The 54,894-nt window shown below is 64.2% G+C and carries 57 protein-coding genes and 3 pseudogenes (2 of these 60 only partly in view); 18 read left to right on the forward strand and 42 right to left on the reverse strand.

The features are described 5' to 3' along the window. The 3 genes from OVY29_RS15340 to copC form a co-directional block, all read right to left on the reverse strand. Nucleotides 1–292 carry the 5' end (the start) of a vitamin K epoxide reductase family protein gene (locus OVY29_RS15340; RefSeq protein WP_058818197.1) on the reverse strand. It extends 2,396 nt beyond the left edge of the window, so only the first 292 of its 2,688 coding nucleotides appear in the window; its start codon is at nucleotides 290–292; its stop codon lies beyond the left edge, outside the window. Between the two features lie 249 nt (nucleotides 293–541). Then, on the reverse strand, nucleotides 542–1,468 hold the full coding sequence (copD, locus tag OVY29_RS15345) for a copper homeostasis membrane protein CopD (RefSeq protein ID WP_058818198.1): 927 nt from the start codon (nucleotides 1,466–1,468) through the stop codon (nucleotides 542–544). 4 nt (nucleotides 1,469–1,472) lie between these two features. Next, nucleotides 1,473–1,841, reverse strand: coding sequence for a copper homeostasis periplasmic binding protein CopC (gene copC / locus OVY29_RS15350; protein ID WP_030541571.1), 369 nt, complete (start codon nucleotides 1,839–1,841; stop codon nucleotides 1,473–1,475). A gap of 223 nt (nucleotides 1,842–2,064) precedes the next feature. On the opposite strand from copC, the gene OVY29_RS15355 reads away from it, so the two are divergent. Both OVY29_RS15355 and OVY29_RS15360 read left to right on the forward strand, forming a co-directional pair. Continuing rightward, nucleotides 2,065–3,048 carry an NAD(P)/FAD-dependent oxidoreductase gene (locus OVY29_RS15355; protein WP_231728232.1) on the forward strand — a complete coding sequence of 328 codons (984 nt, stop codon included), beginning with the start codon at nucleotides 2,065–2,067 and terminating at the stop codon, nucleotides 3,046–3,048. A gap of 24 nt (nucleotides 3,049–3,072) precedes the next feature. Continuing rightward, a pseudogene (locus OVY29_RS15360) lies at nucleotides 3,073–3,198 on the forward strand (DUF305 domain-containing protein); the annotation flags it as partial. A 212-nt stretch (nucleotides 3,199–3,410) separates the two neighbouring features. Here the strand turns inward: OVY29_RS15360 and OVY29_RS15365 are convergent. The 8 genes from OVY29_RS15365 to OVY29_RS15400 all read right to left on the reverse strand — a co-directional run bounded on the left by OVY29_RS15365 (nucleotide 3,411) and on the right by OVY29_RS15400 (nucleotide 9,963). Further along, on the reverse strand, nucleotides 3,411–3,947 hold the full coding sequence (locus OVY29_RS15365) for a DUF2231 domain-containing protein (RefSeq protein WP_030541569.1): 537 nt from the start codon (nucleotides 3,945–3,947) through the stop codon (nucleotides 3,411–3,413). A gap of 367 nt (nucleotides 3,948–4,314) precedes the next feature. Then, nucleotides 4,315–4,764: a DUF411 domain-containing protein gene (locus tag OVY29_RS15370; RefSeq protein ID WP_046407136.1), complete on the reverse strand. Its 450-nt coding sequence runs from the start codon at nucleotides 4,762–4,764 to the stop codon at nucleotides 4,315–4,317. A gap of 61 nt (nucleotides 4,765–4,825) precedes the next feature. Next, nucleotides 4,826–5,266 carry a DUF305 domain-containing protein gene (locus OVY29_RS15375; RefSeq protein ID WP_409581466.1) on the reverse strand — a complete coding sequence of 147 codons (441 nt, stop codon included), beginning with the start codon at nucleotides 5,264–5,266 and terminating at the stop codon, nucleotides 4,826–4,828. Continuing rightward, nucleotides 5,257–6,570, reverse strand: coding sequence for a copper resistance protein B (locus tag OVY29_RS15380; protein ID WP_058818200.1), 1,314 nt, complete (start codon nucleotides 6,568–6,570; stop codon nucleotides 5,257–5,259). Before OVY29_RS15380 ends, OVY29_RS15375 begins: the two co-directional genes overlap by 10 nt. After that, complete coding sequence (locus tag OVY29_RS15385) at nucleotides 6,560–8,566, reverse strand: copper resistance system multicopper oxidase (protein ID WP_030541566.1); 2,007 nt, start codon at nucleotides 8,564–8,566, stop codon at nucleotides 6,560–6,562. The genes OVY29_RS15380 and OVY29_RS15385 overlap by 11 nt, the downstream gene beginning before the upstream one ends. Before the next feature lie 97 nt (nucleotides 8,567–8,663). Then, the gene (locus OVY29_RS15390; RefSeq protein WP_004212943.1) at nucleotides 8,664–9,236 is read right to left on the reverse strand and encodes an RNA polymerase sigma factor; all 573 of its coding nucleotides are present in this window, start codon (nucleotides 9,234–9,236) and stop codon (nucleotides 8,664–8,666) included. Further along, entirely contained in the window at nucleotides 9,233–9,652 is a 420-nt protein-coding gene (locus OVY29_RS15395; protein ID WP_030541565.1) for a periplasmic heavy metal sensor, read from the reverse strand. The genes OVY29_RS15390 and OVY29_RS15395 overlap by 4 nt, the downstream gene beginning before the upstream one ends. A 20-nt stretch (nucleotides 9,653–9,672) precedes the next feature. Then, nucleotides 9,673–9,963, reverse strand: coding sequence for a hypothetical protein (locus OVY29_RS15400; RefSeq protein ID WP_231727568.1), 291 nt, complete (start codon nucleotides 9,961–9,963; stop codon nucleotides 9,673–9,675). A gap of 952 nt (nucleotides 9,964–10,915) precedes the next feature. On the opposite strand from OVY29_RS15400, the gene OVY29_RS15405 reads away from it, so the two are divergent. After that, nucleotides 10,916–11,245, forward strand: coding sequence for a hypothetical protein (locus OVY29_RS15405; protein ID WP_125458964.1), 330 nt, complete (start codon nucleotides 10,916–10,918; stop codon nucleotides 11,243–11,245). A 98-nt stretch (nucleotides 11,246–11,343) separates the two neighbouring features. Here OVY29_RS15405 and OVY29_RS15410 read toward each other — a convergent pair whose 3' ends face one another. The 9 genes and pseudogenes from OVY29_RS15410 to OVY29_RS15445 form a co-directional block, all read right to left on the reverse strand. Beyond that, nucleotides 11,344–11,844: a DUF1440 domain-containing protein gene (locus tag OVY29_RS15410; protein WP_066551370.1), complete on the reverse strand. Its 501-nt coding sequence runs from the start codon at nucleotides 11,842–11,844 to the stop codon at nucleotides 11,344–11,346. A gap of 16 nt (nucleotides 11,845–11,860) precedes the next feature. Beyond that, a complete protein-coding gene (locus OVY29_RS15415) occupies nucleotides 11,861–14,005 on the reverse strand; it encodes a TonB-dependent receptor (RefSeq protein ID WP_231728233.1) in 2,145 nt (714 codons plus the stop codon). 248 nt (nucleotides 14,006–14,253) lie between these two features. Beyond that, nucleotides 14,254–14,649, reverse strand: a complete 396-nt coding sequence (locus OVY29_RS15420; protein ID WP_197411996.1) for a cupredoxin domain-containing protein — start codon at nucleotides 14,647–14,649, stop codon at nucleotides 14,254–14,256. A 166-nt stretch (nucleotides 14,650–14,815) separates the two neighbouring features. Beyond that, nucleotides 14,816–15,160: an MgtC/SapB family protein gene (locus OVY29_RS24730; protein WP_409581467.1), complete on the reverse strand. Its 345-nt coding sequence runs from the start codon at nucleotides 15,158–15,160 to the stop codon at nucleotides 14,816–14,818. Between the two features lie 166 nt (nucleotides 15,161–15,326). Further along, on the reverse strand, nucleotides 15,327–16,499 hold the full coding sequence (locus OVY29_RS15425; protein WP_313912071.1) for a glycosyltransferase: 1,173 nt from the start codon (nucleotides 16,497–16,499) through the stop codon (nucleotides 15,327–15,329). A 93-nt stretch (nucleotides 16,500–16,592) separates the two neighbouring features. After that, nucleotides 16,593–16,925 carry a hypothetical protein gene (locus OVY29_RS15430; protein WP_234181497.1) on the reverse strand — a complete coding sequence of 111 codons (333 nt, stop codon included), beginning with the start codon at nucleotides 16,923–16,925 and terminating at the stop codon, nucleotides 16,593–16,595. Continuing rightward, a complete protein-coding gene (locus OVY29_RS15435) occupies nucleotides 16,922–18,013 on the reverse strand; it encodes an IS5 family transposase (RefSeq protein WP_234181499.1) in 1,092 nt (363 codons plus the stop codon). Before OVY29_RS15435 ends, OVY29_RS15430 begins: the two co-directional genes overlap by 4 nt. A gap of 111 nt (nucleotides 18,014–18,124) precedes the next feature. After that, nucleotides 18,125–18,673 (reverse strand): annotated as a pseudogene (locus OVY29_RS15440) (CDP-alcohol phosphatidyltransferase family protein); the annotation flags it as partial. After that, nucleotides 18,670–19,557 carry a VacJ family lipoprotein gene (locus OVY29_RS15445; RefSeq protein ID WP_075153476.1) on the reverse strand — a complete coding sequence of 296 codons (888 nt, stop codon included), beginning with the start codon at nucleotides 19,555–19,557 and terminating at the stop codon, nucleotides 18,670–18,672. The gene OVY29_RS15445 and the pseudogene OVY29_RS15440, both read right to left, overlap by 4 nt. Nucleotides 19,558–19,832: 275 nt before the next feature. Between OVY29_RS15445 and OVY29_RS15450 the strand changes: the two genes are divergently transcribed. From OVY29_RS15450 to OVY29_RS15465, 4 genes are all read left to right on the forward strand, one after another. Continuing rightward, complete coding sequence (locus OVY29_RS15450; protein ID WP_112380397.1) at nucleotides 19,833–20,036, forward strand: hypothetical protein; 204 nt, start codon at nucleotides 19,833–19,835, stop codon at nucleotides 20,034–20,036. A gap of 446 nt (nucleotides 20,037–20,482) precedes the next feature. After that, the gene (locus OVY29_RS15455) at nucleotides 20,483–22,693 is read left to right on the forward strand and encodes a TonB-dependent receptor (protein ID WP_245836977.1); all 2,211 of its coding nucleotides are present in this window, start codon (nucleotides 20,483–20,485) and stop codon (nucleotides 22,691–22,693) included. Between the two features lie 104 nt (nucleotides 22,694–22,797). After that, nucleotides 22,798–23,184 carry a MerC domain-containing protein gene (locus tag OVY29_RS15460; RefSeq protein ID WP_237241403.1) on the forward strand — a complete coding sequence of 129 codons (387 nt, stop codon included), beginning with the start codon at nucleotides 22,798–22,800 and terminating at the stop codon, nucleotides 23,182–23,184. A gap of 62 nt (nucleotides 23,185–23,246) precedes the next feature. Further along, nucleotides 23,247–23,705 (forward strand): Fur family transcriptional regulator, encoded by a 459-nt coding sequence (locus OVY29_RS15465; RefSeq protein WP_075153469.1) that lies wholly within the window; start codon nucleotides 23,247–23,249, stop codon nucleotides 23,703–23,705. Between the two features lie 126 nt (nucleotides 23,706–23,831). On the opposite strand, the pseudogene OVY29_RS15470 reads toward OVY29_RS15465, so the two are convergent. Further along, a pseudogene (locus OVY29_RS15470) lies at nucleotides 23,832–24,203 on the reverse strand (recombinase family protein); the annotation flags it as partial. A gap of 242 nt (nucleotides 24,204–24,445) precedes the next feature. Here OVY29_RS15470 and OVY29_RS15475 point away from each other — a divergent pair. The 5 genes from OVY29_RS15475 to OVY29_RS15495 all read left to right on the forward strand — a co-directional run bounded on the left by OVY29_RS15475 (nucleotide 24,446) and on the right by OVY29_RS15495 (nucleotide 28,691). Beyond that, nucleotides 24,446–24,691 (forward strand): FitA-like ribbon-helix-helix domain-containing protein, encoded by a 246-nt coding sequence (locus tag OVY29_RS15475; protein ID WP_170935525.1) that lies wholly within the window; start codon nucleotides 24,446–24,448, stop codon nucleotides 24,689–24,691. Then, the gene (locus OVY29_RS15480) at nucleotides 24,688–25,110 is read left to right on the forward strand and encodes a type II toxin-antitoxin system VapC family toxin (protein ID WP_058817955.1); all 423 of its coding nucleotides are present in this window, start codon (nucleotides 24,688–24,690) and stop codon (nucleotides 25,108–25,110) included. Before OVY29_RS15475 ends, OVY29_RS15480 begins: the two co-directional genes overlap by 4 nt. A 49-nt stretch (nucleotides 25,111–25,159) precedes the next feature. Next, a complete protein-coding gene (locus OVY29_RS15485) occupies nucleotides 25,160–25,438 on the forward strand; it encodes a hypothetical protein (protein ID WP_313911690.1) in 279 nt (92 codons plus the stop codon). Nucleotides 25,439–25,456: 18 nt separating this feature from the next. Continuing rightward, on the forward strand, nucleotides 25,457–27,142 hold the full coding sequence (locus tag OVY29_RS15490) for a recombinase family protein (RefSeq protein WP_082660473.1): 1,686 nt from the start codon (nucleotides 25,457–25,459) through the stop codon (nucleotides 27,140–27,142). 193 nt (nucleotides 27,143–27,335) lie between these two features. Continuing rightward, nucleotides 27,336–28,691, forward strand: coding sequence for a tyrosine-type recombinase/integrase (locus tag OVY29_RS15495; RefSeq protein WP_119081745.1), 1,356 nt, complete (start codon nucleotides 27,336–27,338; stop codon nucleotides 28,689–28,691). Nucleotides 28,692–28,905: 214 nt separating this feature from the next. On the opposite strand, the gene OVY29_RS15500 is transcribed toward OVY29_RS15495, so the two are convergent. From OVY29_RS15500 to OVY29_RS15580, 17 genes are all read right to left on the reverse strand, one after another. Next, nucleotides 28,906–29,565, reverse strand: a complete 660-nt coding sequence (locus tag OVY29_RS15500; RefSeq protein ID WP_119081744.1) for a DsbA family protein — start codon at nucleotides 29,563–29,565, stop codon at nucleotides 28,906–28,908. Further along, complete coding sequence (locus OVY29_RS15505; RefSeq protein WP_119081742.1) at nucleotides 29,562–30,965, reverse strand: efflux transporter outer membrane subunit; 1,404 nt, start codon at nucleotides 30,963–30,965, stop codon at nucleotides 29,562–29,564. Before OVY29_RS15505 ends, OVY29_RS15500 begins: the two co-directional genes overlap by 4 nt. Then, nucleotides 30,952–32,115 carry an efflux RND transporter periplasmic adaptor subunit gene (locus tag OVY29_RS15510; RefSeq protein WP_060979509.1) on the reverse strand — a complete coding sequence of 388 codons (1,164 nt, stop codon included), beginning with the start codon at nucleotides 32,113–32,115 and terminating at the stop codon, nucleotides 30,952–30,954. Before OVY29_RS15510 ends, OVY29_RS15505 begins: the two co-directional genes overlap by 14 nt. Further along, nucleotides 32,108–35,290, reverse strand: coding sequence for an efflux RND transporter permease subunit (locus OVY29_RS15515; protein WP_119081740.1), 3,183 nt, complete (start codon nucleotides 35,288–35,290; stop codon nucleotides 32,108–32,110). The genes OVY29_RS15510 and OVY29_RS15515 overlap by 8 nt, the downstream gene beginning before the upstream one ends. Before the next feature lie 319 nt (nucleotides 35,291–35,609). Next, on the reverse strand, nucleotides 35,610–37,106 hold the full coding sequence (gene lnt / locus OVY29_RS15520; protein WP_119081738.1) for an apolipoprotein N-acyltransferase: 1,497 nt from the start codon (nucleotides 37,104–37,106) through the stop codon (nucleotides 35,610–35,612). Next, nucleotides 37,103–39,295, reverse strand: coding sequence for a protein-disulfide reductase DsbD family protein (locus tag OVY29_RS15525; RefSeq protein WP_313911691.1), 2,193 nt, complete (start codon nucleotides 39,293–39,295; stop codon nucleotides 37,103–37,105). Before OVY29_RS15525 ends, lnt begins: the two co-directional genes overlap by 4 nt. 84 nt (nucleotides 39,296–39,379) lie before the next feature. Continuing rightward, entirely contained in the window at nucleotides 39,380–39,937 is a 558-nt protein-coding gene (locus OVY29_RS15530) for a DsrE family protein (RefSeq protein WP_119081734.1), read from the reverse strand. After that, entirely contained in the window at nucleotides 39,937–40,818 is an 882-nt protein-coding gene (locus tag OVY29_RS15535) for a class I SAM-dependent methyltransferase (protein WP_119081732.1), read from the reverse strand. The genes OVY29_RS15530 and OVY29_RS15535 overlap by 1 nt, the downstream gene beginning before the upstream one ends. 16 nt (nucleotides 40,819–40,834) lie before the next feature. After that, a complete protein-coding gene (locus tag OVY29_RS15540; protein ID WP_119081731.1) occupies nucleotides 40,835–40,966 on the reverse strand; it encodes a DUF2474 family protein in 132 nt (43 codons plus the stop codon). Continuing rightward, complete coding sequence (cydB, locus tag OVY29_RS15545; RefSeq protein WP_119081729.1) at nucleotides 40,947–41,945, reverse strand: cytochrome d ubiquinol oxidase subunit II; 999 nt, start codon at nucleotides 41,943–41,945, stop codon at nucleotides 40,947–40,949. Before cydB ends, OVY29_RS15540 begins: the two co-directional genes overlap by 20 nt. Next, on the reverse strand, nucleotides 41,942–43,348 hold the full coding sequence (locus OVY29_RS15550) for a cytochrome ubiquinol oxidase subunit I (RefSeq protein WP_119081727.1): 1,407 nt from the start codon (nucleotides 43,346–43,348) through the stop codon (nucleotides 41,942–41,944). The genes cydB and OVY29_RS15550 overlap by 4 nt, the downstream gene beginning before the upstream one ends. Nucleotides 43,349–43,449: 101 nt before the next feature. Beyond that, a complete protein-coding gene (locus tag OVY29_RS15555; protein ID WP_119081726.1) occupies nucleotides 43,450–44,079 on the reverse strand; it encodes a peroxiredoxin in 630 nt (209 codons plus the stop codon). Between the two features lie 11 nt (nucleotides 44,080–44,090). Beyond that, entirely contained in the window at nucleotides 44,091–44,879 is a 789-nt protein-coding gene (locus OVY29_RS15560) for a sulfite exporter TauE/SafE family protein (protein ID WP_313911692.1), read from the reverse strand. Continuing rightward, the gene (locus OVY29_RS15565; protein WP_119081723.1) at nucleotides 44,876–46,453 is read right to left on the reverse strand and encodes a bifunctional protein tyrosine phosphatase family protein/NAD(P)/FAD-dependent oxidoreductase; all 1,578 of its coding nucleotides are present in this window, start codon (nucleotides 46,451–46,453) and stop codon (nucleotides 44,876–44,878) included. The genes OVY29_RS15560 and OVY29_RS15565 overlap by 4 nt, the downstream gene beginning before the upstream one ends. 12 nt (nucleotides 46,454–46,465) lie before the next feature. Next, nucleotides 46,466–46,900 carry a DUF6691 family protein gene (locus tag OVY29_RS15570; protein WP_119081721.1) on the reverse strand — a complete coding sequence of 145 codons (435 nt, stop codon included), beginning with the start codon at nucleotides 46,898–46,900 and terminating at the stop codon, nucleotides 46,466–46,468. A 2-nt stretch (nucleotides 46,901–46,902) separates the two neighbouring features. After that, nucleotides 46,903–47,340: a YeeE/YedE family protein gene (locus OVY29_RS15575; protein WP_119081720.1), complete on the reverse strand. Its 438-nt coding sequence runs from the start codon at nucleotides 47,338–47,340 to the stop codon at nucleotides 46,903–46,905. Next, nucleotides 47,340–48,254, reverse strand: coding sequence for an MBL fold metallo-hydrolase (locus OVY29_RS15580; protein WP_132883911.1), 915 nt, complete (start codon nucleotides 48,252–48,254; stop codon nucleotides 47,340–47,342). Before OVY29_RS15580 ends, OVY29_RS15575 begins: the two co-directional genes overlap by 1 nt. Nucleotides 48,255–48,342: 88 nt before the next feature. On the opposite strand from OVY29_RS15580, the gene OVY29_RS15585 reads away from it, so the two are divergent. Then, on the forward strand, nucleotides 48,343–48,963 hold the full coding sequence (locus OVY29_RS15585) for a peroxiredoxin (protein WP_197714480.1): 621 nt from the start codon (nucleotides 48,343–48,345) through the stop codon (nucleotides 48,961–48,963). Next, nucleotides 48,960–49,355 (forward strand): ArsR/SmtB family transcription factor, encoded by a 396-nt coding sequence (locus OVY29_RS15590; RefSeq protein WP_119081715.1) that lies wholly within the window; start codon nucleotides 48,960–48,962, stop codon nucleotides 49,353–49,355. Before OVY29_RS15585 ends, OVY29_RS15590 begins: the two co-directional genes overlap by 4 nt. Here OVY29_RS15590 and OVY29_RS15595 read toward each other — a convergent pair. Both OVY29_RS15595 and OVY29_RS15600 read right to left on the reverse strand, forming a co-directional pair. Beyond that, complete coding sequence (locus OVY29_RS15595; protein ID WP_132883909.1) at nucleotides 49,352–50,674, reverse strand: ATP-binding protein; 1,323 nt, start codon at nucleotides 50,672–50,674, stop codon at nucleotides 49,352–49,354. The two genes, OVY29_RS15590 and OVY29_RS15595, sit on opposite strands and share 4 nt — an antisense overlap. After that, nucleotides 50,671–51,330, reverse strand: coding sequence for a winged helix-turn-helix domain-containing protein (locus tag OVY29_RS15600; protein WP_119081712.1), 660 nt, complete (start codon nucleotides 51,328–51,330; stop codon nucleotides 50,671–50,673). The genes OVY29_RS15595 and OVY29_RS15600 overlap by 4 nt, the downstream gene beginning before the upstream one ends. A gap of 85 nt (nucleotides 51,331–51,415) precedes the next feature. Between OVY29_RS15600 and OVY29_RS15605 the strand changes: the two genes are divergently transcribed. Genes OVY29_RS15605 through OVY29_RS15620 form a run of 4 tightly spaced genes read left to right on the forward strand, consistent with a single transcriptional unit; the run spans nucleotide 51,416 to nucleotide 54,180 of the window. After that, entirely contained in the window at nucleotides 51,416–52,222 is an 807-nt protein-coding gene (locus tag OVY29_RS15605) for a TlpA family protein disulfide reductase (protein ID WP_231958862.1), read from the forward strand. Further along, nucleotides 52,219–52,893 carry a DsbA family protein gene (locus OVY29_RS15610; protein ID WP_119081710.1) on the forward strand — a complete coding sequence of 225 codons (675 nt, stop codon included), beginning with the start codon at nucleotides 52,219–52,221 and terminating at the stop codon, nucleotides 52,891–52,893. Before OVY29_RS15605 ends, OVY29_RS15610 begins: the two co-directional genes overlap by 4 nt. A 34-nt stretch (nucleotides 52,894–52,927) precedes the next feature. Further along, entirely contained in the window at nucleotides 52,928–53,875 is a 948-nt protein-coding gene (locus tag OVY29_RS15615; protein WP_119081709.1) for a LysR family transcriptional regulator, read from the forward strand. Next, complete coding sequence (locus OVY29_RS15620; RefSeq protein ID WP_119081707.1) at nucleotides 53,872–54,180, forward strand: hypothetical protein; 309 nt, start codon at nucleotides 53,872–53,874, stop codon at nucleotides 54,178–54,180. Before OVY29_RS15615 ends, OVY29_RS15620 begins: the two co-directional genes overlap by 4 nt. 18 nt (nucleotides 54,181–54,198) lie before the next feature. On the opposite strand, the gene OVY29_RS15625 is transcribed toward OVY29_RS15620, so the two are convergent. Next, the gene (locus OVY29_RS15625; protein WP_119081706.1) at nucleotides 54,199–54,420 is read right to left on the reverse strand and encodes a DUF2274 domain-containing protein; all 222 of its coding nucleotides are present in this window, start codon (nucleotides 54,418–54,420) and stop codon (nucleotides 54,199–54,201) included. After that, on the reverse strand, nucleotides 54,417–54,894 hold the 3' portion of the coding sequence (locus OVY29_RS15630) for a TrbI/VirB10 family protein (RefSeq protein ID WP_313911693.1). Its footprint extends 755 nt past the window's final position; 478 of the gene's 1,233 nt are visible here — the last part of the coding sequence; the start codon falls outside the window, past its right edge; it ends in the stop codon at nucleotides 54,417–54,419. Before OVY29_RS15630 ends, OVY29_RS15625 begins: the two co-directional genes overlap by 4 nt.

Consider the following 54,894-nt stretch of genomic DNA (forward strand, 5'->3'; position numbering starts at 1 on the left):
CCGTGATATCATAATAGGCGGCGAGGTGGATCACCGAGGCGATGCGGTTGCCGTACCGTGCGCGCACCTCGTCAAGCGCAACTCGGACCGCTTCGTCTGACCCGAGGTCTATGTCGATCGCCGCCGCGGGCGGCGGTGGGTCGGGAGGGCCGGCGCGATCAAGGCCGACGACCGTGTAGCGCTCGCCGAGCTGGGCAATCAGCGCTGCGGCGATAAAACCGCTCGCACCCGTGATGAGGACGACTTCGCCACCCTGGCCGCTGCCGGCTTCACTGCGTTTGCCATCGGTCATGACTTTGCCACCCTTGTTCATTCATCTCTGAAAACACTGACAGGCCCACCCGGACCAACCCTCTCGCACGCCCAGCTTTGCAGCGCGACGCGGCCTTCCCGCAAGCGCCTGTGGGCGACTTAGGGCGTCGGACACGTAAGCTCAGTCCAAGCGGGGGGTGTCTTGGGAGGCGAGGGTTAAGCCGCGTAAGTGGGTAAAAGAAGGTGGAAGGCCTGAGCGGCGCTTGCGTGGACGGTTGGTCCATAGCGCTTACATGCCCGACGCGGGTGGCGCGAGGGTGCCTAGCCATGCCACGAGCGCCAGGATGCCGATCACGCAGGCTGTCTCGACCGCAAGGCTGACCCGCAGCGCCGTAAGCGCCCCGCCATGGTCGTTCATGGCAATCGAGCGCTCGAAGGCCGGCGTGAGGCGGAACCGATTGAGCGAAGCGAGCCCCAGCATCGCTGCGAACAAAACCAGCTTGGCGAGCAGCAGCAGGCCGTAGAGCGTCGTCCCCAAGGCCGCGAAATTGGCTGGGCCGACGAGCAGCCAGCTGTTGATCAAACCAGTTACCACCAGGGTAACAACAACGAGCGTACCAACGGAGCCAAACCCGTGCAGGGCGCGATGGGTCAGCCGAAGGTGCGCAGCATCGATCTCCTCGGCGCGCCGCGCCATCAGGAGAAGCAATCCGAACAGCGCCCCGACCCACAGACCGGCAGCAAGGAGATGGAGGATGTCCGCAGTGAGGTGAAGCCATCCCGTGCTTCCCTCGCTCGCGGCACCATGCCCGTTCCACGCGAGTGTCGCCAATGCCGCGGCTGCCGCAATCATGGCCATAGCCAGCCATGATGCTCTGCCTCGCGCCAGCAGGGCTGCACCGCCGGCGATGACGAGCGCCACCATACGCACCTTCCAGGCGGTGCCAACCGCCGACCCTCCGAGCAGCGCGGCCGCAGCAGCCTGATCGATCGGCCAGAACGGAGATCCGGCCATCGCCGAGGCCATGAGGATCAGGCCAGCGGCCGAGAGAAGCAACCCGAGCGCCGCGCTTGCCGTGAGCCAAGGCCGCAGCGCGATTGCATCATCGCGCTCGCCAAGGCGAAGGCCGTAGAGGCTGAAGGCCGACAGGCCGAACAGCGCCGCCAGGACCAGGTACAACGCCAAGCGGATGGCGACGGTCGGCCAGTCGAGCATTCGCTCACTTCACCGTGAAATTGTAGCTGCCGGTGATTTTGTGTGTATCGCTAGAGACGACCTGCCAGCCGACGCTGTAGCGCCCACGCGGGAGGCGCTGCTTCGGGGTGATGGTGAGCGTCCGGCCATCGGCGCCGACTGCGGCGCTGCTGGGCATTTTCATGGCCGCCATGCCCGGCATCGCTGCCATGGTAAGGTCGGCCTTGGAGAAAGCCGGCACGAGTTTCTCGCTGAACTGAAGGCTGATCTTCTCGGGGGTCGCGACGGCCGCGTTGGCGGCGGGGCTGGAGGACACCAGCTTCGGGTGCGCGTTCGCCACGCCGCCTGCGAAGAATAAGGCTGCGGCGGCAGTCGTGATGAACAAGCGACGCATCAGGGTAATCTCCATTTCGATTGGGTTCACCTGTATTACGCAGCCGGGCGGGTCACCCCTCACGATCTTTTTCGTGCCGACGCACCGCTCTCGATGAGGGGCCGGCGGTGGCGGCGCGTATTCAGAAGGGAGCATGGGGCGCTTTTCACCGCGTCTCCTCTCGAGACGAACTGTGGCCGCGGGCCTGGACGGGCGCATGCGCGGGGTAATGATGAGGTTGCGATTGACCGATCAAGGCTGGACGGGCGACCCCGAGGAGGTCATCGACTGTCTGATTGTGGGCGGCGGTCCAGCGGGCCTCATGACCGCGATCTATCTGTCGCGGTTTCTCAGGAGCTGCGTCGTCTATGACGCGGCGGCAGGGCGCGTCGCCTCCATCCCGCACTCGCGCAACCTGCCAGGATTTCCCGGAGGCATTTCCGGCGTCGCGTTTCTTGCGCGATTGCAGGCTCAGCTGCGCGAATATGGCGGTACGGTCCAGAGCGGTGAGATCGACGCAATTGTCGCCTTAGGCGACCACTTCTCGGCAACCTGCGAACTGAACATCTTGCGCGCGCGGACCGTTGTCCTCGCGACCGGTGTCCTCAACCGGCGTCCCGAGATGCCCGATGCGATGCATGACATCGGCGTGGCGCGTGGGCTTCTCCGCTATTGTCCGATCTGCGATGGTTATGAGGCCCGGCGGATGAACGTGGCGGTGCTCGGCGGCAGTGGTCATGGCGCTGAAGAAGCTGAATTCCTGAGGGCTTATGGGGCCAAGGTCACGCTTCTGGCTGAGCGCTCGCTCGATCTCGGGCCGACCGAACTTGCCAAGCTGAACCAGCAGGGCATCGATGTCGCCCCCTCGCCTGTCGAGCAGCTGCGTCTTGGCGACTGTGTCGAGGTGCGGTTGGCCAATGGCCTGGAGCTGCAATTCGACACGCTTTACCCTGCGCTCGGCTCGTCGCCTCGGACGCGGCTTGCCACTTTGCTGGGCGCGAAGCTCAGCAAATTAGGGTGCGTGCTGACCGATGCCCACCAACAAACCTCGGTTGATGGCGTGTACGCAGTCGGCGACGTAGTAGAAGGGCTCGATCAGATCAGCGTCGCAGCCGGGCAAGCGGCAATCGCTGCGACTGCAATCCATAATCTGTTGCGCGACCGCGACAGCGGATTGTCGTCCGCCATCGCCGGGCTGTATCCCGCTCGGAGCGTACCGCCGACGTAGTGGGAGCCACTGGCGGTGCACCGAGCGAAAGCCGCCAACAAAGCGCTGATCGCCGGCTCGCTTGTCATCTTCTTCGGCTGCTTCGCGCTTATTCGTATCCACACGACGATCGGCGACACGGCCTTCCTCCGTTCGATGATCCCGCACCACGATCCCGAGGCTTGCGCGGGAGTGCATCGAGACAGTGTGCTATTACCAGCGTCGGGGGTTGCTCGACACGCCCTAGCGGGGCCGGGCTCGCCGGCGGCATCCGACGCTATGCTTGAAAAGGCCTACGGCACGAAGGTCGGCGCTGCCGCATTTCGTCGCATTCTCCTTCGCAGCGCGCCAACACGCGACCGGCTACTAAGCGTCGGGGCCCCTCAGAACGCCAAGTGGTTTATTCCGCCGTGCATGAAGGTTCCGCCGAGGAACCCCTGGATTGAGATCGCGAGTGTCATCAGGCCAAGCACCGCCCAATACAACGACCGCGACCGCTCGGGACCCTTGCGGTGGCGCGCTGCCATCCAAGCCAGCGCGACGCCGAAGACCGCGATCGATGTCCCGAGCCAGCGATGCGTCATCAGGATAGGGTTGCGGTCGGTCAGGTAGAACCCGCCTGCGAACCAGCCCAGGAACGCCGCCACGATCGCTCCCAGCGCGCCGACGACCAGCATTATGTGTGCGACATGCTGATAATCCCGGTTGCGGCGCCACAACCCGAACAGCTCCACCCCGAACGCACCGATGAACAGGGCGATGGGAAAATGAATGACCATGGTATGCACCCGGCCCAGCCAGCTCACAAGCCGTTCGCCGAAAGTCTTGTTCTTGTTGGCGGTCTCCTCGTGCATGCCGCCCATGTCCATGTCGTCGCCGGCGATGTCGCGGCCGCCCATGTTCATGTCCACGGTCGACATAGAGCCCATGCCCATGTGGCCGTCGCCAGCGTCCGCCCCATCTGCTTTCTGCGTCTCGGCTGCGCTGCTAGCGGCCGGCCCGGGACCGGCCCCGAGCGCATCGTGATCTTCGTGCGCCGATGCCGACGTGCTTACTGAGATTGCAACCGCAAGGAGTAGAGCGAAAGCCCCGCCTCGTTTACCGCCCATCACCCAACCCCTTGAACCGTGTTGTTTCAATCCAGTTTACGCACGCCGCGCCTTCTTCCCTCACCTGCCCAGCTTCCTTTGTGAAACTTTCCGTCTGCTCTTCAAGACGGACTGGACGCCACAGCTACGCTGGCTGCGGCGACCGCGTCATGCCACTCCGCCAAAAAACATCGACCGATCAGCTGCCGTGGCGGGCGAACAGGCGGCGGCCGCTGGGACCAAAGGCGACCACGTCATAGGCTTGCGCCTTGACGCCCGGCACTTCCATTCCTGGCGAGCCGAACGGCATGCCGCCGACCGCGAGGCCTCGCACGCCCTTGGGCCGGGTCGAAAGAGCCCGCTTCATGTCGGCGATCGGCACGTGGCCCTCGAAAGCGATGCCATCGGCGATTGCGGTGTGGCAGGACGAGACGTCCGCGGGAACGCCCGCGCGCTTCTGCAGCGCCGGGCGGTTGGGATCATCGACGACGCGCACCTGACGGCCGAGCTGCTGCTGCACCTGCGCCGCCCACTTGGCGCAACAGCCGCAGCCGGGGTCGCGGTGCATAACGATCGGGGTAGCCGCGCTGGCGGCAACCGGAACCAACAAGGCTGCGGCAGTAAGCGCAAATCGCAACGCTGACTTCATGGAAAAATCTCCTTGGTCGTTCCTCCCGTCTCCTCGCTGGGGGCGGGAGGAACGAGGCTTATTACTGAGGACGCTTGCCCATCGACCGGAGCATCGCCTGGAGTTCACCGATGCTCTTGTTCTGCTCGGCAATCGATTTCTGGGCCATTTGCCGGGTCTTCGCATCGGGCGACTCCCGGAGAACGATCTGCGACATGGCGATCGCACCGCGGTGATGCTCGATCATCTTGCGGACCCACGTCTCGCTCGCATTAGCGCCCTTGGCCTTCATCATCTTTTCGTGCATCGCCATTTCGGCGGGCATGAAAGGCGTGTTCATGCCAGGCATGTTGTCGTGGTTCATGCCTTGCATTTTCGAATGGTCCATGCCCTGCATCTGCTGCTGAGCCAAAGCGGGGCTCGCCGACGTCGCGGCCAGAGCCAGAAGTGTTACTGTCTTGAACATCGACTTCTCCTTCTTGACCTCAGCCAACCCGACAAGACTAGTCGGCCTCAAAACCATGTGCGAATGCCCAGAACTAGGCTGGTCGACGCCGCCCCCTGGCCTTCGGCGCGTGCGAAGCGAGCCGTGTCCCCGAAGCTGCGGTCGTACGATATGCCCACATAGGGCGCGAACTCGCGCCTGATCTCGTAGCGGAGACGCAGACCGAGTTCGGCCGTGGAAAGGCCTGAGCCGATGCCGATTTCCGGCACGTCCTGCGCGGCGAAGTTTAATTCGGCGCGGGGCTGAAGGACTAGCCGCTGCGTGATCCGCTGATCGTAATAGCCTTCCAGGCGCCCGAGCAGGTCGCCCTTGTTGGACAGGAATAGCGCGCCCTCGACATCGAAGAAGCCGGGTGCCAGCGTTTCGAAGCCGACCGACGCATAGACGCGCGAGGGGTTGGGCTTGAAATCGTAGCGGACGCCAAGCTGTATATCGGTGTATGGGCCAATGGCGCGCGAATAAAGCGCCTGTACCTCCGCCGCTTCCAGACTTCCCCCGATATTCCCTTCGCCCTCGGTCTTGAGCACCAGCCGGTTGATATCACCCCCATACCAGGCACTGCCGTCCCACCGGTAACCATCGCGACCGTCCCGGATCTGGACTTCAGCCAGATTGAATATGACCTGGGAGAAATTCTGCCCGCCGTGCATCGACCGCAGATGCTGCTGCGAATGCGCCATGGCAGCGGCAGAGTAGACCTGGTCCGCGGCCCGATCCGTCGGGATGGGCGGCGGCGGAGCGGTGCCGGCCTGCAGGTTGGTGCCGATCATCGCCGCGCCCGTGGCTGAGGGCATGCTTCCCATGTCGTGTCCCGGCATGCCTTGCATCGCGCCCGAACTCTGGCCCATTCCCGGCATCGATCCATGGTCCATGCCTTGCCTGGTGCTTGGCTGGCCGGAGGCGGCACCGCCGGAGGCACTTGGCATGGCCGACATGTCGTGCGCGGTATTGGGGTTGGGGTTGGCTCCAGGCGTATTCATGCCCGGCATGGTCGTCATGTCATGACCGGCGTGAGGATCGGCAACGATCGTTGCAGGGGCCGGAGGCTTGGCGGGCTGATTCGCAGCGGGCTTGGCCCCCGATCCCGTTTTCGCGGGCGGTGTCGATCTAGCGGCGGGCTTTGGGGACGCTTTGCGCGCGACGGGCTTGGTCGCTGCGGGCTTCTTGGCGGCCGGCTTTTTAGCGGCCGGCTTTTTCACCGCTGGCGTATTTGACGGCGGCATCTTCATGCCCGGCATATTGGAATGGTCCATCTGCGCGGCCACCGGACTTGCGAGGCCAAGTGCCGCGCCGCCAGCGATCAAGAGGAACTTAGGCTGCATCGCGGTTCTCCTCGCCCATCGGGCGAACCGTCACGACACGCATCATCCCCGCGGTCATGTGATAAAGATTGTGGCAGTGGAACGCCCAGTCGCCGGGCGCATCGGCCGTTACGTCGAATGTCATCTTACCGCCGGGCGCCACATTCACCGTGTGCTTGCGAGGCGCGAAGTCGCCATGTCCGGTCACCAGCTCGAAGAAGTGGCCGTGCAAATGAATTGGGTGCGGCATCATCGTGTCATTGACCAGGGTGACGCGCGCGCGCTCGTCCTTGCGGAACGGGATGGGGTCGGCAGGGTCGCTCATCTTCTGGCCGTCAAAGCCCCACATGTAGCGCTCCATATTGCCCGTCAGGTGGATCTCCAACTGACGCGACGGGGCGCGAACGTCCGGGTTGCGGTCGAGCGCGACAAGATCGCGATAAGTGAGCACGCGATGATCCGCGTCCTCCAGCCCCTGCGGCGGCTCGCCCGTGCGGTCCTTCGGCATCGGCGAGATGGTCTGCACTCCCGGCCCCATCTTGACGCCGGGCGCGTTCTTGGGGTTGCGCATGTTCATGTCCATGCTGCCGCCTGACCCATGATCCATCCCGGCCATGCCGCCGCTGCTCATCTGACCATGGTCCATGCCCGCCATCCCGGCAGCGCCCGCCGCCATTTGGCTATGGTCCATCCCTGGCATAGCGCCGCTCATCTGGTCGCCCCCCATCCCAGCCATGCCGGCCATCGCAGCGCCTACCGCCTTCGTTCCGTGATCGGTGGGCTCTTTCCACCCGGTGAGCTTCCACAGGTTGCGCGAGGCATTCTGCATCAACGTGGGATCCGGCCCGCGCTTTGCGACCGGGTTCTCGTCCGCCATACCGGACATCCCCTCCATCCCGCTCATGTCCATGCCCATGTCGGTCATGGTCAGCAACGTGCGCGGGCGGAGCGGCGGGACCGGGGCGATCATGCCCTCGCGCGGGGCCAGTGTCGCGCGCCCCATGCCGGATCGGTCGATCGCCTCGGAAACGAAGCTGTAGGCGCGGTCCTCGGGCGTCACGATCACGTCGAAGGTTTCCGCGACGCCGATCTGGAATTCGTCCACGGTTACCGGCCGGACGTTCTGGCCGTCGGCCTGCACCACCGTCATCGGCAAGTCAGGGATGCGCACGTTGAAGTTGGTTTGCGCCGCAGCATTGACGATGCGCAGCCGAACCCGCTCGCCCGGTCGGAAGAGGCCCGTCCAGTTGTCGTAAGGGCCAAAGCCATTGACGAGGAAGGTGTAGGTCGACCCCGTAACATCCGCAATATCGGCCGGGTCCATGCGCATCTTGCCCCATTCCATCCGATCCTTGAGGCGCATCTCGCGGCCGGCGAGCAGCCCGCTCAGCGTCGGGCGCTGATAGTTGAAATAGGCGCCGCCCATCTGCTTGAGCTTGCGGAAAATTTCCTCGCCCGTCATTTCGCTATGGTCGGAGAGGACGATCACATGCTCGCGGTCGAACGCGATCGGGTCGGCACCGGCCGGATCAATCACGATGGGTCCGTAGAGCCCTGCCTGCTCCTGTTCGCCCGAATGGCTGTGATACCAGTAGGTGCCCGACTGCAAGATCGGGAATTCGTATACGAAGGTCGAACGCGCCTTGATGCCAGGGAAGCTGATGCCGGGCACGCCGTCCATTTGGAACGGCAGAATGAGCCCGTGCCAGTGAATCGAGCTATCCTCGTCGAGATTGTTGGTCACTGCGAGACGGACGTTCTGGCCCTCCTGGAGGCGGACGAGCGGTGCGGGCACGGTGCCGTTGACGCCGATTGCCGGCGTCGTGATCCCGTCCATGACGAGCTTCATCCTGTCGATCGTCAGCGCGATGTTTGTGCCCGACACGGTCGGCAGGGGCCTGGCGATGCCGCGCGACACAGGTTGCGCCCAAGCCGGCAGGTAGGCCGACATGGCCAGCGTGCCGCCAAGCATGGCGGTTCCGCGCATTACGTCGCGCCGGTTTAGATTGCGGCTCATGCCTTTCCTTCGCTCCAGTTCAATGCTTGCGGCCGGCGGCGGGGGGGGGGGGGGGGGCGCCGACCTTATCTTCATTACGCGCAAATAGGCTCATCCCTCACGCGAAGTCGAGAATTTTCGATAATCTTTCACGCGCACGCCGGAGCCGCGTCTCCACGGCCTTTCCGCTGATCCCCAGCGCGGCGGCGGTTTCCGCCTGGGACAAGCCCTCCACGGTCCGCAGCAAAAGCGTCTCCTTGAGCGTGGCCGGCAGCTCGGACACCGCGCGCGAAAGCCGCGCAAGCTCTGCGCGATCGAAGGTGATGGCGTCGGCACCCGGCGCCTCGTCCCGCTCACTCTCCATGGTGTCGGGCGGCAGCGAAGAGGCGAACGATAGTATCTGGCGTATGCGCCGCCGCCTGTGCCAGTCGCGGCTCTTGTTGATCGCCACGCGGGTCAGCCACGCAGCGAGCGGCCGATCTCCGTCATACTTTCGCAAGTTCTGAAAGGCGGCCACGAAGCATTCCTGAGTGAGGTCAAGCGCCTCTTCGGCGTCGCCGATATGCGAGCGGATCAGGCGGTAGACCGGTCTTTGGTGCCGCCGCATGATCTCAGCGAACGCAGCCTGACGTCCGGCGAGCGTCAAGGCGGCGAGTTCGCCGTCCGTGCAGGCCGCGAGATCAAGGCTCACCGCGCGTCTGCGGTCAGCGCCTTCACCACCGCGCGGTCAAACGTCCTCGCCTGGTCGGGCCGCAGGATCTGCCGCATCGCGAACATATGGTTCAACGTCTCCTTCTGGAGCTCACCCATCGCGCCGTGCGAACGATCGACGGCGGCCGCGACCTGCGGCCCGTTACCATGTTCGGCCTCGATGGCGGCGGCGAGCCGGGCGTTGTCGGCTCTGAGTTCCAGCTCCAAGGCACGCCTTCGAACGGTGAAGTGAGACTCCAGCATCTGGAGCTTGGTCTGTTGAGCTTCGTCCAGCTCGAGCCCGTCGTGGAGCAAGCTGTGAAGCTCAACGCCCGGGCTTGGCGGGGAGGGGAATAACTCACGTCCAGCCCACACGCCTGCGACCGCCGCCACGAACGCGACGATGGCGATCAGCATCGTCCTCCGGGCGCCGCTCGTCACTGGAACGCGAGTAAGGTCGAAGGCGCTAGCGGCATGGCAGGCCCGAAGGGTGTTAGCGTCGGCACCTGCGCAGTCGTCGCTGCGGACGACAATCCGCCGCCCACCACTCCCAAGGCGACTGCGCCTAGCGCTGCCAGCATGCCGGATCGCAGCGTAACTCCGCCGCCCGCGCGCCGCTCCGCCGCGATCAACCGCATGACATCGCCTTCCAGTTCAGCAAGCCGTGGATGAAGCGGTTGCTCGGCAAGGCGGCGCAACGCGCTGTCTAAATTCATGTCCATGTTCATTCCTCCGCCGTCCTCACATCCATTACGCACGGCCGGTGAACACCCCTCGAGTCCGAAGCGAGCGAATGTCACACACCCCCCGGACGCGGCTGCGCACTCTTCCATTGCGTCCAATCGCTCGCAGCTCGCTAGACAGGCCGGGCAAACGCGTCCCGCTGTTCGAATTCCCTGTTTTATGGGAGGTCAAAATCGGTCGGATGACACGCAGACCGGCAATCGATGCGGTTCCGCGGCCTCGCCGTCGCAGAACCCCCGTTCAGAACGATGAGGGCGGCCCAATCGGGCGGCCACGCCTTGATATCAACCCACCCCCAAGGCCGGCCTGAGGCCAGTGAACGGGCTGGGGCGACGGCGCGATGTTTGCTATTTCCGATGACGTTAGCGTTCAAATTGCGCGGGCACGGATGAGCGCGTCACCGAGTCGAGCCTGGTAGCTCGTTGAGGGGACGGCACTTACCCTGCGAAAAGCGCCCGAGCAATCCTTGACGCCCCACATTTCAAATGCCCTGACCGCCGTCTTTTCCTCCAGCTGGAGCTAGAGTCCGGCCTGACGGTGAGGGTCGCGTCGTTCGTCTTTCCCGGCGTTCTGGCGGCATTCGCCGTCGTGCTCAGCCTGGGTTTGTCCCGAAGACTCTGGAAAGCCCGTCCGGTGCCCGCCACCGGATCAGGTACATAAGCCGGACCGCGGAGCCGACTTTAAGCCCGCAGGACAGCGAGAGGGAAACGGCTTAGGATATGGGGGAAAGGGGCAAAAGGGTGCCGCGGACGGCTCCGCGCGCCTGGTAAGCTTCGACTTCCGAGCTGAGACGAGTTCCCGGCGTAAGGTGCTTCCGTCCCGTCTTCACGCGAGCTGCCGAGACTATTCAAACCCGGTTCAGCACGTTCGGCGCACACATCTCTCCAGCCCGATCGGCCACTCGCGGTACGACGAGCGTAGTTGTGGAGAAGGAACATGTTCAAGCTCGCGATCGCCGGATTGGCACTCATCGTAGCCGCACCGGCCCTCGCCGAACCGCCGGCCCATGCCGGCCAATCCAACGGCCATGGGTATCAGAACCAGAGCTACTACAGCCAAGGCTATGGCTATGTTGAACCGCAGGGTCACGGCCGAAGTTACGGCTCTTACCAAGGCCAAGGGCATAGCAGTTACGGTAACGGTTATTCCAATTACGGCAACTATGGCTACGCCTCGAACCGGCACGCCCGTCGGGACTACCGCCGGGAAGTACGTCATGCGCGTCGCGACGCGCGCCGGTACAACGAGCATGGTTACAACCACTAGGATGCACAACGGCGCGGGCCACCGCGCCGTTGTCACTTCTGAAGAGTGACAACGCGTCTGACACGCAAGAGTACGGAGAAGGTCGCGGGCGTGCGGCTTTAGGCAATCTTTGCTCTGACACCCGCAATTAGGAGCCTCCGCGCCACTTCGAGAGCCACGCCGAAAACTAGGTGCGAGACAAAGCCGCGCAGGTGCGTCGAAGCCGCGACCTCCGAAGCGGGGGGACTAAAGCCCAACGCCGGCATCGCCATCTCGTCGGCGACCAGCGACACCGCCGCTCCGTAGGCGGTTCCGAACCCAGCGCTGGTCTCTGGGCGAACCTCCACCGCGGCTCCGTAGAGAGCGCCGAGAAACACCCCAAAGCCGTAATGAACAGCTGCTCCCGCAGGCTCACGATATCCCTCCGGTACCGGTTTCCCTACGGTAGCTTCCGTTACAGCGTCGGCCACCTTGACGGTGTTGGGCTCGTCTCCGACATCCCTATCGCCCGAAGCGGCTTTCCAGGCTTCGTGGAACTCGGACATTACCCACGAGGCCACCAACCCCGCCGCCGCGCCCGTCACAGCGCCTTCGATTACGCGCTCTGTGTTCACATCCATCTCTCCGGCGCCTTGTCTAAAAGCTCATTCTAACCGTCGCTCGCACTGTCATCGGCGCACCGGGCATGATGTTGTTGTCGTTGTAGGCGGACGAGAAATAGTTGCTGTTGAGGAGGTTCTCGACGTTGATTTGCGCCTCGATCTGGGGGGTGAGCTTGAAGAATGCGGCGGCATCGACGCGGGTGAAGGCGGGCAGGATGGCGGTGTTGCTGATGGACGTGAAGCTCCTCGACTGGTGATAGACCCCGACCCCGGCCCCAAGGCGAGGGGTGAGGTCGTAGCGGGTCCACAGCGAAGCCTGCTGTTTGGGAACCAGCGGAACCTCGCGCCCGGCCGGGGCGGCACTCGTCGTTTTGCGAATTGTCGCGTCCTGCAGCGCATAGCCCGCGCTGATCTGCCACTGGGGTGTGATCGCGCCGCTAAGGCCGAGTTCGAGCCCTTTGCTGCGCTGCGCGCCCGTGAGCACCGTCCGTGCGGGGTCATTGGGGTCGGCCGCGCGGGTGTTGGTGCGGTCAAGCTGGTAGATGGCGGCGGTCAGGTTCAGCGTCGGGCGGATATCCCATTTGAGGCCAAGCTCGTAATTGTCGAACCTCTCCGGCTCCAGCGCGGCGCTGGTGACATCGAGCGATGAGAATTGATCCCCCGACTGCGGCAGGAAGGACCGGCTATAGCTGGCGTATATCGAGACAGGTTGCACCGGCTTGAGCACCACGCCCACTCGGGGAGACCAAAGCGTGTCGGTCCGGCGATAGCTCTGCCCGGCAACCAGGTCGTCGACGTTAAGCGTGAAGCGGTCGCGGCGAACGCCGCCGATCAGATCGACATGGTCGCCGATCGAGATCTGGTCCTGCACATAGAAGGCGGCGGCGTCGGCGTTCGTGCGGATTGACCGGTAGCCGGTATTGGGAGTGGTGCGCAGCGTGACCGGCGGCACCGTGATCGGGTCGGCCAACCCGACAAAGACGCGCCGCCCCCCGTTGACGATATCACCACCCCCGAAAAAGCCGTTGATCCGCTGGTTGCGCGTGCGCTGGTCGCTAATTTCGAAGCCAGCGAGCAGCACGTGGCGGACGGGTCCAGTGGTGACCCTCCAAACAAGGTCGTTCTGGTTGAGCAGGTTCTTGCGTGTCGTGGGATCGCTATACGCTTCGAGGCCGACGCTCTGGACGCCGCCGCGCGACGTGACCGGGGTGACCGGAAAGGCGTTCCGATAGAGCTTGTCGTAATCACCATACAGGACCCGACTGGTCAGGGTCAGATTGTCGCTGAAGCGGTGCTCGACGCGCCCATTCAGGACCTTGGCCTCGAAATCGCTGACGTTGAATCCCGGCACACCGAAGAAGGTGTCGCGGGCGCCGGTGAGCGGGCGTGACGGGCTCGTCAGCGAGCCCTGAACGGCCGAGGGGACGCCTCGGTCGATCGTTCGCTTGTCGCTGTTATATTCGAAGCCCAGATCGATCCGAGTCGCACCGCCGAGCGAGAGCGCGACGGTCGGGTTGATCGCAACCCGGCGCCCGTCATAGAAGTCGCGATTGTTTCGGAACTCCTCGTAAACGGCGTTCATCCGGGTGGAGACGGACTCGCTGAGTGGCTGACTGATGTCGGCGTCGACATACCATGCGCCATATGTGTCCGCCGAACCGCTGCCGCTGATGAAGGCGTTGGCGACAGGGCGCTTGGTGACGCGGTTGATTACGCCCCCGCCGCCGCCGCGCCCGAAGATCATCGCGTTGGGACCTTTCAGAACCTCGATCCTCTCTGCATTGTAGAGGCCGCGATAATATTGCACGTCGTCCCGCAAGCCATCGACGAAGAAGTCTGCGGTGCTGCTGTTCCCGCGCAGGATGATCTGATCGCGGTGGCCCTCACCTTGAGAGATCACCGCGCCGGGGACATAGCGCAGCACGTCGGCGATCGAACGCATCGCCTGGTCGTCGATTTGCGCCTCGGTGATAATCGAGACCGCTTGCGGGACGTCGTTGAGATCGGTCGGTGTGCGGGTGGCGGTGCTGCTCGCATCGACCTGATAGCCGTCCCGGACGCCGGTCACGATGATCGTTTGCGATGTGCTGCCGGGTCCCGATAGCAGCTGGTCCTGGGCCATTGCCGGGACGGTGAGCAGCCCGAAGCCGAGCACAGTTCCGATACCAAGATTTCTCACAGTCAGCCCTTTTGCGAATCTTTCTCAACCAACGCAATAGATGATTTGAGAGTGCGTCGCAATAGCCCTTCGGGGTGGTCGCTGTCGGGCCCGTTGGCTTGCTCTCTAAAATATGAGGCCAGCGAAACGGACTACGGCAATGTTACGAAGCCCGACGAGATCACTTATCAGAGCCTGAGTTGGCTTTGCCGTTGCATTACGCCGAACGTCCTCAGCCATGACATGGAAGAGAGCCGAGCCAGTGACGCTCACCGGACGACGATCTTGCCTTTCATGCCGAAAATCGAGTGCATGAAGTGCGAACAATGCACGTCGTAGGTTCCGATCCGGTTGACAACCAGGCGCACGTCCCCGCTTTCTCCGCCTCCCAGATCGACCTCACCCTTGTTGATCGTCGACCGGCTGGCAGGGTCAATAGTGGCTTGCTCGAAAAAGGCCTTGGCGACAAAATTGTGGCCGCCCCCTGCCGTGTTAACAAAGCGCAAGCGGTAGGGAGCACCGCGTTGAAGCGTGATCGTGGCTGGAACGAAAGCGAAATTCTTCATGTCGATTTCGATCGTCCGGGCGTTCAACCAGTTCGGCGATTGAGCAAAGCCAGGCCCCGCGAGAAGAAGGCCGCAAACAGCGAGGCTTAGCGAGCGCATCGAACATCCCCATTACAAGCGTATCATAGCACGGATTGAGCCGCAGGCTCTTTTGGCCGTTCAAAAGCTGCATCGAAGCGAAAATCCCGAGAAAGGGACGTCAATTCCAACTTCCACGGCGCTAGATTCCGAGCCGATTGGCCTGCTTCGGCGTGCAAGGTGATGTTCATCGAGTAGGTTCGTCGTCGGAATCCGAATGGTGTACATGCAAGCGGGCTCGGTGCGAAACCCGCGTCCACCCAGGCATGCGAGGCAGCTCAAGGATCAAAAGAAGCATCAGAGCGGTTATGACAGCCAGATGATAGATCCCGTACGCGGCGCTTAACCCGACCGCTGCAGACGCCCAGAGCGTAGCTGCCGTTGTGAGCCCCGTCACGCGCCCAGCGTCGCGCAGGATGATGCCGGCGCCAATGAATCCTACTCCAGTAACAATTCCCGCAGAGATGCGACCTTGGTCCCCGATGGCGTTCGACACAAGTCCGAAGGCGCAGGCTCCTAGCGAAGCAGCCATGTAGGTTCGGATTCCGGCTTCCTGCCGTGGTGCTCACGTTGCCAGCCAATTATGGCACCCAGCAACCCTGCCAGTAGGATGCGCGCTATATCAAGCCACCAGGGAATGTTTTCCGTAAGATACGTCAATGACTACAACCCTTGCTTCATTTTTTTCGCGAAATTTATCATGAAATCGATCGTCGTAAGAGTAGCTGATTATAATAATCCAGTAGGTCAATTAGGTGATCGAGATCCGTACGAACTCTTCCTGCTGCATCCAGGGTTGCCGAACGTAACTGTACGGAATCCCGCGCCAACAGGCGCAGGATCGCCGCTGCGCAGGATTTCGCGTCACGCGCATTATAGGATTCGGAATGGCTTGGTGCTGCAAATTCCGCTGACCCTCCCTCGTTAGGAACAATCAACGGCAGCCCTGACGCGATGGCTTCTAAGGCAACGAGACCAAAAGGTTCGGTATCCGATCCGTGCACGAGCGCATCTGCGCTAGCCAACACGGATGCAAATCGCTCACGCTCGAAGATCGGCTTAAACAGCCGGATGTGGGGATTGCCAGCGACGCGGCTGAAGATTTTGGGTCGATCGACGCCGTCGCCAAGGAGGATGAGCCCAATAGGTGCCGATTGGCCGGCTTGTTCAACCGCATCAATAACCATCGGCCAGCGCTTCTCCGGGTGAAGCCTCCCGACCCCGATAAGTAAATGCGCACAAGGCGGAAGGTGGCACTCGCCCAGTAGCGCTGCCCGTAGTTGTTCATCTCGAAGATGCGGGGCGAAAACGCCGCCTTCCACGCCGAGCGGAAGCGGTGCATCGACCTGAAGTCCGCGGCCGGAATACCAACGGTCGAGCGTCCTGCCATTCGTGACAAAGGCATCGAACCTGTCGAGGAAGTGAGCAAGGTAGCGGGTGTACCACCCAAACCAACTCTCAACTTTTTGCCGCGAGGCCAGTCGTCCCACCCAACGCTGCGCGTAGGCAGTCATATGGTCATTGTGTGCGAAGAAGACTTTAGCCGCGGGCGCTCTCCAGTTGGCGACGATCCATGCGGGGCGAAACGGCGAGCTTGTCTCGACGACGTCGGGATTTAGTTCATCGAGCAGTGCCGTTACCGGAGCCCCATCCCAGAACATCCCGTAGCTTCGGTCGAACGGAAGGCGGGGTGCGGCTACCCAGAAAACGCGCCCCCCGCCGGGGCGGTGTTCGAGACGATTCTCATGGCCGGGTGCGATGACAATAAGTTCGTGACCAAGATCAGCCAGGAGTCGCATTTTCCGGTCGATGTACGTTCGAACCCCACCTCCTGTCGGGCAGTAGTACTCATTGACATCAACGATCCGCATTTGAATCGACACGAGCAAGTGTTCTAGCCACTAGCAAGGTTTGCACTATAAATAGGCAAATCAGCGCGGCGCCGATTAATCCTACCAGAGCGTCTAGCAGGCTGTTGAAGAAGTCCACTGCGTGGCGATGAATGTGGACTGGTCGCCGTGGTGGAAGCTGATTTCACCCTTGAGCGTGCCGTCGTCCTGGAGTTCGGCCCAGCCTTCGCCGGATGCCTCGTCCATTTCGTCGAAGCCTTCCCATGTGAAGTGGATGCTGGCCTTGGCGTAGCTGCAATCGAGAGTGCCGGTCACCGCCCCGAAGCGGAATTCACTGCCATCCGGATCGTCGAAGGCGATATAGCCGGGGCCGAGCAGGTCGATAAACTCGCGGTCCCAAAGTTCCATCTCGGCGATGCGCCATTTGCCAGCCATCGGATGGGTCATGGCGGCGCCTCCAGCAGCTTGGGCAATCGCACGAGGTTGTAGGCGGCCGCGGCGAAGGTGAAGGCCCAGTCTACCTTGGCGAGGCCCCGCAACTTGGTCTTGCGCAGGCCCGCAACGGTCTTGATCCAGCCGAACGCTTCCTCGATCCGTTTGCGGATCCGCTGGCTGGCGGCGTATCCGGCATGGCGGGTGGTGCGCCGGTCGATCGCCGAACGGCGACCGTTGGTGTTGCGCGCGACATGCGGGCGGACATTGATCTCGCGCAGTTCCTCGACGAAGTCCGCGGCGTCATAGCCCCGGTCTGCGCCGAGCGTGATCGCGCCGGGCCGATCGGCATGCGGCTCGATCATCTCCAGCGCCGCCAACCGCTCGGCATGGCCCGAGACGCGGGTGAGCCGGGCATCGACGATCAGCCCCGAACGGTTCTCCATGAGACCGTGGCCGATGAAGCACAGCTTCGCTTCCATCCCCGGCCCCTTCTTGTAGAGCATGGCATCGGGATCGGTGCGGCTCGCATGGGTGGCGTTCGAGCGCTTCTCGCCCCGGAAATCGGCGGGCGCATTGCGGCCACCAGCGTCATTGCCGCCATCGCCCTCGTCGTCCCTGGGCCGGAAGCTCTTCATGCTCGCCCAAGCCTCTACCAGGGTGCCATCAACGCTGAAATGATCGCGCGACAAGAGCTTGCGCACGCGGGCCTGGTCGAGGATCGCACAAAGGAACTTCGCCGCCACGTCTCCCGCCAGCAGCCGCTCACGGTTCTTCGAGAAGGTCGAGTGATCCCACACCGGCTCGTCGATACCAAGCCCGACGAACCAGCGGAACAGCAGGTCGAACTCGATCCGCTCCATCAGTTGCCGCTCCGAGCGGACCGAGTAGAACGCTTGCAGCAGCATCGCCCGCAACAGCATCTCGGGCGAAATCGACGGGCGTCCCATTCCCGAATACAGCTCCGAAAAATCGCTCGAGAGCACCCCCAGCGCCTCGTTCACGATGCCCCGTATCAGCCGCAACGGATGTGAAGCTGGAACCCGCTGCTCCAGATCGACGTATGAAAACAGCTCCCCCGACCGGCTATCCGCTCCGCGCATCGCGTCCTCGATGTTCAGCTAAACCCTCCCGGCTGAATCACAACTCCCGCGCCGATGCCAGCGACTTCTTCAACAGCCTGCTAGTGCCGGTATCGTCCAGATACGGTCTCCGCCGGGCTCGATTGCCATCATCGCAATCGTCAACAGGATCAGGAAAAGGCGAAGCTCGGTAGGACCCATTGCGAGATAGGACAGTCGCAATTCGCCCATCACTCGCGCCGCGAGGAATGTGTGAACCGACATCAAGAGGTAACCGGCCAGCGCGACCATGGCGATGTTCATGGTCACGTACGGGGAAAGGCCGATCCCGGCCACGATCAGCAGATTTGCCATCCCGTCACAACTGTGATCGATGAAGTATCCGTAGGAGGGGCGCTCGATCTTACGATACCGCGCGAGGCTTCCGTCCATTGAGTCCCCAAACCATTGAACGACATAGCCGGCGAGGGACAAAAGTAACCAAAGGTGGCCAAGATTGCTCGCAATGTAGCCGCCAAAAACCATTGTGGCTCCAATCATGCCGATGGCGGTCAGGCGATCCGGCGTGATGGAAGCAGGCATTCGGGCGCAAAGCCATTGGAGAACCCGTCGTTCGCTCTTGGCAAGCCAATTCTCTTGTATGCGGCGTAGTTCGGAACGAGCAGGAGAGCCATGCATCATGGGAAAACCGGGAGCGTACGGCGCGTGATCGGTTGCGGTGACGTTCGCCCATGCAGAGCGTCAATCTCCGCCTGGCGGCCTTCCAGATAGTTCCTGCGCGAAGCAGCATACGGGTCCGGCGTGTCTTTCAACTCGCGAAGTTGTGAGTCGAACTGGACCCGGTAATCAAGCGACCCAACGATGCTTGCTGGAACCGTGTAGGTGGGCTGGTTGAACGGCTGGCCGAACGCCGACGGAAGAACCATTCGGTCGATACCAAGGCCGATGAGGTCTCTGACGGTCGTAGGGCCGATCAGCGGAAGGAACAGAAAGGGGCCGGGCTTTACGCCGTAATAGCCCAGTGTGTTGGCAAAGCCGTTCGATCTACGAGGTAGTTTGAACGGTTTTTTCCGGGCGACATCGATCATCCCGGCGACGCCGACCGTTGTGTTGATCGCAAACCGTCCGGCCGTCTCGGCCGCCTTGCCGGGTTTGAGCTGAACGAGGAAATTGAGGAATGCAACCGGTTCAGCCAGATTATTGAAGAAATTGCGGATTGCCCCACGAACCGGGCCAGGCAAGGCGCGTTGATAGGTCATCGCCACCGGCGCGACGACCGCCTTGTCAACGGTCTGGGTGATGGCAAATGCCTGTGCGTTGACAGCTTGCAACGGATCTCCCGGCGCATGACCCGGTCGAGCAGTGACCACAATGTCATTGTGTTCGACCGTCTGCTGCTCGGCGCCAATATCTATCGGCAAACCTTCCTCCGGTGACGACGGTGGCGTGGGAGCCTCAACGGGGTTTGCCGACGTTGCTTCGCCTTCGGAGCCTATAGCCGGTACCTCTTGCGGCACATGGCCGACAGGTGCCGTTTCTTGAAAAAGCACCGGCACGATCGCCATCTGATCCAGCATTATTGGAGGAGGCAGAAACAGTGCCGCAGCCACGATAGCAGTGCCCAACTCATAACCTTTCGACAGGAAGAGCTCACCTGTCCTCGTGGGTATCGTACTTGGATTCGTCGCACTCGCGCCCGAGACCTACCACTATAAGCGTCGTATTCGCGCTCACGCGCAGGCATGTCGCGAGCCGGGTCCTGTTTACGATGCCAAGCGGTCGCCGCCGATGCTTAAGGACCAACTCATCTAATAAAAATCCCACAATAATGAGAATATCTATGAAATATAGATTGAGGTGGATACCCGGACTTGCAACAGGTGCTATCGCGGTGGCGATAGGAACATTTGTTCATGGTTGGTATACCGGTCACTGGAGTGGATTGGTAGGAGAGTTACCGATCCGGGCCGCTATCATGATGCCTTTCTTTGTGTTAATTTACCCGTGGATTTCATCGAGTGAAAAATTCCGCGCGAAGAAGTGAGATCTGCGGAGGCTCAAGAAGGCCTTGCAAGTCATTGCGCTTATCGGGAACCTGAAGTTGGGGCGTACGACATGAACTCAGTGAATATGTCAGTTTTGTAAGTCGGTGTCGGCAGAAGCGGGGCATTTCCACCATTGCCGTTTCCCGGAGTGCCACAGTCGGTTTCGCAGCCATCGAAGTGAGTGGGAGCAGCCGGCATTTCGATCGAAGTCGGCGTCGGCGGATGGTCCATAAACCGTGCAGAGAAGTGGCAAGCGGCTCTTATACACAAAGAGTCATCTGGTTTCGTCGTGCAGCATGGCCGGTTCTCAGCCAGCGGCCTGTTGTGGGGCCCAGATCAAATGCACCTCCCCTTGAACCGCCCTTGAAACGCGGCTACTCGGCCTCGAATCGCGTAACAGTATAACACCGCGCGGACGCAATATTCTTCAGGCAAGGCGATGGGAATGAGAATCAGGGCGGTGCTTTTAATCGGGATTTCTCTTGTTGCGATCAGCGGCAACGCGGTCGCGCAGAGCGCGTCTACCGCAATGCCGAGCAGCAAAACCGATGCCGCGAACGCGCCGACCGCTCAGGCGACTGCGCCTAGGCCATCCCGCCCGGAGATACCCGCTTCGGACCGCGACATCATCGTCACCGCCCCACTCCAGCAAAGCGAAACCGACGTCCTTCAGGGCACATCGGTGCTGAAGGGTGAGGCGTTGACCCGAGACTTGCGCCCGTCGCTTGGCGAGATGCTCTCGCGTCTGCCGGGCGTGTCGGCGACCTCCTTCGGCCCTTCGGCATCCCGGCCCATCCTGCGCGGTTTCCAGGGCGAGCGCATCCGCGTGCTGACGGACGGTATTGGCGCGATCGACCTGTCCAACACCTCCGTCGATCATGCGGTGGTCATCGACCCGCTTCTGGCCGAGCGCATTGAGGTCCTGCGCGGGCCATCGGCGCTGCTGTTCGGCTCGTCTGCGGTGGGCGGCGTGGTGAACGTGATCGATACGCGCATTCCGCGGACCCGGCCCGAGAACGGCTATCGGCTGAATGGCATTGCCACCTACGGATCGGCCGCGAACGAGCGTTCGATCGCCGGTGCTGCTGACGTGGCGGTCGGTCCATACCTCGTGCTCCACGCCGACGGCTCGTATCTCAAAGCCGATGACCTCAGGATCGGCGGCTACGCGCTATCGCCAGCGGAACGCGCTGCCGCGCTGTCGCAAGTCGGCGTGCCGCAAGACGTGGCACCAGGCGAGGACCCGATCGACTTCGCGGCCTCCGCTGCTATCCGAGGCAAGCTCCCCAACACCGCCGCCGAGACCTGGACGGCGGGCGTCGGCGCGTCGATCATCACCGACACGGGCCAACTTGGCGTGAGCTACAGCCGTTACGACAGCCTTTACGGCGTGCCGATCCGCTATGCGACCGAAGTGGGTCAGGCGCAGGAGTCACCCCGGCTCGATGTCAAGCAGGACCGAGTCGACTTGCGCGGCGAGGTCGAGACCGGGGGCGGATTTCTTGACCGCATCCGCATCCGCGCTGGCCATGCCAGCTACCGCCATTTCGAGCTGAAACCGTCCGGCGAGATCGGCACGGCGTTCTACAGCAAAGGCACCGAGGGGCGACTGGAATTCCTTCAGGCAGATCGCGGTGGATGGCAGGGCGCGAGCGGGGTTCAATATTTCAACCGTTCGTTCAACATCGAGGGTGTCGAAGCCTTCCTGCCCCGCAATGAAACCAATCAGACCGGCATCTTCACGCTTCAGCAGTATAATGCGGGGCCGTTCCATGCTGCGGCCGGCGCTCGTTACGAGTGGAGCGACCAGACCGCCAAGACTTTTGGCAGTGACCCGAGATTCTTTGGCGGGAAGCGCACCTTTGGCGCGTTTTCCGGCTCGCTGGGGGTTGGTTACGGCGTCACCGACGCGATCCGCATCGGCCTGAACGGCTCCTACACCGAGCGCGCTCCGTCAGCCGAAGAGCTGTTCGCGAACGGGCCTCATGCCGGCACGCAAGCCTATGAGCTGGGAAATCCGGACTTCCGGCTGGAACGGAGCTACGGGATTGAGGCGACGCTTCACGTTCACGGCGAGCGCGTCAGCTTCGACGCATCCGCCTATTACAACCGCTTCAACAACTATATCTCGGAGCAGCAGGTCGACCAAGGCGTATGTGAGGCCGCGGCCGCACCGTCGGGCCGCGAAGTCGACCTACCCTGCTTTCAGTACCAGCAAGCAGGTGCCAGCTACTGGGGCTTCGAAGGCGATTTGTCGGCCAAGCTGTTCGAGGTGGGCGGCACGCGCATCAACGCCGACCTGCTCGGTGATTATGTCCGGGCCACCATCATCGACCGCGCCCCCGTGCCGCGCATCCCGCCGCTTCGTCTACTCGGCGGTCTGGAGGCGCAAGGCGACAAGTTCACCGCGCGGGCCGAGGTGGAGCGCGTGTTCAAGCAGGACCGTATCGCCGACTTCGAGACCCCCACGCCCGGCTACACCTTGGTAAACGCCAGTGTGAGCCTCAAACCCTTTGCCAACAACAGCAGGACATCGCTCCTGCTCAGCGCCAACAATATCTTCGACGTAGTTGCACGCCGACATTCAAGCTTCCTCAAGGACTTCGCGCCGCTTGCCGGTCGCGACATCCGGGTCTCGCTAAGGTTCGGCCTCTGACAAAGGTGTCGGGCAGCAGGCCTCCCCCACCTGGGATGCCATTTCAAAAGGTTACAGGAAGACGGGGTGGGGCGGCCTGCCCCACTCCCATAATGGAGAGGTTTGTGGCAGGGACGTTGAGAAACTCGCATCGGGGGCTGATCGAACACACGGCGTTGGGTGCTTCGTTGCTGTGCCTCATTCACTGTCTCGCGTTGCCCCTCCTCTTTGCCGCCCTTCCCGCGCTTAGCAGCGTCATTCCAGTCAGCCGGACCTTTCACCTGGTGATGCTGGCGATTGCCGTGCCGACGAGCAGCTTGGCTCTTCTCTCCGGCAGGACACGACATGGCGCTTGGTGGCCCGTAATGCTTGGCGCGGCTGGGCTTATAGTGCTCGCCATCGGTGTGCTGTCGTTCGGTGACACGCCACTGGAAACGCCGCTGACGGTTGCCGGCGCTATCGTCCTTGCCATCGCGCATGTCGGCAATCTGAAGCTGGCGCGCGCGACATGAACCAAGTGCTTGAGAGAGGGGCGGCCTTGCCCGCCACCCCCGTCGAGCCATATTCTTGCATCATGCGTCACAAGCACGAGCAGCCGGAAGGAGAAGCGCTTACTGAAGCCGCGCGCTCCGCCTTTGAGCGCGTCGGTGAGCAGTGGACCGATATGCGGGCTCAGCTATTCAATGTCATCGTCGGCCTCGACCGACCCGCGTCGGCTTACGACATCGCCGATCGCTTTTCGGAACAGCGCGGCCGGCGCGTAGCCGCAAACTCGGTATACCGCATTCTCGACCTGTTCGTGGCAGCCAACATCGTCACTCGCGTGGAGGTTGCAAACCGTTACCTACCCAATGTCCACCCCGGCTGCGTTCACGACTGCATCCTGCTTTTCTGCGAGCAGTGCGGCAGGATCACGCATTTGGACGACGACAACATCGCGACAAGTATCCGGGGTGCTGCAACCAATGCGGGGTTTCGGCCAACAAAGCCGGTGATCGAAGTTTGCGGCCTATGTGAGGCGTGCAGCAGATAGACCCCACAGATCGACCAATGTCTGTCAAACGGTCGATTGCGCGAGGGCCGCGCCGATCGCGGCTGAGGTGTAAACGCTCGCGCTAAGTGGCGGCATTCTGATCGCGCTATTTGTCGGCGAGCGTCGCTACGCGGCTACCGGCTTGGTCTCGGCCGATCGCACATAGGCGTAGAGTGTTGGCTTGGAGATGCCGAGCATCGAGCAAATCTTGGCGATCGGCATCGTGTTCTCGTGGTAGAGCCTGACGGCCAGGTCGCGCTTGTCCTTGCCGAGTGCGGCCGGCCGGCCACCCTTCTTGCCGCGAGCGCGGGCTGCGGTGAGACCGGCCTGGGTCCGCTCGCGGATCAGGTTGCGCTCGAACTCCGCCAATGCCCCGAACAGGTGGAAGGTAAGCTTGCCCGACGTGGTGGTCGTGTCGATCGCCTCGTGCAGGCTCAGCAGAGGGAAGCGTCGCCCACCCCATCGACGGGGAGAGAAACGACCAATGCGATCGGGCCGGCGCAGCCCTGGCCGATCTCCGCAAGACCGGAAAGACTACAATCCGCGCGGCGGATTGGCCGAACGGCGCGCCAGCGCTACTCCGCCATGCTGATCGTCACCTGGCAGGGACGAGACCCGTCAGGGGCTCGGTCGGAGCGCAGCGGAGATAGAGCGGCGGTCCCGCAGGGAGGCGCCACCCCTGACCTTGCACTTTTCCGCTTCATCGACTAACATGCAGTCAATGACTTATGGAGTTGCATATGGCAGTCATGACGATCCGAAACATCGACGATGCGATCAAAAATCGTCTGCGCCTGCGCGCTGCGATGCACGGTCGGTCGATGGAAGACGAGGCCCGCGACATCCTGCGTTCAGCGCTCTCGACCGAAATCCCCCGGCCTCGCAATTTGGGACAGGCCATCCATGAGAGGTTCGGCGCGCTGGGCGGTGTCGATCTGCCTGAGCTGTACCGCGAGCCGATCCGGGCGGTGGACTTCGGCGAATGATTGTTCTCGACACGAACGTCATTTCCGAGCTGATGCGGCGCGAGCCTGACCCGAGGGTCATGGCGTGGATTGCCGAGCAGCCGATGGCGGGCGTATTCACGACGACGCTGACGCAGGCGGAAATCTTCTACGGACTGGCGCTGCTTCCCGAGGGACGCCGCCGCGATGACCTGCTGGCCGCCGCACGCCCCATGTTCGATGTCGATCTTGCCGGCCGCGTGCTGCCGTTCGATACCGACGCGGCCAGCGCCTATCCAGAGATTGCCGCCGGGCGGAAACAGGGCGGCAAGCCGATCAGCCAGATCGACGCGCAGATTGCCGCCATCGTGCGCTCGCGCGGCGCGCGACTGGCGACTCGCAATGTGCGCGACTTCGCCGAGTGCGGGATAACGGTCGTCGATCCGTGGGGCGAAGCATGACGCCCGCCGCCGCACGACCCTATCTGCGCTACGCCGCGATGAAGCCTTTGTGCGAAGTGCGGACACGCGGCAGCGTGTCGAGATGGCTCTTCCTCGCAAAGTCCGTCGCCGCACGCCCCGTCGCTGGGCCGAGTGCCCGGACGACCTGCACGACTATACCAATCCCGTCGCGCCGCGCCGGGCGTCGCGCCGGTCGCGCGACGATGACGGGCCGCTCGTCGTCACTGACGACTGGCCGGAGCAAGTTCCGATCGGCGACGCCGAGTTGCGCGCGATCGAAGGCCACATGCGGCAAGAGCTGGACAAGCTGTTCGGACCGCTGCCGTGAAGTGAGGAGTGAAGCGTTATGACCAGCGCCGCCCTGCGACGAGACGAGGATGAGGCGCCGGTCGTGGCGACCGCCCGCGCGGCGCTCTACCTGCGCGTCTCGACCGGCCGGCAGGCCGAGAGCGATCTTTCGATTCCCGACCAGCGCCGCCAGATCGAAGGGTATTGTCTGTCACGCGGCTGGGAAGTCGCGGCCCAGTTCGTCGAGCCGGGCAACACCGCGACCGACGATCGCCGGCCTGCCTTTCAGGCCATGATCGACGCGGCGATGACAAAGCCGCCGACGTTCACCGTCATTGTCGTCCACAGCTTCTCGCGGTTCTTCCGCGACCAGTTCCAGTTCGAGTTCTACGTCCGCAAGCTGGCGAAGAACGGGGTGAAGCTCGTCTCGATCACGCAAGACTTGGGCGACGATCCGATGAGCGTGATGATGCGCCAGATCATGACGCTGTTCGACGAGTATCAGTCGAAAGAGAACGGCAAGCACACGCTTCGCGCGATGAAGGAGAATGCGCGGCAAGGCTTCTGGAACGGCGCTCGTGCGCCGATCGGCTATCGCGTGGTCGCGGCGGGCGAGCGCGGCGCAAAGATCAAGAAGAAGCTGGAGATCGACCCGAACCAGGCGGAGACGGTGCGGCGCATCTACCGCATGGCGCTGAATGGCGTCGATAACAGAGGACCGATGGGCCTCAAGTCGATCGCCACTTGGCTGAACGAGAACAACATCCGCACCCGCGACGGCGGGCGCTGGGGCTTGGGCGCGGTGCATCAGGTGTTGACCCGCACGACCTATATCGGCCAGCACCGTTTCAACACGCGCGATCACAAGACCAGGACGCCGAAGCCGGAGAGCGAGCACGCCATCATGGAAGTGCCCGCCATCGTCTCGGAAACGGAGTTCGAGGCGGTCCAGCGGTCGCTCAAGGCGCGGAGTCCGAAGATGATGCCGCCAATGGCGGTGGGCGGCCCGACGCTGCTCACCGGCATCTGCTTTTGCGCCTGCTGCGGCGGCGCGATGACGCTGCGCACGGGCACCAGCAGCGTCGGGCGGGAATATCGCTATTACACTTGCTCGACGAAGGCGCGACAGGGCGCGACCGGCTGTCCCGGCATCACCGTGCGGATGGATCGGCTTAATGAGGCCGTGGTCGATCATCTCGAAGCGCGGCTACTCGACCCGGCGCGGCTCGAAGCTCTGATGAATCAGATCCTCGAACGCCGCGACGAGTGGGTGAATCAGCGCCGCGAGCATGTCGCCGATCTTGAGCGACGCGCGACCGAGGCGGAAGCCAAGCTCAAGCGGCTTTACGACGCGATCGAGAATGGCGTCATCGACGTAAGCGATCCGTCGCTCAAGGATCGCATCGCCGAGCTGACCGCGACGCGCGACCAGGCCAAGGGAGATTCTGAGCGCGCACTTGCCCATATCGTGAAGATCGGCCCGGCGATCACGCCGGAGAGCCTGCGCGCCTTTGCAGCCGCCCTGAAAAAGAAGCTGCGGAACGGCGACGGCACTTTCGCCCGCGATCAGGTGCGGGCGGTCGCCCAGCGGGTCGAGGTGGTCAGCCGGAAAGAGGTCCGTATTCGCGGCCTGCGCAGCGAGCTGCTCCGAACGCTAACCGCCGCCTCTGGCGTAGAGGCGGCGGTGCTAGGCGTTCGTGCCTTTGAACCGAAATGGCGCACCCGACAGGATTCGAACCTGTGACCTTCGCCTTCGGAGCTAGAACTACAACGCTACGCTAGGCTTTTCAAGTCAACGCTAGAGCACGATAACTCACTGTTTATACAGTGTTTTCTTGACACGAAGGGTATTCCAGACTACGCAAAAAACCCCCACAGTTTTCGATCTGCTGGTGAGTTTTTGGTGAGTTTTCTGAGCCCGCTCTAGCGAGGTGCATATGCCAAAACTGACGAAAACCGTCGTCGACAAGGCCGAGCAACGGGACCGGCAATATACCGTTTGGTGCAGCGATTTGAAAGGCTTTGGCGTGTTCGTGCTGCCCTCAGGAACACGAACCTACTTCGTCGATTACCGAAACGCTAACAATGTTCGGCGTCGGATGAAACTCGGTCGCCACGGCACCGTCACCGCCGAACAGGCGCGGACGCTGGCGATTCAGGCGCTGGCCGAAGTCGCCAAGGGCAACGATCCGCTCGAAGATCGGAACAGCGTTCGCAAGGCGATCTCGGTGAAGGAGCTTTGCGAGTTATATACGGCGGAACTTGAAGCCGGCCGGATTCTCGGCAAGGGCGGTCGCCCCAAGAAGGCCAGCACCAAGATCACCGATCTCGGCCGGATTACGCGCCATATCATTCCGCTCCTCGGCTCGAAGCGCGTCACGCATGTCACGAAGGCGGACGTGACGGCGATGATGAAGGACATCATGGCCGGCAAGACCCGCGCTACGGAGAAGACCAAGAAGTTGCGTGGCAAGTCGATCGTCCGGGGTGGCCTCGGTGCCGCGAGCCGGACGGTCGGGCTGCTGGGCGGCATTTTCAGCTATGCGCGGGATGAGCTGGGCATCATCGAGATCAATCCCGCGCATGGTGTTCGCAAGCCGAAGGATGTGGTGCGGAAGCGACGACTGAACGAGGACGAGTATCGGACGCTGGGCCGCATCCTCGCCAAAGCTGCTGAGGACGAACGCTATACGCGAACCGTCGACATGATTCGACTGATTGCAATGTCGGGGTGCCGTCGCGGCGAGATTATCGAAGCGAAGAAAACGGAAATCGATACGATGGGGAGTGCCTTCCGGTTCGAGGATACAAAGGAAGGTCAGTCCGTTCGCCCGATGGGTCTACCGATCGTCGAGTATTTCGACGAGCGGAACATGGACGGCGACAGCCCTTATGTGTTTCCGGGCGAGAGAAACCCGGACGGGCCGTTCGGAAGCTTTCCACGGCACTGGGAGAAAATCTTCGCCGATACTGAGTTGGAGAGCGTCACCGCCCACGTCTTGCGCCATAGCTTCGCCAGCATCGCCAACGATCTCGGCTTCACCGAGATCACCATTGCGGCGCTGCTCGGCCATGCCTCAGGTTCGATCACAAGCCGCTATATCCACACGCTAGATGCTGCGCTGGTCATGGCGGCAGATACGGTGTCAGGCTACATCCAAGCGCTCTTAGACGGCGCGGAGCTATCGCACACGCACTACGCTCTCGATCGACGGTCACGGAAGGCGGCGCTTGCGCGCTTCCTTGCCGGCGCGGGCGAGGCCGAAAACGCCGATATGGCGCTTGCAGCTTGATCCGATGCATCCGGCCGCGCTGATCCGGCCATTCGGCGGGATCGGCGTGGCCGGTCTAGCCGGAGCCCTCGGCTGGAACATTTATGCGCCGCGCGGAAGGATTGCCTCTCAATGGGGACGCTGGTGAACCACAGAACGGGAAAGGACGGCATGACGAGGTAGCCAGCGATCCCGTTATCGCGGACATTTACTCCGCTCTGCTAGGAGCCTTGTATCAGCGGGAGAGTTTGGCTCTGGCATCCGAAAACGCCTTTGCAAACTCGGAACGGCTTAGCGCGCCCTTCACCAGCAATGGCCCGATCAGAAATGCGGGCGTGCCAGAGATGCCAAGAGCGAAGGCTTGGGTAGCGGTTCGCGCCAAGGCGGTCTGGATTCTGGTCTGCCCTGCTTGAAGGTCGCTAGCGAGGCGAGTCCAATCGCCGCCCTCGCGCTCGACAATCGCACGCAGCACCGGCTCTGTGAGCGCCCGATGCTCGCGCATGAGCGCATGATGAATTTTGAAGTAGAGTCCTTGAGGTTCGCTTGCTAGCGCCACCTGCGCCGCCTGCTCGGACACGTCGCCGAAGATCGGCCAGTCCTTGTAGGCTACCTGGGTGCGGCCGTCGTCACGCATCGCGCCATCGAGTTCCGGCGCCGCCCGGCGACAGGCCGGGCATTGATAGTCGGTAAATACCACGACGCGCAGATCCGCGTGTTCAGGGCCTTCGATGGGGCCACCGGGATCAAGCACGAGACCCTGAGCGATAGCGTTTGTCGAGACATCGATTCCGAGGGGTGCGGTGGCGCTCAGAACAACGCTGACACCATAACCGATGGCGACCACGCCGCCGATTTGCAGCAGCTCTCGTCGTGAAAGGCGGCGCTTTTCTGTCATGTATCGTCTGGGGTTGCACCTCCCAGGGCACGGATCAAGGCTATCGCCGTTCGGGCGCGATCATAGTCGACCGTGATGCTGGCGCGCTGTGCGGCGAGTGCAGCCGTTTGCGCGGTCGTCACTTCCAGATAGTCCGCCGCGCCATCACGATACCGTTCGAGCGCAAGATTCTCCGCGCGGGCCGCCGCTTCGGCGGCGATGCGCTGCTCGCGATTCTGACCGGCCAGGGCATCCATGCGGGACAGGCCATCCTCCACCTCCTGAAAGGCGTCCAGCACGGTCTGGCGATAGTCCGCCGCGAGTTCTTCATAGTTCGCCCGGCTGATGGCGAGACGCGCTCGGCGTCCGCCACCATCGAACAGATTGAAGATCGTGCTGATCGGCCCAAGCGCCCAGAAGCCGGTATCCGCGCTGATGATCGGTGCCTCGACGGCCTGATAGCCCGCCCCGAGGCCGAGGCTTATGCGCGGATAAAAGGCGGCCCGAGCGACGCCGATCCTCGCATTGGCGGCGACCAGGCGTCGCTGCGCCTCGGCGATGTCGGGACGACGCTGAAGCAGTTCGGACGGCAAGGACGGCGGCAGGTCAGGTAGCGCCAAGTTCTGTTGCGCGGGGGCTATGGCGAAACTGGACGCGCTCTCACCCACCAGTGCGGCAATCCGGTGCTCGATCGCCGCGCGCTGCGCCCGTAACGCTTCAGAGCGCGCGCGGGCATCGGCGAGTTGGGCCATCGATCGGCTTCGGTCCACTCCTGAGGCAATGCCGCCTTCGTGGCGCGTGCGTATCAGTTCATCGGCGCGCGCATAGGCGGCCACGGTGCGGGTCAGCAGCATCTGCTCCGCATCGACGGCGCGAAGTCGAACATACAGGTCGGCAACCGATGCTTGAAGGCTGAGCCGCGCCGAACGCAATGCGGCCTCCTGCGCTTGGGCGTCCGCCGTGCTCGCGCGCACGCTGTTACGGACCCGGCCCCACAGGTCCAGCTCATAGTCGAGGCCGACACCGAAGATAATCTGGTTCGCGATTATGGGCTCGCCAGGTCCGATGGGACGCCCGGCTGAAAGCCGTTCGCGCGAGGCGCTGCCTGCCAGGTCCACGTTGGGCAACTGGTCGGATCGGTCGAGCCGAGCCGCTGCCAGCGCCCGGTCGTAACGCGCAAGCGCAGCGGCGAGCGTCGGGGTCCGTTCATCCACCCGCGCGATCAGTTCATCGAGCACCGGGTCCGCGAAACCGCGCCACCATTCACCGCGATCGAGATGATCGCCGGGCGTGGCCGTCGTCCATCCGTCCATATGGCGAAAACTCGCGGGGGTCTCGATCGCCGGCGTCTGCATCGGCGGCAGGGTGGCGCAACCGCCGAGGCCGAAAGCGGCGACGAGGACGATCCTAGCGCTGCGCATTCGGAGCCGCCGGTTGCCGTGCGGGGACGACGCGAACCCTGTCGCCGGTTGCCAGCGCATCGGGCGGCGTCTGGACGATACGGTCGGTGGGGCGCAACCCTGACAGAATTTCGATGGTCGCTCCCTGGTCGCGACCCACCGCGACCTCGCGAAGCGCGACCTGGCCCTGACCATCGACCACGGCGACGCGCGCGCCGTCGGAACCGAGAATGAGGGCGCTTGCCGGCACCTGGAACGTTCCAGCGCCGCCGGGCATGGACACCCGCACCTCCGCGTAGCCGCCGGGCCTGAGGCGCCGATCGCTGTTGTCGACCAGAAACTCGACCAGCATGGCGCCGGACTGGCGGTCCACCGCATCGGCGAGACGGGACAAGGTGGCCTCGAACACCTCTCCCGGTCTTTCAGGCACGGTGAATGTCGCTCGCATGCCGCGCGCCAGCCGTCCGGACAGGGCCTGCGGCACGCGCACATAGAGGCGCAGACGGCTGACGTCGGCGACGGTGAACAACGGTTCCGCTCCCGGTGCGCCCGTCTGCACCAGGGCGCCGAGCTGGGCCGAACGGCTGGTGACGACGCCATCAAAGGGAGCTGTCAGCCGCGTGAATCCGGTCAGCGCCCTCAGCCGGCCGACATCCGCCCGAGCGGCACGCGCGCGCGCATCGGCAGCGGCGAACTGCCCTTGGCGCTCATCGGCTTCCTGCCGGGACACAGCATCCTTTTCGAGCAGGTTGTTCCAGCGCGCCGCTGTCGTCTCGGCCAACCCGCGATCGGCGGCCGCGGTCTGATAGGTCGCCTGGGCCTGCGCGAGCTGTTGGTCGATCTCCGGCGCATCGAGAATGGCGAGCGTTTGTCCGCGCCGCACCCGGTCGCCGATATCCGCGCGCCATTCACGCACATAGCCGCTCACGCGGGCATTGATCGCCGCGCGATTATATGGGTCGAGGCTGCCTGGCAGAACGATCTCTCCCGCCTCGGAGGCGCGGGGCTGGATCACGCTGACGGTCGGCAGCGCGTTCTCCGCCGCGATGGCGGCCTGTTCGCGTTCGGCCATGCTACGAGAGGCGAGGCCCCCGCCAACGAGAGCGGCGATTACGAGACCGGCCGCGCCGAGGTAAAGGCCGGTTCGTTTCCTTGGGGTTGGATCAGACATGCTGGAGTTCAAGCTCCCTTGCAGGTGAGGACGGTGCGCCCTTGCGATGGGCGATGCTGAACAGGGCGGGCACGAGCAGCAGCGTCGCCACCGTCGCGAAGAACAGGCCACCGATGACGGCGCGGCCGAGCGGGGCGTTCTGCTCGGCGCCTTCGCCGATGCCGAGCGCTATGGGGGTCATGCCGATGATGATCGCAAGCGCGGTCATCAGCACGGGGCGGAAGCGGACCACCGCCGCTTCGATTGCGGCACGGGTCGCGTCGCCGGTCTCGGCCAGTCGTTCTCGCGCAAAGCTGACGACGAGGATCGAGTTCGCCGTCGCGACGCCCATGCACATGATCGCGCCGGTCAGGGCGGGCACGGAGATGGTCGTCCCCGTGACGAACAGCATCCAGACGATGCCCGCGAAGGCGGCCGGTAGAGCGCCGATGATGACCAGCGGGTCGATCCAACTCTGGAAGTTCACGACGATCACGAGGTAGATGAGGATGATTGCGCCGATGAGCCCGAACGCGAGCCCGGAGAAGGCGTGGTTCATCGTCTCATATTGCCCAGCGAGCGTGACGGTCACGCCTGCCGGACGCTCGGCGTCCATCTCTGCGATGATACGCTGGATGTCGCCGGCCACGGCACCCAGATCGCGCGCCTGAGGCGTAGCATAGATGTTGACGACGGGCTGGATGTTCCACCGGCTCGCCACGTTGACGGTCGTATCGCGGGTGATTGCGCCCAAGCCGCCAAGCGTTTGCGCTTCGCTCGCGCCTGTCGGTGAAACCGGCAGCGCTTCCAAGGCGGAGATGGTGCTGACGTCCAGCTCGGGAACCTGCGCCACGACGGGATAGGAGATTCCGTTCTCGGGATTGAGCCAATAGACGGGTGCTGACTGCTGCGTGCCCGCCAGGGCCGTTGCGACGCTGGTGGTGACGTCCCGCTGGTTGAGGCCATATTGCGCGATCCGCGAACGATCGATGTCAATGTTGAGCTGCGGCGCGCGCGAGGACTGCTGGATGCGGGCGTCAGCCAGGCCGGGGACAGCGCGGATGCGCTTAAGAAGCTCCTGCGCGTAAGTCTCGTTGGCCGCGAGATTGCGGCCGCGCACCTGGATGTCGATCGGCGCAGGCGAGCCGAAATTGAGAATCTGGCTGGTGATATCGGCGGGCAGAAAGGAGAAGTCGACACCCGGAAAGCTCAAGGGCAGTTCGCGCCGCAAGGTCGCCACATGCGCGCCGGTCGCGGTGCGATCCCGGCCGAGCGAGATAAGGATGTCCCCTTCGTTCGGACCCACCGTGCCGGAATTGTTGTAGATGATGTTGAGCGGCGCGGAAGACAGGCCGACATTGGCGACCATCGATTCGACCTGCTCGGCGGGAATCAATTCACGCACGCGCGCCTGCACCCGCGATATCAGCGCCGTGCTGTCCTCGATACGCGTGCCTGCCGGCGCACGCACATGCAGGGTGATTTGACCCGAATCGACCGTGGGAAAGAAATCGCGGCCAAGCGTGGGAATCAGCAGCAGCGACGCCACCATCGCGCCGAGGAAGGCCGGGATGAAGATGCGGCGCGCGGACATTACGCGGGCCAGCATTTGCTCGAAGCGGTCCTTCTGCCGGTCGAAGCCCGCCGAAAATCGGTGCTGGAACCGGACAAGCGGATTGCGCGAGCGAGCCCGCTCCGCCTCCTCGCCTTCCCGGTGCGGACGCAACAGATACATCGCCATCGTCGGAATGAGCGTGCGAGACAGGATGAACGAGGCGATCATGGAGAAGATGACCGCCAGCGCCAGCGGCACGAACAGATAGCCCGCGACGCCCGGCAGGAAGAACATCGGCACGAACACGATACAGATGCAGGTCACGATCACGAAGGCCGGCGTCACGATCTGCGCGGCGCCGTCCATGATCGAGCGCAGCACCGGCTTTCCTTTCTCCAGATGCCAGTTGATGTTCTCGATCGTGACCATCGCGTCGTCGACCAATATGCCGATGGCCAGGGCCAGCCCGCTCAGCGTCATGATGTTGATCGTTTGGCCTGTCGCGCCGAGAGCCAGCAATGCGGCGAGGATGGCCAGGGGAATCGTGGTCACGATGATGATCGTCGATCGCCACGATCCCAGGAACAGGAGGATCATCAACGACGTCAGCACCGCTGCCAGGATGCCCTCGTGGGCCACGGTGGAGACGGCGGCCTTCACGAGAACCGACTGGTCGCCGATAAGCTGGACCCGCAGGGTTTCGGGAAGACCTTCGAGTATCTGGGGGATACGGCCGCGAACCGTATCGACGATATCGATGGTCGAAGCCGCGCCGCTTTTCAGGACGGTCATCAGGACCGAGCGCTGACCTTCGACTTGGACGATGTTCATTTGCGGCGGGGCGCCGTCGCGGACTTGAGCGATGTCGCGCATGGTGATGGTTGCGCCGTCCACCACGCGAACCGGCAGATTGTTCAACTGTTCGACCGAGCCCGGCGCGTTGTTGAGCCTGACGGTATATTGCAGACCGCCGACCTTGGCGAAACCGGCCGGGGCGATCTGGGTTTGCGCGGCAATCGCGGCCGCGACGTCGCCAGCGGACAAGCCGCGAGCCCGCAGCGCCTCGGGATCGATGTCGATCTGAATCTGGCGCTGCTTCCCGCCGAATGGGAAAGGCATGGCGACGCCGGGAACGGTGATGAGTTGCGGGCGGATCTGGTTGACGCCGAGATCGTAGAGCTGCTGTTCGCTCAGTCCTTCGCCCGATAGTGCGAGCTGCACGATCGGCACGGTCGATGCGTCGTAGTTCACGATCAGGGGCGGCGTGATGCCCGGCGGGAGCTGACGCAAAACCGTCTGCGAGATCGACGTCACCTGCGCGGTCGCGGTGCGGATATCCGCGCCGGGCTGAAAGTAGATTCGCACGACGCCGACGCCGTTCATCGACTGGCTTTCAATCCGGTCGATGTCGTTGACGGTCGTGGTCAGCACGCGTTCAAAAGGATTGATGATCCTCCCGGCCATGTCCTCGGGGGACAGCCCATTATATGTCCATGCGGTCGCGATCACCGGCACCCCGATGCGCGGGAAGATATCGACCGGCATCCGAAGAACGGACAGGATTCCCAGGCCGAAAATGAGCACGGCCATGACGATGAAGGTCAGCGGTCGCGTCAGAGCGACGCGCACGAGCGCCATCATCGGGCTTGGTTCCCAAACAGAGGTGAATTGGTGAGCATCGTTCGTCCTCCCGCGAGATCGGGAAAAGACGGCTCAGCTTAAGGCTGGCTTATGAGATGCTGCACCGCGAAAAAATATCCGCCACTTGTTCGCCAAGGCGCGCCATCCTCAGCCCGGCTGCGCTGTGGCGCAGACAGGGTTTTGCGAAGTCCCGCCAGCACCTGATCGAAGCCGTTCGATCCGCGCAGCATACGTTCGACCACCCAGACGCCACTCAAACTCGACGGGATCGGCAAACACGATAAGGATGCCGGCCTGGGCGAACGCGATTCAGGCGTCGTCACAGGCGACGACGACTCGCTCGGCCGTGCTGCTGACGCCGGAGAAGCAGCGTGGCGAGCATGACGATGGCCGCGCCCATCTGCGGGACCGAACCCCAACGGCTGAAAATGGTGGCCGGGTTGGACGCTGGCAGGACGGTATCGAGCCGCGCGGCTTCATGCGCCGGCAGGCTGGCCGCGATAGTGCCATCAGCGCGAATGACAGCCGTGCGGCCCGTCGATGTGGCGCGAATGACCGGCAATCCTTGCTCGATCGCACGCATGCGCGCCTGGGCGAGATGCTGTTCGGGACCCCCCTTGCCGAACCAGGCGTCGTTGGACGGATTGAAAAGGAACGCCGGCCGGTGCGATCGATCAATCACGGTTGATGGGAATACGATCTCGTAGCAGATGGATATGCCCAGCCTGAGGCCGTCGATATCGAGCGTTTGCGGGCCAGGTCCTGGAACGAAGTCCGCCTCGCCCGGCACTAGTCGGGCGGCACCGAGCCGCTCCAGCAACCCTGCGAACGGCAGATATTCGCCGAAGGGCACGAGCTGCGCCTTGTCGTAACGGCCGAGAAGGCGTCCGGCGGCGTCGAGGACGAAGACACTGTTGGTATAGCGGCCGTCTCCAGCTTCGCCGGTCGCGCCGGTGAACAGCAGGTCTCGAGGACCCAGAACCGATGCCGCTCGCGATCGCAGCACGGGATCGGCATCGAGCGGCTCGATGATCGCCGCTTCCGGCCAGAATACGAGCCGCGGTGTTGCTGTCGTTCCAGGCGGACCGCTGAGGCTGCGATAGCGTTCGACCTGCGCCATCGCTTGACCCGGCCGCCATTTGTCGGCCTGATCGATATTCCCCTGCACGAGACGGATTGGCACATCCGTGTCGGGTGCGGATCGGGGACCAGCCAATGCGAGCGTGAGGACGACTACCGCGGGCGCCAGAAGCATCGCAGTCACACCATCGCGCCGCGTGATGGCCGCGAGCAGCCCCGCGATCGCTATGGTCACGCCCGATAGCCCGAGCGCGCCGATCACCGCCGCGCTTCGAGCCATCTCACCGAGCGGTAGCCAGATGACGCCCAGCGGATTCCACGGGAAGCCGGTTAACAGGACGCCGCGTAGCCATTCGGCCAGGATGAAGGTGGCGGCGCTGGCAAGGGCGAAGCCGGCCGGTCCGCTGGTTCGCGAGACAGCAGAAGCCGCGCCGAGCGACAGCGCCCAATAGCCGGCGGTGTAGGCCGCCAGCAACGCCACCGCGGGCCATCCAAGCCATTGAGGCATCGCTGCCTGAAAGGTGAAGGCATGCGCCAGCCAGGTCAGGCTGGCGCAGCCCAGGCCAAGGCCGAACCACCATCCGGCGCCTGCCGCCTGCCGCCACGATCGCGCGCCGCCCGCGTGGCGGAGCAGCAGAGTCAGGCTCACCAGCGTAACCGGCCAGAGCGACCAGGGTTCAAAGCCGAGTGCCGAGATCGCGCCGAGGGCGAAGATCGCCGCTCGGATGCGGATCACGAGGTCGACGCCTGTTCGACCAGCAGCCCGCTTGACAGTATCTGCGGCAGCTCGCGCTCCTTGCCGCCGCGCGTGACGAACAGATAATAGGGAACGGAGTTTCGGCCCCGCGAGGCCAGGAAGCGCGTGATGGCGGGATCGCCGCGCGTCCAGTCGCCGACCAGGGTGACGACGCCGGCCTGGGCGAAGGCGGCTTGGGTGTCATCACGGTCGATGGCGACGCGCTTGTTGACTTGGCAGATCAGGCACCAATCGGCGGTCATGTCGACGAATACCGGCGTTCCCGCCGTTCGCAGTTCGGCCAGCCGTGCTTCGCTGAACGGTTCCGCCCGGCCCGCCGAAACCGTGGCGGCGGCCTGACTGCCGGCGGTCGAGGGAACGGACATCTGGATGGCGAAGACGACAAGAACCGACGCCAACACCGGGATCAGCGCCGGCCCCGCCGTGCGGCCGCCTGCCTGACGCTGGCCCGTCCACCATAGCCCGATGCCCGCGAGGCCCGCGAGCAGGAGGCCGAAGCCCATGCCGTCCACGCCGCTCTGACGGCCAAGCACCCAGGCGAGGCCGATCGCGGTGAGCAGCATGGGAATGGCCAGCACGCGGCGAAACGTTTCCATCCATTTTCCAGGTCGGGGCAAAATGCGCTGCAAGGCGGGAACGAAGGCGATCGCCAGGAAGGGCAGCGCCATGCCGATGCCAAGCCCGGCGAAAACCGCCAGCGTGGCGGGTGCCGGCAGCACGAGCGCGGCGCCGAGCGCAACGCCCAGGAACGGCCCGCTGCAAGGGGTGGCGATGATTGCCGCGAGCGCGCCGGTGCCGAACGCGCCGCTCCAGCCCGGCTGTGCCAACCGCCCACCGGCGAGCGAAATGCCGCGGATTTCAAACAGGCCCGCAAGGTTGAGAGCGATGGCGAGCGACAGCAGCATCAGAACCAAGATGATGCGGGGGTCCTGTAACTGGAACGACCAGCCGATGTCGTGGCCCAGCGCCCGCGCGCCGATCAGGATCGCACCCAGAAGCGTGGTCGTGGCGACGCTGCCCGCGAAGTAGGCGACACCCTCCACCTTGGCCGTGCGTCGATCGATCCCCGACTTGGCCAGACTGAGCGCTTTCAGCGAGAGGATCGGGAACACGCACGGCATCAGGTTGAGCAAAAGGCCGCCAAGGATCGCGCCGATCAGCGCGAACCGCAGCGGCGAGCCGTTGCCGGGTTCTTGTGAAGGCGTGGACGACGCGGTGTCGATCAATGGATCGATCGTCTCGACCTTCGCCGTCGGACCGGGAATGGGCGCAGGCGCTTCTTCGGCCTCGGCGACTGGACCACTCGCCGAGGCCGGTGCAGGTGTCGGTGAACCGCCCAGGACAAAGCTTCTGCGCCCATCGGTCACGACGCCGGAAAAGTCGCCGGGCGGCGCGGAGCCCGACGCCGGAACGGTGATCTGGATCGCGCCGCCTTGCCCTCTCGTCGCGCGTTGAGGCGTGGCGGCATCGAACCATCCCGCGTCACCCGGAAAGAGGCGCGCGCTGGATGGATCGAGTCCTTGCGCGCCAGTCACGTCGAAATTCCAGTTCGCCCCCTGCCGCGCGATCGCGATGCGCGCCGCGCCCGGACGCGGCAATGCGGCCTCGGCGGCGGAAACCAGCGCGCGACTGCTGCCTGCCGCGCCGTCGCCTGTAGCAAGGTCGAGCCGGAGCGTGGCGCGCTCGGGCACGCACAGCGTGTCCGAGCAAGCGAGCCAGTTGAGATCGACTTCGATCGGAAGCCGCGTCCCTCGTGGGATCGATGGCGGCACGTCGAGATCGGCGAGCAGGGTGAAGGCGCCCTTATGGACGTAGCTGGCAAGCCCGGCCAGTTCGAGCAGAGTCGGTGCGGGGTGTTGCAGCTCCCCGATCCGCACGCCTTGGGGTGCGCGCCATACCGCCTCCACCGGCAGGCCGGAATCGCCCGGATTGATCCAGTATCCGTGCCAGCCGGACTCGGGCGTCATGCGGATGGCGATGCGACTCGTCGCCCCCGGCCTGGGCGTCTCGGTCGAGGCATGAATGGATGCGTCGATATGCTGGCTGCCTTGCGCGGCCGTCGATGGGACAGCAATGAGCAGGATCGCCAGAATCACCCCGAGCGCGAGGGCCTTGAGCGATCCGAGCGACAACGTGGGCGTGGCCGGCGCCGGGCCGACGATGTTCATGGAGCCGTGCATCATGGCGCCATCGGCCGCGCAGCTTAAGGCTGGCTTAGCAGCGACGCCCGCGATGCAGCAGGCGCCCATTCCTCAACGGATCAGCGACCATCCCTTGAGCTGCAACGTCGCTAGCGTGGTCATCGCGGAAAGATCGACGGTCACTTGCCGCGATACCGACTGCCGCTCGATGCCCTGCCGCGCCAGTGCCTGGCCACAAACGCGGATGTCCACGCCCGCCTCCGCCAGGGCCGCGATCAACGGCGTATTCGGATTGTCATGCCCGTAGCGCGCTCGATAGGCCGCGTCGCCCAGGACGGACATGGTTGCCGGCCCATGCACCACCGCTACCAAGTCTCCGCGCTCCGTGCGGATGCCGGCGGAACCAAGCAAGTTCACGAACCGCGCAACCTTATCGAGGCCGGGATTGGATTGGTCCGGCTTTTCTGCTCCTTCCGTCACGTCGAACACGACCCTGTAAGCAAGAGAGGGGTCGGGTTGGCCGGCCGTTCCCGGCATCGGCGTGATGGTCCCGAACCCGGCGATCACCGGATGGCGGGGGTCCGGCGCCGATTGCGCGCTGGCGCTCGTCGTCCCGGCGGCCGCCAGCGCGGCGGCGACCAGGGCGATCCCCGTCTCGCGCCGGGTCATCACGCCGTCCTCCCGGCATAGGCTGTGACGAACAGGGCTTTCGACGGCAAGCCGACGCCCTCGGGCGTTTCCCGCCCTGCGAACATGCGGATCAGATCGTCCCGGACGGCCGCCTGTCCGGAAGGATCGAGATTCTTGATGAGATCGCCGATATGCAGGGACTCCAGCGTGAAGGACGCGGCTTCCTCCGCCCCGTTCCCCCGCCCGCCGATATATTGGGTTCCTTCCCACGCGATGATATCGGGCTCATCGAAGCCGGCATTGCCCAGCAGGTCGCGCACATAGTCGGTTTCGCCAAGCGCAAAGGGGCCGGGCGCGCGCGGCACTGGCGGCGGAAGCTCGACGTGCCGCGCGAGCACGCTCATCATGGCGGTGAACCAGGGGTTCTCGCCCGGCGGCGCCCAGACGGCGATATCGAGCCGGCCGCCGTTCACCAGCATGCGGCGCAGATTGGCGAAAGCGGCATAGGGAACGGCGAAGAACATCGAGCCGAAGCGAGAGAACAGCCGGTCGAATGGCGCCCCGGCCGGCATAACGCTCGCGGCGTCGGCGACCTCAAAGGCGATGTTCGCGATTTCCTCGTCCCGCGCGCGCTCGCGCGCCGCTCCGATGAGAACCGGCGAGATATCGACCCCTACGACCCCGCCCTCCGGGCCGACCGCCCTGGCGATCTGCCGCGTTGTCCATCCGCCGCCGCAGCCAATATCGACGACGCTCTCGCCTTGCCTGTAGCCGGCATGGGAAAGCAGCGCGGTCCCTATCGGCTCGATCATCCGCTCCAGACTATCGAGATTGGCCAGCCAGCGTTCGCCCGAGGCGCCGGCCCAATCCGAGGCGGTCAATGCGCCGTCGTCAGATGCGCTTGTCAAGTCGTCCTTCATATCGCTCTCCTTACGCTTACTGTTTGAGCACCAGCCGGATGGCGAAGGCGGCCGCCGCAAGGACGGTTACGCTGCCGAGCCAGATGGCGGCGAACCAGAGCAGCCGCCGCCACAGGGGGCCGCCCTTGTCAGTGGTATCCAGCTTCATCGATCTTTCCCCGGAATACCCAATAGGCCCACACCGTGTAGGCGAGGATGATCGGAATGAGGATGCCGGCGCCGATCAGCATGAAGACTTGGCTGCGTTCCGGCGCGGCGGCCTCCCAGATGGTGACGGCGCCCGGCACGACGTCCGGCCAGATCGAGATGCCGAGCCCGATCATCGTAAGGCCGAACAGCGCGAGCGCGAGCAGGAAGGGCAACCAGTCGCGCCCCTTTCCGATCGCTCGCCAGGTGAAGATCGCAACGACCGTGACCATCAGCGGCATCTGCGCGGCCGCCAGCACGCCGGGCCACTCGAACCAGCGCCGGTAATATTGCGCTTCGAGAAACGGCGTCCAGGCGCTGACGAGCGCGATGGCGAGGAGCAGGCCGAGCAAGAGAGGCCGCGCCATGCGCCGCGCCTGTTCATGCAGCGGCCCGTCGGTTTTCCAGATCAGCCAGCTTGCGCCGAGCAAGGCGTAGCCGACCACCACGCTCGCTCCTGTCGCCAGCGAAAAGGGGGTGAGCCAATCCCACCATCCGCCGGCATAGGCGCGTCCCTCGACGGCGATCCCCTGGAGCAGCGCGCCGAGCACGATCCCCTGCGACAGGGCGGCAATGATCGATCCCGCGCAGAAGGATACATCCCAGAAGTGGCGATGCGCCGGGTCACGCCAGCGGAACTCGAAGGCGACACCGCGAAACACCAGACCGAGCAGCATCGCGATCAGCGGGGCGTAGAGCGCCGGCAGCACGATCGCATAGGCCAGCGGAAAGGCAGCGAGCAAGCCGCCCCCGCCCATGACCAGCCAGGTCTCGTTGCCGTCCCACACCGGCGCGATGCTGTTCATCGCCATGTCGCGCTCCCTGCCCACCTTGAAGCGGGGGAACAGGATGCCGATGCCGAGATCGAACCCGTCCATCACCACATAAGCGGAGACCGCGAAGGCGATGATGAAGGCCCAGATGATGGTGAGGTCGATCATTGATCCCCACCATCGATCGCGGGCGCGGGCGTGATGCCGGCGGTCCGCACCGGCCCGTGGACCGGCACGGGGTCCTCGTGCGGCTCGGGCGGCTTGGCCATGAGCTTGAGGATATACAGCGTGCCTGCTCCAAAGACCGCGAAATAGACGATGATGAAGGCGATGAGCGACGCCGCGACCGCGGGCGCATCGAGCGGCGCGGCGGATTCGGCGGTGCGCAACAGGCCATAGATCGTCCAGGGCTGGCGTCCGACCTCGGTGGTAATCCATCCCGCCAGGACCGCGACGAAACCCGACGGTCCCATCACGACCGCGGCGCGGTGCAGGCAAGTCCAGTCGTAAAGCCGGCGGCGCACCCGCGCGGCGAGGCTCCACAGGCCGAGGCCGAGCATCGCAAGCCCCATCGCGACCATGATGCGGAACGCCCAGAAGACGATGCCGACTGGCGGCCTGTCTTCCTCGGCAATCGTGTCGAGCCCGTCGAGCGGGGCGTCGGGATCGTGCTTGAGGATCAGCGAGGAAGCCTTGGGAATCTCGACCGCGTAGTCCACCCGCCGCTCGGCGCTATTGGGAATACCGAACAGGATCAGCGGCGCGCCGTCGGGATGGCTTTGATAGTGGCCCTCCATCGCCATGACCTTGGCCGGCTGATGCTCCAGCGTATTTAGACCATGAAGGTCGCCGACGAAAATCTGGATCGGCGCAACGATCGCCGCCATCCACATCGCCATCGAGAACATCTTGCGAGCGCCGGGATTGGCGCGGTCGCGGAGCAGATGCCACGCGCCTACCGCGCCGACCACGAAGGCGGTGGTTAGATAGGCGGCGATGACGGTGTGGACGAGCCGATAGGGAAAGCTTGGGTTGAAGACGATCGCCCACCAGCTCGGGCCGGGGAGGAACTGGCCGTTCGCGCCCATCTCGAAGCCGGTCGGGGTCTGCATCCAGCTATTGACCGAGAGAATCCAGAAGGCCGAGATGAACGTGCCGAGCGCGACCATGCAGGTCGCCGCGAAGTGCAGCTTGCGCCCCACCTTGTTGATGCCGAACAGCATGACGCCGAGGAAGCCGGCTTCGAGGAAGAAGGCGGTCAGGACCTCATAGGCCATCAAGGGTCCGATCACCGGCCCGGCCTTGTCCGAGAAGACCGACCAGTTGGTGCCGAACTGGTAGGACATGACGATCCCGGACACGACGCCCATCGCAAAGGTGATGGCGAAGATTTTCAGCCAGTAGCGGTAGAGGTTGGCATAAACGCCTTTGCCGGTTTTCAGCCACAACGCCTCCAGCACCATCAGGAAGCTGGCCAGACCGATCGAGAAAGCCGGGAAGATGAAGTGAAAGCTGACGGTGAACGCAAATTGCAACCGCGCCAACAGCAGGGCGTCGAACGACTCGAACATCGGAAACTGTCTCCTCCGCCTGCTCCTGATGCGTGGGCGGGACGCTTTACATTAGGCAAAGCGTCCCACCGGCGCGCAGACACGCGGCGTTTGCACGCTCGTCAATCGACCATCGTGGTCCGCAGATAGGCACGGTGCTCGGTCCAGCCTTGGGGAAACAGGCCGCGTGCTTCCTCGTCGCTGATCGACGGCGGGATGATGACCTCTTTACCGGGCATCCAGTCGGCCGGCGTCGCGATGCGGCGCGCGTCGCCGAGCTGGAGCGCGTCGATCACCCGGAGGACCTCATCGAAGTTGCGGCCGACGCTCATCGGGTAGGTCATCGTGAGCCGGATTTTCTTGGCCGGATCGATGATGAAGACCGAGCGCACCGCTGCGGTCTCGCTCTGCTCCGGGTGGATCATGTCATACATACGCGCGATGGCGAGGTTGGCATCCGCGACGATCGGGAAGCGCAGATCGGTCTTCTGCGTGTCGTTAACGTCGTCGATCCATTTGCGATGTTCTTCCGCTGTATCGGTCGAAAGGCCGAGCGGCTTGGTATTGCGGCTCTCGAACGCCTGGGCGAGTTGGGCGGTGCGGCCCATCTCGGTCGTGCAGACCGGCGTGAAGTCGGCCGGGTGGCTGAAGAAGAACACCCAGCTATCGCCGGCCCATTCATGGAAGCTGATCGGGCCGACCTGGGTATCGACGGTGAAGTCGGGAGCGGTGTCGCCAATATGCAGGGTCATTGTGGTTCCTTTCAGGTGAAAAGGGCCGCGCCGCTCCGCCACAGCATGTAGGCGGCGACGGCGAAGATCAGGGTTGCAAAGACGGTGGTGAGGCGGCCCGTGGTGGCACCGAGACGCCGGGCGAAGAGCGTGCCGGCGAAGCTGCCGACCGCGCCGCCGGCGATGAAAAGAGCCGCGAGCGGCCAGTCGATGAGCCCGGAAAAGGCGTAGTTGGCGGCCGTGGTGAGGCCGAAGGCCGTAACCGCGACCAGCGACGTGCCGACCGCAAGCAGGATCGGCATGCCGGTGGAGGCGACCAGGCCCGGCACGATCAGGAAGCCACCGCCGATGCCGAAAAAGCCGGAGAACAGCCCGGAGCCCAGGCCGTAGCCGATCACTTTCGGGGCCTTCTCACGGTTGCATTCGGCACCCGGATCGCCGGGATTGCCGCGCCCTTTGAGCATAAACCCGCCGACCAGCAGCATGACCAGCGCGAACAGGAACAGCAGCTTTTCGCCATCGACCATCTTGCCGAGCGTTGAGCCGGCGAGCGCGCCCGCGATGCCACCGCCAGCGAACATGCCGCCGCAGCGCCATTTGACGTTGCGCGCCCAGGCATGGTTGGCGAGGCTGGTGGCCGCATTGGCGGCGACCGCGAGTGCGCTGGTTCCGATCGCGACATGAGGGCTTGGCACGCCGACCAGATAGACCATCAGGGGAACGGCGAGGATCGAGCCGCCGCCGCCGACCAGGCCGAGGCTCAAGCCCACCAGCCCGCCCGAGACGAGCCCCAGGACATATTGAACGGGCTCGAGGGTCATTGCTCGTCGTCGCGGCGACCGGGCGCCGCCAGCCATTCGCGGCCCTTGAGCATGCCGCGCCAATAGATGGGCGGGAGCAGACGGTCCTTGAGGAACCAAGCCCGGCGGGTCGGCCTGCGTCCGTCGAGCAGCCAGGACGGGAAGCTCGGCAGGAGCTTGCCGCCATAGCCGAACTCCGCCAGCACGATCCTGCCCCGCTCGACGGTCAGAGGGCAGGAGCCATAGCCGTCATAGGTCGCCCAGGGCAGCGTGCTATCGAGCACGGCCAGGAGATTGACCGCGACGACGGGGGCCTGCTTGCGCGCGGCGGCGGCGGTCTTGGCATTGCTTGTGCCGGCGACATCGCCCAGCGCAAACACGTTGGGCCAGCGCGGATGGGCAAGCGTCGCGGGATCGACCGCCACGAAGCCGGTGGCGTCGGCGAGGGCGCTGTTCGCAATGAAGTCCGGCGCGACTTGCGGCGGCACCGCGTGAAGCATGTCGAAGCGGCGTTCGCAGGTTTGTGATCGTTCGCCGGCCCCTTGCCGAAAGACCGCGCGGCGTCCGGGTCCATCAACCTCAATCAGCGTCGAGCCGAGTCGAAGATCGATGCCGTAACGCTCGATGTAGCGCATGAGTGCCGGCACATAGTCGGCGACACCGAACAACGCCGCGCCGGCGTTGTGGAACTCGACGTCGATCGCGCCGAGGCAATCTTCGCGCTCCCAGGCATGGCAGGAGAGATACATGGCCTTTTGCGGTGCGCCCGCGCATTTGATCGGCATGGGCGGCTGCGTGAACAGCGCAACGCCGTTCCTCAGTGTTTGAACAAGATCGCGCGTATAGGGCGCGAGATCGTAGCGATAGTTGGAGGTCACGCCATGTTCGCCGAGCGTCCCGGCGAGGCCGGGGATGGCGTTCCAGTCGAGCTTGATGCCGGCCGCGACGACTAGCCCGCGATAGGCGATGCGCGAACCGTCGGCCAATTCGACCGCTTGCTCATCAGGATGAAGCGCGAGCGCTTCCTGACGCAGCCATTCGGCCCCCTTGGGGATCACGCTCGCCATCGGACGGCGCGTCGCCTCGGGTTGAAACACGCCGGCGCCCACGAGCGTCCAGCCTGGTTGATAGTAATGGGTTTCGGACGGCTCTATGATGGCGAGCGAGATGTCCGGCCTCCGCTTGAGGATGCTGGCGGCGCAAGCGATCCCCGCGCTGCCGCCGCCAACGATCACCACGTCATAGCGCTTCGCCTGACTATTCAATGACGTCGCGGCCGTGTGCATGGCCTGGGAGCGTGCGCCCGTGCGGCAATAGGCGAGAATGGGGCCGGGGAGCCGATCCAGCGCACCGCGCATCGCGCGCGCATCCTCAAGCGCGATGTCGCGGCTTGAGACTGGCAGGTGAGCGAAGGCGAGGCCCGCCGCCGCGGCCGCTTGCTCGATTTCGGCGGCGCTCGGTTGGCCGGGCTCCTCATCGTCTGGCCGATTGGAGATGACGGAGCGAAATCCCGCCGCGGCCGCCGCCCTCAGATCCTCAGGGTCGAGTTGGCTTGTGATCGCGAAGCCTTCGCCGATCGGAATGACCTTTTCCATCAGACGCGCCTTTCAGTTGCCGGCCTTCGAGGATGGTCGACGGTTCGCCCAGAGCCGGTGGAGAAGCATCCCGCCTGCCATTGCGATCAGGAACGGAAGCACCGCGACCGGCGCGAGCCCCAAATTGGCGACGGCCGGGCCGGGGCAGATGCCGGTAAGCCCCCACCCCACGCCAAAGAGCAGCGCCCCGATCGCAAGTCGTGCGTCGAGTCTGGTCGTTTCCGGCACGCAGAAGGCATCGCCCGACAAGGCCCGCCGCGCGCGGCGCTGGACCTGCCATGCAACGGCCATCGGCAGGATCGCGCCGGCCATGACGAAAGCGAGGGTCGGGTCCCATGCACCGAACAGGTCGAGGAAGGCAGTTACGCGGGACGGGTCCGCCAATCCGGATATGGCGAGGCCGGCGCCGAACAGGAGGCCGGCGGCAAGTGCGATGAGCATCCGCATGGTCAGAGCGTCCCCGATGCGCGCATGATGGCCACCGTGGCGAAGCCCGCCGTCATGAACAGGCCGGTCGCCACGAGCGAGCGCGGCGACAGGCGCGACAACCCGCAGACCCCATGTCCGCTGGTGCAGCCGCTGCCGAGCCGTGTGCCGAACCCCACAAGAAGCCCGCCGGCTATCAAAAGCGCGGTCGAGTCCGGGAAGGCGATCCGCAAGGGACCGGTGAGCGAGATCAGCGCCGCGCCGAGCGGAAGGCCGATAATGAAGGCCAGCGCCAGCTTGCGATCCGACCCTCGCTCACCAACCCCGATAGAGGTCGCAGCCATACCGCTGACCCCAGCGATCCTGCCAAGCCCGAGCAGCATGATCGCCCCGGCGACGCCGATCATCAGCCCGCCGAGGAAACCCGTCAGCGGCATGGCGTCGGGAAACAGCGTGCCCATCAAACGGCATCCAGCGGAATCTTGAGGTAGCGCGTGCCGTTGTCCTCAGGCTCGGGCAGTCTGCCACCGCGCATGTTCACCTGGATCGACGGCAGGATGAGCTTGGGCATGTCGAGCGTGGCGTCGCGCGCCTCGCGCATGGCGACGAACGCCTCTTCCTCGGCCCCGTCATGAACGTGGACGTTACCGGCCCGCTGGGCGGCAACGGTCGTTTCCCAGGCGAAGCGATCGCGGCCTGGCGCCTTATAGTCATGACACAGGAACAGGCGTGTTTCGGGAGGAAGGGTCAGCAGCCGTCGGATCGAGCGGAACAGCGTGCGTGCGTCGCCGCCCGGAAAGTCCGCGCGCGCGGTGCCGTAGTCGGGCATGAACAGCGTGTCGCCGACAAACGCCGCGTCGCCGATCACGTAGGCAAGGTCCGCCGGCGTATGGCCAGGCACATGCAGCACGGTCGCTTGGAGATTGCCGATGGTGAACTGGTCGCCATCCTCGAACAGGCGATCGAATTGCGATCCGTCGCGCGCGAACTCGGTGCCTTCGTTGAAGATCTTGCCGAAGATCTCCTGCACCTGAAGGATTGCCCGGCCGATAGAGAGCTTTCCGCCGACCTTTCCCTGAATATAGGGCGCGGCCGAAAGATGGTCGGCATGAGCATGGGTTTCCAGCAACCATTCGACCGCAAGGTCATGCTCGTGAACATAGGCGATGATCGCATCGGCCGAAGCGAACGAGGTCCTTCCCGATGCCGCGTCGTAGTCGAGCACGCTATCGATGATTGCTGCCGCCCGAGTCTCGGGGTCATGCACCACATAGCTGGCGGTGAAGGTGGGCTCGTCGAAGAACGCCTTGATCTGCGGCACGCCGTTGCGCGCGTTCGCGATCTGAGCCGCTGCCTTTTGAACTGTCTCGTCCATGATTACAGCCTTTCGCTTTCATGATTTAACATCTATGTAATCATGTAAGTGAGTTGCGTCAATGCGCTTGGAGTGAGAGACGGGATTGATGACGAACGAGGTTTTGACGAGCGGCCCGAGCCGCTCATTGCGGATGGGCGACACCGCCCCGGATTTCGAGGCGAGGACCACCAGAGGGATGGTGCGGCTATCCTCCTATCGCGGGCGCTGGATCGTGTTCTTTTCACACCCGGCCGACTTCACGCCTGTCTGCACCACGGAATTTGTGGGGCTGGCGAAGGCGCAGGATCGATTCGAGGCGATGGACTGCGCCTTGCTCGGACTGTCGGTCGACAGCCTCTATGCCCACGCCGCCTGGGCCAAGGCGATTCGGGACCAGTTCGATGTCGAGATCGGCTTTCCCATCGTCGAAGACCCGTCGATGGCTATCGCGCGCGCCTATGGGATGCTGGACGAGACCGCCCAGGACAGCTCGGCGGTGCGCGCGGCCTATTTCATCGACCCCGAAGGCGTCATTCAGGCGATCACCCACTATCCCATGTCGGTCGGGCGATCGGTCGACGAAATGGTCCGGATGGTCGCCGCGCTCCAGGCGGCCGCGTCAGGCGACAGGCTGACGCCGGAGGGATGGCGTCCGGGGGAACCGATGCTGCTGCCCCCTTCGAGCGACGCCGAGGGCGATGACTGGTTCTGCCGGGCCGCGCCATGACCGAGTTGTGGGAGAGCCGTTCGCAGGCCGACATGGCCACGGAGAAGCTGAAGGCGTTCGCCCAGCCGCAGCGCCTCATGGTGCTGTCGCTGCTGCTGTCGCGCGGCGAGCAATCGGTGTCGGCGATCGACGAGGCCACCGGCATCGGCCAGCCCGCGCTCAGCCAGCAACTTGGGGAGTTGCGCAAATCGGGCATGGTTTCGACGCGGCGGCAGGCCAAGCAGGTCTATTACAGCCTCGCCGACGATGCGACCGAGCTGTGCGTGCGCAGCATCGAGGCGGTGTTTGGCTCGGGCAATCCTGCTATGATCGCGCCCGGCTCGGGCGTAGTGGGTGATCGCGCTAGGTCCGTGAAGGGCGCTGCCGCCTTCGCGCGCATTCTCAACGTCTAGATCGATCGATCGAACCGGATTGCCGCGATCAAGCCGCCCGATGGCCGTTCGCGCAGATCGAGGCGCGCGCCGCAACTCTCCACCGCTGCCTCGACGATCGATAACCCCAAGCCGCTCCCGCTATTCTGCACACCGGCCCCGCGCTCGAAGCGGCGGCGCAGTCGATCCCGATCCTGCGGCGCGATGCCCGATCCGCGATCCATGACCAAGATTTCCATTGCCTTGCCGTTGGTCTCGCAGGCGATGACGACTTCGCCGCCCGGACCGGCGTGATGAAGGGCGTTCTCGACAAGATTCCCGATCGCCTGGCGCAAAGCCTCGGGCGCCATCGGCGCCGCGGCTCCTTCGCATGACGGCGCCACGACGATCCGCATATCACGCGCTGTCGCGACCGCACGATAGTCGTCGATCACCTCGGCCAGCACGGGGTCGAGGACGACCGGTTGAATCTGCGGCTCGCGCGCTCGTCCCTCCTCACCTGCGAGGCTGAGAAGCTGGCGCACCATGCGACTGGTGCGGTTCACCGATCGCGTGATCTGCTCCAGCGCATGGTCGCGCATGGCTGGGTCCGTTGCCCGCCGGGCGACCTCCGCTTGCGTCTTGAGCCCGGCCAAAGGCGTCTGCATTTCATGCGCGGCATTGGCGACAAAATCGCGTTCGGCCTGGCGGGCCGCTTCAAGCCGCCGCAGCAGGCCGTTCATTTCCTGCACGACGGGCCGCAATTCGCTAGGGCCGACGGTCTCATCCAGGGGCGTAAGGCTGCTCGGCGAGCGCGCCGCGATCGACCGGGCCAAGGCATCGAGCGGCCGAAGCCCGCGCCCAACCCCGAGCCAAAGGAGGACGCCGAGCCCGGCCAGGCCCACCAGCGCCGGCAGGAGCAGGCCGATCATCATGCCCGTCACGAGCCGTTGGCGCACACTGAGATTGTCGCCCACCATCACCCGCAGGCCGCGTTGCGCATCGACATGGGTATAGACCCGCCAATGCTGGTCCCCGATCTGACGCTCGGAAAATCCGGGTTGCCCCTGTGCGAGCGGCAGATCAGGCGCGCCGGCGGACTGGCCGATCAATTCACCACCCATCGACCAGATTTGGCACGAGAGCTGGCGCGTGTAGGCCGTGGGCGGGAGCCGCCTCGGTTCATCGACCATCGGCACGTCGAGCGCCGCCACCATGCGGGCGGCCTCGATAAGACGTCCATCCAGGACGCGTTGCACCTCCGCGCGCGTGGACAGCGCGGTCCAGGTGGCCGCGCCCGCCCAGACGATCATGGTGATCGCCGCCACCAACGCGAAAAGGCGGATACGCAGCGACATCATTGGCGGGCGATCCGATAGCCTTCGCCGCGAACGGTCTCGATCCGCTCGCGGCCGAGCTTGGCGCGCAGCTTGTGGATATGGACCTCCACGGCGTTGCTCTCTACCTCGTCCTGCCACCCGTAGATGCGATCCTCCAATTGGCCGCGCGAGAGAACGTGGCCGGGATGGCTCGCGAGTGCATGCAGGATCGCATATTCGCGCCGCGACAGCGCCACCTCCTCGCCGGCGACGGCGACGGTGCGGCAGGCTTCGTCGATCGTCAGGTCGCCCAGGCTGATCCCGTTCTCGGCCCGGCCGCTCGAGCGCCGCAGAAGTGCCCGCAGGCGTGCCGATAGCTCGCCAAGATCGAACGGCTTGCCAAGATAGTCGTCCGCCCCGCCATCGAGCCCGTCGATGCGGTCGCCGATGAGGTTGCGCGCGGTCAGAAGAAGGATGGGCGTCTTCACCCCGTCGCGCCGCCACTCCGTCAGGAGTTCGAGGCCCGAGCCATCCGGCAAGCCGATATCGAGGACGATGGCCGCATGATCCTGCGTCGCGACGGCGGCGCGCGCGTCGGTGCAGTTCACCACGCTGTCCACCTCGAACCCTTCGAGGCCCAGCCCGGCGGCAAGGCCGTCGCGCAGGATCTCGTCGTCTTCGATTACCAATATTCGCATCCCGCCGTCCTTACCGCACGAACTTATCCCAGCCTTAAGCGTGACCCTAAGCCTGCCTTAAGGTTCGCTGCACACGACATCCAGCATGGAAGGCGTGCTGCAACTGGGTCCGCTCATGATCGCGACCGACCGCATGATCGCGGTCGCGCTGCTTTGGGCGTTCCTCGGCGTCGGCGGATTTATCGCCGCGCGAACCGAAAGCCGGGCCGGGCGTGTTGCCTGGATCGCGGCTGCGGTCGGCATTGTAGCGGCGCGCGTCGGTTATGTCGCCGAGAACGCCCCTGCCTTCGCGATCGAGCCCTGGACCGTGCTCGCGCTATGGCAGGGCGGTTTCTCGCTGTGGCCCGGCGTCCTTGCAACCGCTGTGGTGATCGTCATGCTGCTCGGCCGTCAGCGCGCAACCGCCGGGCTGGTCGCATCCCTGGCCGTGCTGGTCTCCGCGCAGATTGCCGCAACCGCGCTGCTGGCTCCGCAGCCGCGACCATTGCCGAGCGGCCCGATCCTAGCAGACATGGCGCAGCGCCCAATCCCGATCGAGAGCCTGCGCGGACAACCCTTTGTCGTCAATCTATGGGCGACCTGGTGCCCGCCCTGCCGGCGCGAAATGCCGATGATGATCGACGTGGCCGCCGGCTCGGATATTCCCATTCTCCTCGTCAACCAGGGCGAGGATGTGAGCCGGGTGCGCGACTATCTCGCGCGGGAGGGCTTGGCGGATACCTCAATCCGGCTCGATCCGCTCGGCGCTCTGGGCGAGGCGATCGGAACGCGGGCGATGCCCACCACCCTGTTCATCGACGCCGACGGGCGCATCCGGCGCACGCACACCGGCGAGATATCCCGCGCAGCCTTGCTGGCGGCGCTTCGAGACCTTGAGAGGATGACGTCATGAAAAAGAAGATGTCGATCGCAGCCGTGCTGGTTGCGGCGCTGGTTCTGGTGGGCCTGCTCGCGATGCGTGGCGGCAACGGCGCCGATGCGCGGGCTCAGTCGATCGCGGAAGCTGGCGGCACCACTCCTTCCGCCGAGGCGCTGCGCATCCGCGAGGAGATTCAGAACGATCCTGTCGCGCCAACGGTCGCACCCGAAGGTTACGACGTGACCATCGTTTTCTTCACCGATTACCAATGTCCCTATTGTCGCCGAATGCACCCCGTGCTCGACGCGCTGATGCGAGAGGACAACAAGGTCCGGCTCGTCTATCGCGACTGGCCGATCTTCGGCGCCGCCAGCACCGAGGCGGCTCGCGCGGCGATCGCGGCGCAGTATCAGGGCAAGCACGCTGAGTTCAATGCTGCCCTTATGCAGACCGAAGGCCGCCTGTCATCCCAGAACATCCGGGCGGCGGCGGATCGAGCCGGTGTAGATTGGAACCGGCTCCAAGCCGATCTGGATCAACATGGGTCCGAGATTGGTCAGGCGCTCGGCCGCACGAGCCGCTTCGCAGCGATGGCCGGTCTTTCCGGCACGCCCGGCTTGATGGTGGGACCTTATCTGCTGCCGGGCGCGGTCGATCTAGCGACCCTTCGGCAAGCGGTCGCACTTGCTCGGGAGGGCGATTAGGCGGTCAACAAATGTCGCAAAGCCGTGCAAGGTTGTGATTGAACTACGCCAGCTCCGCTATCTGATAGCGGCCGCCGAAGCGGGCAGCTTCAGCCGCGCGGCACGCAACCTCAATATTAAACAAGCGACACTTAGCCGGCACATTCTCGATGTCGAGAAACGGCTAGGCATGGCACTGTTCGACCGCAGGACGCGTGGCGCCACGCTCACAAAAGACGGCGAGACGTATCTTTACACGGCGCAGCGAATTGTGGGCGAGTGGGAAGAATTAAACGCCTGGGTTCGCTCGACGCGTAATGGTGAGGCCGGCAGGCTGGCGGTGGGCTTTTACACATCGTTTTCAGCCGGGAATTTGCGCGCCACACTCAGCGAGTTCGGCGAACGCAATCCAAACGTGAAGCTGCGCGGGTTCGAGCGCGACCGGAAAATGTTGCTGGCCGGGATCGAAAACGGGGTGCTCGACATCGCGATTATGATTGGCGAGTCCCGTTGCCCAGGGCTGGTGAACCGCTCGTTCTGGAGCGAACGAATAATGGTGGCCATGCGAGAAGACCATCGCCTTGCCGCCCGTGAAAACATCCACTGGGCCGACCTTATCGGTGAACGCTTCCTGCTGACGCAGCGAGATCCCGGTCCAGAAAGCCGCAACATGATCTTGAGTAAGCTCGGGATACCAAGCCATTCACCCGAGATCGACATGGAGGATATTGGGCGCGATACTGTTCTAAGTGTTGTCGGGCTTGGTGTGCATATCTCGATCGTCGCGGAATCTGCGCTCGGTATTCACGTTCCCGGCGTGATCTTCCGCGAGGTCCACGAGACCAACGGCCACACGCGGATCGGCTTCTCCGGCTATTGGCGTGAGGACAATGAAAATCCGGTGCTGCGCCGGTTTCTTGAGTTCGTCACCGCCCGCTATTCGATGCCGTCGGTGCCTAGGCCACAGCCATCTTCTCAGCAACCGGGAAAGGAGCCGTCATGACGCAAGGAAAGACACTCATCATCGTGCTGGTCACGCTCATCATCGGGTTCGGGGCGGGCTTCGTCCTCCGCCCGATCATCGTCCCCGTCGAGCGGACGGCGATCGTCGCCGGCCCGCCTGCCGCCGTCCCGGCGCCGGCTGAGCCGCGCGGGATGCAGTATTTCGCGGCGCATCTCGATGAAGCGCGGCAGGTCGTGGCGCAATGCGCGGAAGGAACGGCGCGCGGCGACGAGTGTGCCAACGCCGAGCAGGCCGTGATCGAGGCGGAAGGCCGGGAGCGTTTCAAGAAGTTCATGGGGAATTGAGGCGAGCGAACGCGGCCCTCATTTCCCCTGCGCGCGGTGCCGGCGAAAGGCCCGGTCGGTTTCCATGAACCGGGTGAGCATCGGCGCGACCAGCTTGTCGGGCGGGACCGGCGATCCCCCGGTCTCGGCCGCGAGCGCGGCGGCATAGGCTTGCAAGTCGCGATGCACGGCGGCGGGCAGCTCCACAGAGAGCTTGACCGGCCGATCGTCGGCCAGCGGCCCCAGCTTCAATTTGCTCATCGTGCGCCTCCAACCGGCTCCAATACGAGGTCGCGGGTCAGGACCACGCGCAGCGGATGCCCCGGCCGGATGGTGAGCGTCGGCTGCACATTCAATTGCCGCCGCATGATCTGCTGGCCGGTCTGGTTGATGGTGTCCTGCGAGCCGCGCCTGAGCGCGCGAGTCAGGTCGTCCTCGCTGTCCGCGCCCAGCTCGGCGCCGACGCCGAGCAGCGTCGAGACGGCGGCGGCTTTCAGGAGATTGCCCCAATGCTGGTTCACGCGGTCCTGTAGGCCAGCATAGCCGGCCGCGTCGGCACCGGGCTGGCGCTCGAGAACGATCGAGCGGCCGTCCGGCATGATAAGCCGATCCCAGGCGAGCAGCGCGCGGGTCTGTCCGGCGGCGATCTCGCTGTCATATTCGCCGATCAGCCGGGCGCCTTGCGGGATGAGCAGGATGCGGCCCGTAGGGCTGTCATAGACGTTGGCCGTCACC

Source organism: Sphingopyxis sp. SE2, assembly GCF_032227185.1.
Classification (GTDB): domain Bacteria; phylum Pseudomonadota; class Alphaproteobacteria; order Sphingomonadales; family Sphingomonadaceae; genus Sphingopyxis.

Excerpts from the sequence above, each read along its gene's own strand:
- OVY29_RS15405 (WP_125458964.1), top strand. The coding sequence starts at position 10,916 with ATGTTCAAGCTCGCGATCGCCGGATTGGCACTCATCGTAGCCGCACCG.
- OVY29_RS15580 (WP_132883911.1), bottom strand. The coding sequence starts at position 48,254 with ATGGACGAGACAGTTCAAAAGGCAGCGGCTCAGATCGCGAACGCGCGC.
- OVY29_RS15525 (WP_313911691.1), bottom strand. The coding sequence starts at position 39,295 with ATGAACATCGTCGGCCCGGCGCCGGCCACGCCCACGTTGTCGCTCGGA.
- OVY29_RS15605 (WP_231958862.1), top strand. The coding sequence starts at position 51,416 with ATGGAAGGCGTGCTGCAACTGGGTCCGCTCATGATCGCGACCGACCGC.
- OVY29_RS24730 (WP_409581467.1), bottom strand. The coding sequence starts at position 15,160 with ATGGCTGCTTCGCTAGGAGCCTGCGCCTTCGGACTTGTGTCGAACGCC.
- OVY29_RS15510 (WP_060979509.1), bottom strand. The coding sequence starts at position 32,115 with ATGTCTGATCCAACCCCAAGGAAACGAACCGGCCTTTACCTCGGCGCG.
- OVY29_RS15395 (WP_030541565.1), bottom strand. The coding sequence starts at position 9,652 with ATGCTGATCGCCATCGTCGCGTTCGTGGCGGCGGTCGCAGGCGTGTGG.
- OVY29_RS15540 (WP_119081731.1), bottom strand. The coding sequence starts at position 40,966 with ATGAAGCTGGATACCACTGACAAGGGCGGCCCCCTGTGGCGGCGGCTG.
- OVY29_RS15565 (WP_119081723.1), bottom strand. The coding sequence starts at position 46,453 with ATGGAAAAGGTCATTCCGATCGGCGAAGGCTTCGCGATCACAAGCCAA.
- OVY29_RS15380 (WP_058818200.1), bottom strand. The coding sequence starts at position 6,570 with ATGCAGCCTAAGTTCCTCTTGATCGCTGGCGGCGCGGCACTTGGCCTC.
- OVY29_RS15430 (WP_234181497.1), bottom strand. The coding sequence starts at position 16,925 with ATGACCCATCCGATGGCTGGCAAATGGCGCATCGCCGAGATGGAACTT.
- OVY29_RS15530 (WP_119081734.1), bottom strand. The coding sequence starts at position 39,937 with ATGACCCGGCGCGAGACGGGGATCGCCCTGGTCGCCGCCGCGCTGGCG.
- OVY29_RS15555 (WP_119081726.1), bottom strand. The coding sequence starts at position 44,079 with ATGACCCTGCATATTGGCGACACCGCTCCCGACTTCACCGTCGATACC.
- OVY29_RS15385 (WP_030541566.1), bottom strand. The coding sequence starts at position 8,566 with ATGAGCCGCAATCTAAACCGGCGCGACGTAATGCGCGGAACCGCCATG.
- OVY29_RS15590 (WP_119081715.1), top strand. The coding sequence starts at position 48,960 with ATGACCGAGTTGTGGGAGAGCCGTTCGCAGGCCGACATGGCCACGGAG.
- OVY29_RS15365 (WP_030541569.1), bottom strand. The coding sequence starts at position 3,947 with ATGTCGACCGTGGACATGAACATGGGCGGCCGCGACATCGCCGGCGAC.
- OVY29_RS15420 (WP_197411996.1), bottom strand. The coding sequence starts at position 14,649 with ATGCGCTCGCTAAGCCTCGCTGTTTGCGGCCTTCTTCTCGCGGGGCCT.
- OVY29_RS15410 (WP_066551370.1), bottom strand. The coding sequence starts at position 11,844 with ATGGATGTGAACACAGAGCGCGTAATCGAAGGCGCTGTGACGGGCGCG.
- copC (WP_030541571.1), bottom strand. The coding sequence starts at position 1,841 with ATGCGTCGCTTGTTCATCACGACTGCCGCCGCAGCCTTATTCTTCGCA.
- OVY29_RS15505 (WP_119081742.1), bottom strand. The coding sequence starts at position 30,965 with ATGCGCAGCGCTAGGATCGTCCTCGTCGCCGCTTTCGGCCTCGGCGGT.
- cydB (WP_119081729.1), bottom strand. The coding sequence starts at position 41,945 with ATGATCGACCTCACCATCATCTGGGCCTTCATCATCGCCTTCGCGGTC.
- OVY29_RS15425 (WP_313912071.1), bottom strand. The coding sequence starts at position 16,499 with ATGCGGATCGTTGATGTCAATGAGTACTACTGCCCGACAGGAGGTGGG.
- OVY29_RS15550 (WP_119081727.1), bottom strand. The coding sequence starts at position 43,348 with ATGTTCGAGTCGTTCGACGCCCTGCTGTTGGCGCGGTTGCAATTTGCG.
- OVY29_RS15465 (WP_075153469.1), top strand. The coding sequence starts at position 23,247 with ATGCGTCACAAGCACGAGCAGCCGGAAGGAGAAGCGCTTACTGAAGCC.
- OVY29_RS15500 (WP_119081744.1), bottom strand. The coding sequence starts at position 29,565 with ATGACAGAAAAGCGCCGCCTTTCACGACGAGAGCTGCTGCAAATCGGC.
- OVY29_RS15585 (WP_197714480.1), top strand. The coding sequence starts at position 48,343 with ATGACGAACGAGGTTTTGACGAGCGGCCCGAGCCGCTCATTGCGGATG.
- OVY29_RS15575 (WP_119081720.1), bottom strand. The coding sequence starts at position 47,340 with ATGGGCACGCTGTTTCCCGACGCCATGCCGCTGACGGGTTTCCTCGGC.
- OVY29_RS15570 (WP_119081721.1), bottom strand. The coding sequence starts at position 46,900 with ATGCGGATGCTCATCGCACTTGCCGCCGGCCTCCTGTTCGGCGCCGGC.
- OVY29_RS15560 (WP_313911692.1), bottom strand. The coding sequence starts at position 44,879 with ATGACCCTCGAGCCCGTTCAATATGTCCTGGGGCTCGTCTCGGGCGGG.
- OVY29_RS15600 (WP_119081712.1), bottom strand. The coding sequence starts at position 51,330 with ATGCGAATATTGGTAATCGAAGACGACGAGATCCTGCGCGACGGCCTT.
- OVY29_RS15475 (WP_170935525.1), top strand. The coding sequence starts at position 24,446 with ATGGCAGTCATGACGATCCGAAACATCGACGATGCGATCAAAAATCGT.
- OVY29_RS15435 (WP_234181499.1), bottom strand. The coding sequence starts at position 18,013 with ATGCGCGGAGCGGATAGCCGGTCGGGGGAGCTGTTTTCATACGTCGAT.
- OVY29_RS15375 (WP_409581466.1), bottom strand. The coding sequence starts at position 5,266 with ATGGTTTTGAGGCCGACTAGTCTTGTCGGGTTGGCTGAGGTCAAGAAG.
- OVY29_RS15595 (WP_132883909.1), bottom strand. The coding sequence starts at position 50,674 with ATGATGTCGCTGCGTATCCGCCTTTTCGCGTTGGTGGCGGCGATCACC.
- OVY29_RS15370 (WP_046407136.1), bottom strand. The coding sequence starts at position 4,764 with ATGAAGTCAGCGTTGCGATTTGCGCTTACTGCCGCAGCCTTGTTGGTT.
- OVY29_RS15515 (WP_119081740.1), bottom strand. The coding sequence starts at position 35,290 with ATGATGGCGCTCGTGCGCGTCGCTCTGACGCGACCGCTGACCTTCATC.
- OVY29_RS15625 (WP_119081706.1), bottom strand. The coding sequence starts at position 54,420 with ATGAGCAAATTGAAGCTGGGGCCGCTGGCCGACGATCGGCCGGTCAAG.
- OVY29_RS15450 (WP_112380397.1), top strand. The coding sequence starts at position 19,833 with ATGAAATATAGATTGAGGTGGATACCCGGACTTGCAACAGGTGCTATC.
- OVY29_RS15400 (WP_231727568.1), bottom strand. The coding sequence starts at position 9,963 with ATGAACATGGACATGAATTTAGACAGCGCGTTGCGCCGCCTTGCCGAG.
- OVY29_RS15610 (WP_119081710.1), top strand. The coding sequence starts at position 52,219 with ATGAAAAAGAAGATGTCGATCGCAGCCGTGCTGGTTGCGGCGCTGGTT.
- OVY29_RS15480 (WP_058817955.1), top strand. The coding sequence starts at position 24,688 with ATGATTGTTCTCGACACGAACGTCATTTCCGAGCTGATGCGGCGCGAG.
- OVY29_RS15495 (WP_119081745.1), top strand. The coding sequence starts at position 27,336 with ATGCCAAAACTGACGAAAACCGTCGTCGACAAGGCCGAGCAACGGGAC.
- OVY29_RS15535 (WP_119081732.1), bottom strand. The coding sequence starts at position 40,818 with ATGAAGGACGACTTGACAAGCGCATCTGACGACGGCGCATTGACCGCC.
- OVY29_RS15455 (WP_245836977.1), top strand. The coding sequence starts at position 20,483 with ATGAGAATCAGGGCGGTGCTTTTAATCGGGATTTCTCTTGTTGCGATC.
- copD (WP_058818198.1), bottom strand. The coding sequence starts at position 1,468 with ATGCTCGACTGGCCGACCGTCGCCATCCGCTTGGCGTTGTACCTGGTC.
- OVY29_RS15490 (WP_082660473.1), top strand. The coding sequence starts at position 25,457 with ATGACCAGCGCCGCCCTGCGACGAGACGAGGATGAGGCGCCGGTCGTG.
- OVY29_RS15445 (WP_075153476.1), bottom strand. The coding sequence starts at position 19,557 with ATGGCGATCGTGCCGGTGCTTTTTCAAGAAACGGCACCTGTCGGCCAT.
- OVY29_RS15620 (WP_119081707.1), top strand. The coding sequence starts at position 53,872 with ATGACGCAAGGAAAGACACTCATCATCGTGCTGGTCACGCTCATCATC.